The sequence below is a fragment of the Pseudomonas sp. KBS0707 genome, from assembly GCF_005937945.2.
Taxonomy (GTDB): Bacteria; Pseudomonadota; Gammaproteobacteria; order Pseudomonadales; family Pseudomonadaceae; genus Aquipseudomonas; species Aquipseudomonas amygdali.
In genome coordinates this window covers 5,694,045-5,751,715 of the sequence record NZ_CP041754.1, presented here as the reverse complement: position 1 = coordinate 5,751,715, position 57,671 = coordinate 5,694,045, and the positions used below count along the sequence as shown (strand labels likewise).

Below are 57,671 nucleotides of genomic sequence, written 5' to 3'. Positions count from 1 at the left end.
GGCTGCGTGAGTTGATTGCCGTTTATCTTCGTTCATCGCGTGGGCTGCATTGCACGGCTGAGCAAATTGTGATCACCAGCGGCGCGCAACATGCAATCAGCCTTTGTGCACAGTTGCTTTTGACGCCGGGCGATGGCGTTGCTATGGAAAATCCAGGCTATCGCGCGGCGGGTCATGCGTTTGCACTGGCAGGTGCGCGATTGCACGGCGTGCCTGTGGATAACGAGGGCATGCGTTGCGCTGATCTTGAGCAGGCCGATTGCAGATTGGCGTACGTGACCCCTTCGCATCAGTACCCGACTGGCGTAGTCATGAGCCTGGCACGGCGCCTGGAGTTACTGGCCTGGGCCGAGAGGCACCAGAGCTGGATTGTCGAGGACGATTACGATGGGGAGTATCGGTACAGCGGTTCGCCATTGGCCCCGTTGGCTGCGTTGGAGCAGAGTGGTCGAGTGCTCTATGTCGGCACATTCGGAAAAGTCGCCTTTCCGGCGCTGCGCCTGGGGTATCTGGTTCTGCCTGAGCAACTTGTCCGCCCGTTCAGCCAGCGCAAGGCGGTAGACATGCGCCATACCGAGATTGGCGTGCAGGCGGTCATGGCGCAATTCATTGCGTCGGGGCATTTCCAAAGACACATCCGTCGTATGCGTCGCGCGGCGCTGAGTCGTCGCAATGCGCTGCTGGATAACTGGCCTGCCGACATAGCAGGGTGCGCTGCAATGCCCAGGGTGGTTGCAGGGCTGCATGTGATGGTCAAGGTAGACAGTGTCGCGCGTGAGCAGGCACTGATTGCCAAGGCTGGTAGCGTTGGCGTCGAGATGAATGCCTTGAGTGATTACTGGCTGCCCGACTCCAGTGAGCCTGTGGATAACCGCGCCGGGCTGGTTTTGGGTTTCGCCGCCGTGCCCGAGGTCGAGATTGCCGATGCATTGAACAGGCTGCGCAAGGCCTGGTCCGAGTAGTCCAGCTGGCAGGCGTATAATCTGCACTTTCTGTTACTTGTCCTGAGATACCCATGAACAACTCTCTTACTGCAACACCCGGACGCAAGTTCGGCGCGCCGCTGGCTGCGCTGTTCCTGCTGCTGATGGGCGCCCAGTTTCTGCTGCTCAGTGTCGGCACCCGCCAGGTAATGCTGTGGATCGTCGGTGCAGCGCTGGGCGTGACGCTGTATCACGCGGCATTCGGCTTCACCTCGGCGTGGCGGGTGTTTATCCGTGAGCGGCGCGGTGCGGGTTTGCGGGCGCAAATGGTCATGCTGGCGGTGGCTGTGGTGCTGTTTTTCCCTGCGCTGGGTGCTGGCACGCTGTTCGGTCAGCCCGTTACCGGACTGGTTGCGCCGGTCGGAATTTCGGTCGTCGTGGGGGCGTTCATCTTCGGTATCGGCATGCAACTGGGCGGTGGCTGTGCGTCCGGTACGTTGTTCACCGCAGGTGGCGGCAATGCACGCATGCTGGTGACGCTGCTGTTTTTCATCCTCGGTTCGTTGATTGCGACCCATCACGTCGACTGGTGGTTTGCCCTGCCTTCGTTCCCGGCAGTTTCGGTGGTCAAGACCTTCGGCGTATTGCCTGCGCTGATCGTGAATCTCGCTCTGTTCGCCTTGATCGCTTTCATAACCGTGAAGCTCGAAAAGCGGCGTCATGGACAGCTTGAAACGCCGGTTACCACTGACCATCGTGGGTTGAGCCGGGTGCTGCGCGGGCCATGGGTTCTGGTCTGGGGCGCTGTCGCGCTGGCGCTGCTCAATTACGCAACACTGGCGCTGGCGGGTCGTCCGTGGGGCATCACCTCGGCGTTTGCGCTATGGGGCGCGAAGGTAGCCAGTGGTCTGGGTGTGGACGTCGGCAGCTGGGTGTTCTGGCAGAGCGCGGCGAATGCCAAGGCGTTGGCGGCTCCGGTGTGGGAAGACGTCACCAGTGTGATGGACATCGGCATCATGCTCGGTGCCTTGCTGGCGGCAGGGCTGGCCGGCCGTTTTGCGCCGAGCCTGGACATTCCCACGCGCTCGCTGGTTGCTGCGGTCATCGGCGGGTTGCTGCTGGGTTATGGCTCTCGACTGGCCTACGGCTGCAACATCGGCGCGTACTTCAGCGGTATTGCCTCGGGTAGCCTGCACGGCTGGCTATGGCTGGTTGCAGCCTACGCCGGTAACGTGATCGGCGTGCGCTTAAGGCCGATTTTCTTTGCTGGCGAACGCCCGCAAGTGGCGCTGACTGGCTGCTGAGGAAGTCTGTAACCCCAAGATAAAGCGGGTCGTTTGCGAACCATCTGCCGGTTTGGCATTCAAAGGCCATGCGGCAGATGTCAGCCTGCGATTCGCTTATTTTTCGATGGGGTAGTTCTTTTGCAGCAAACGATCATTTCGAAAATCCGTTTTCTCGGCAAGACCATCGGTTACGTGGGTTGGTCGCTTTTCTGGTTGTTGATTTGGGATGTGATCGTCACGGTCGACTTCATGCTGTATCTGGAGCGCAAGATCACGTTGCCTTCCATGCCGTTGACCCTGCTGGGCTCGGCACTTGTGGTCCTCACCAGCTTTCGTAATTCCAGCGCCTACAACCGCTGGTGGGAAGCACGAACGTTGTGGGGCGCGCTGGTCAATAGTTCGCGCAGCTTCGCTCGGCAGGTGTTGACGCTGGTCGAGGATGACGACGGGATCAACCCGGTCAAGGCCACGCTGTTGCGTCGCCATGTTGCCTACGTGAAATGCCTGTCCGCGCACCTGAAGGGCGCCAAATGTGGTGATGAGGTTCAGATGCTGATTCCTCGCGAGGAATTCGAACGTCGTCACGACACCAACAACTTTCCCAACGACCTGCTCAATACGTCGGCTGCGCTGTTGGCCAAGGAGTATCAGGCGGGGCGACTGGACAGCATTCGTCTGGCGCGTCTTGAGTCGACCATGGTGGACATCTCCAATTGCCAGGGCGGTATGGAGCGTATTGCCAACACACCATTGCCTTATCCGTACGTCGCTTTTCCGCGTCTGTTCATCACACTGTTCTGCCTGATCGTACCGATTGGCCTGGTGGAGACCCTGGGCTGGTTCACGCCGTTGGCATCAACCGTAGTGGGTTTCATGCTGTTAGCCATCGAAAAGATCGGCACCGACCTGCAGAGCCCGTTCCGTGCCAGCGAACATGAGATTCAGATGACGGCATTGTGCGAAAACATCGAGCGTAATCTGGATTCGATGCTCAGGGGCGCGCAGGAAGAAAGCAAGGCTTCGTAAAGAGGGTGAGGCGTTGCGCGTGTGCAGAACGCCTCGGATAACGCAGAGATTGCGGTGGCTTAACGCAGCTCGCCACACAGGTCCAATTCGACCAGCCGCCTGACTTCCTCGGTCGTCAAGCTTGCCCCCAGCAGTGCATGCAGTTTGCCAAGCGCTGCCTCACGGGTCATGCCGCCACCGGAGAGCACGCCTGCACCGCGCAGACGGCTCCCCGCTTCGTAGACATCCAGCTCGACACCACCTTCGTGGCACTGGGTAATCGCCACCACGCAGATACCAAGCGCTCGTGCATTTTCCAGGCTGGCCAGAAACTGCGGATCATCACTTGGCCCGGTGCCGCTGCCGAAGCACTCAAGCACCAGACCCCGAATACCGCTGTTGATCAGACCGTCCAGCTGAGCTGCGCCGACGCCGGGAAACAGCGGCAACACGGCGACCTCTGCAAGCGTCTTCGCCTGCCGGTAGTTCAGTGCATCGGGCAGCGAAACCACCGCATGACCGCCACGCGAGCGTTGCAGCGGTGCGAACGGTTGACGACCGAAGCTGCGAATTTTCGCGCAGCGCACAGGCGTCATCAGTTGCCCGTGGAAATACAGCTGAACGCCTGACACCAGACCCGAACCCAGCGCCAGCAGGGCACCGTTGACGTTTTCCCAGGCATCGCTGTCCTGCACGCCGGCAGGCAGCATAGAGCCGGTGAACAGCACCGGTGCGCTGAACCCCAGCAACTGGAAGCTCATCGCCGCTGCGCTGTACGCCAGGGTGTCGGTGCCATGCAGCACCAGAACAGCATCGCAGCCATCGACCTCCACCGCCTCGATCACCGCCTCACGCAGGCGCAACCAGTAGGAAGGGGTCATGTTGGCGCTGTCGATCAGCGGCGACATCTCGCGAAAGCGCCACTGCGGCACCCGCAGTTCCGGGTGCTCGGCCAGTTGCCCGGCCATCCGCGCCTCGAAACCCGAGGCGGGTGCCAGGCCGTTGGCGCTGGCCTGCATGCCGATGGTGCCGCCGGTGTAAAGAACCATGACGCTCTGAGCGGGTTTATGTGCATGATCAGTCATGGTTGTTCTCCGGCGTAAGGTCGCGTTGGTTATCGTGCTTCGGGTACAGGCTTGGCGGCCGCTTCGGCGTCCTGTGTCGACTGACGGGTCGGATTGGCTGGCCATGCGTTGCGATCCAGGTCCAGATCAGGGAACTGGCTGGAATCGAACACCGGCGTCTTGATGCCAGCCCGACGCTGCGAATCGTAGTCGTTCAGAATGCGCTTGACGACTTTGAACAGCATGGCGAGTGCGATCAGGTTAACGAACGCCAGCATGGTCATGGTGATGTCGGCGAACGCCAATACATCTTTCAGGTCGACGACGGCACCCCACATGATCAGTACCAGCACCGCGATACGGTAGATGATGATGGTCTGGATCTTCTCGCCAAACAGGAACCGCAGGCTGTTTTCACCCAGGTAGTAGTTGTAGAGAATCGAGGTGAAGACGAACAGTGCTAGCGCCACGCTGATGAAGATTCTGCCCCAGTCACCGACCACTGCGGCCAGCGAGTTCTGCGCCAGAACGATGCCGTTGCCGTCGTAACCGATGTCGTAGATACCGGACAGCAGGATCAGCAAGGCGGTGCAGGTGCAGATCACGAAGGTGTCGAGGAACACGCTGAACGCCTGAACCACGCCTTGTGCAACCGGGTGCTCTACATGCGCCACGGCAGCCACGTTGGGCGCACTGCCCAGACCGGCTTCGTTGGCGAACACGCCACGCTTGACGCCCATCACGATAGCGCTGCCGATCAGGCCGCCGAATACCGGGTCAAGACCGAAGGCGCTTCTGACGATGGTCATCAGCATGCCGGGAACGTGGTCGATCTGCAGAACGATGACGTAGATGGTGACCGCGATGTAGATCAGGGTCTTGACTGGAACCAGCAGGTCGGAAATTGCCGCGATACGCTTGATGCCGCCGACGAAGGCCAGACCCAGCAGCACGACCAGACAGATGCCGGTGGTTCGGGTGTCGATGTTGAACGCGCTTTTCAGCGAGTCGGTCACGGCGTGGGATTGCAGGCCGTTGAAGGCAAAACCGAAGGTCACCAGCAACAGTACGGCCATGACCATGCCTAGCCAGCGCTTGCCCAGACCGTGCTGGATGTAAAACGCCGGACCGCCGCGGAACTGTCCTTCGGAATCCTTGCGTTTATAGAGCTGGGCGAGCGAACACTCGATGAAACTGCTGGACATGCCGACCAGTGCGGTGACCCACATCCAGAATACGGCGCCCGGACCGCCCAGCGTTACGGCAATGCCGACGCCTGCGATGTTGCCTGCTCCGACGCGGCCCGCAAGGCTGAGCATCAGGGCCTGGAACGAACTCAACTGACCCGCGCTGCTGCGCAGACTGTCGCGAAAAACCGAGAACATGTGGAAAAAGTGTCGAAACTGAACGAAACGCGAGCGGATCGTGAAGTAACTACCTAGGCCAACGATAAGTACGATCAGTACCTTACCGGAGAGAAAGTCGTTAATCATTTCCAGCATTTTTGTTATTCCTCGCTACTTTTGAGGGGGCGCACTATACCGGTGCAAAGTTTTTACGTCTGTAGTCGCTTTCTTGGACGTCTGATTCTTCATTCGCGACGATGAATGAATACTTCCACGGATTACTCCGCCAAAGTGGGGTGCCGAAGGCTCTGGGTCCAGTGTCGGAGCCCTTTGCTGCAGGCAAAAAAAAGGGTCTGGAGAATCACTCCCAGACCCTCAAAAAATTGAGGGGTGTCTAGGCCCTCAATCTGGTGAGCTTGGTGCGCAGGTCATTTCCTGTCAGGCCTTCAAGGGGGCCAGACGCGGAGCGATCATGTTTTCCGGGCGCAGGATGTCGTCGAGCATGGCATCGTCGAGCAGACCTTCCTCACGCACCAGTTCCAGCACGCCGCGGCCGGTTTCCAGCGCGATGCGGGCGATACGGGTGGAGTTTTCGTAACCGATGTAGGGGTTCAGTGCGGTCACCAGGCCGATCGAATGCTCGACCAGCTCGCGGCAGCGCTGTTCGTTGGCCGTGATGCCCACAATGCAGTGTTCGCGCAGCATGTCCATGGCGCGCTGCAACAGGCGGATAGAGTCGAAGATCTTGTAAGCGATCAGTGGCTCCATCACGTTGAGCTGCAATTGTCCGCCTTCAGCGGCCATGGTCAGCGACAGGTCGTTGCCGATGATTTCGAAAGCAACCTGATTGACCGCTTCCGGGATTACCGGGTTGACCTTGCCGGGCATGATCGAGCTGCCGGGCTGGCGTGCCGGCAGGTTGATTTCGTTGATCCCGGTGCGCGGGCCGCTGGACAGCAGGCGCAGGTCGTTGCAGATCTTCGACAGCTTGACCGCAGTACGCTTGAGCATGCCCGAGAACAGTACGAACGCGCCCATGTCGGAGGTCGCTTCGATCAGATCGGCTGCCGGCACCAGCGGCTGACCGCTGATGAGCGCCAGACGATCGACCGCCAGCTTCTGATAGCCGGGGTCGGCGTTGATGCCGGTACCGATGGCGGTTCCGCCCAGGTTCACTTCGGTCAACAGCTCGGGTGCCAGGCTGCGCAGGCGGTTGAGGTCTTCGGTCAGGGTGGTGGCAAAGGCGCGGAATTCCTGACCCAGGGTCATTGGAACGGCGTCCTGCAACTGGGTGCGGCCCATCTTCAGCACATGGTTGAATTCTTCGCCCTTGGCGGCGAAGGCCTGAATCAGGCTGGACAGGCTGGCGAGCAGGGCGTCGTGACCCAGCAGCAGACCCAGACGGATCGCGGTGGGGTAGGCGTCGTTGGTCGACTGCGCCATGTTGACATCGTTGTTGGGGTGCAGGTGTTTGTATTCGCCTTTCTCGAAACCCATGGTTTCCAGAGCGATGTTGGCGATGACTTCGTTGGCATTCATGTTGGTGGACGTGCCGGCGCCGCCCTGAATCATGTCCACCACAAACTGATCGTGGAAGTCGCCACGGATCAGGCGGGCGCAGGCCTCGCTGATCGCCGCATGCTTGGCGTCATTGAGGTGTCCGAGCTGATGGTTTGCATCTGCTGCCGCCTGCTTGACCATGGCCAGCGCGACTACCAGTTTCGGGTAGTGCGAAAGCGGCACGCCGGAGAGGTGAAAGTTGTTCACCGCTCGCAGGGTCTGGATGCCGTAGTAAGCGTTGGCAGGTACTTCGAGAACACCAAGCAGGTCTTTTTCGATGCGCGATGATGCAGGCGAGGACATGATAAAAGAAGTCTCAAAAAGGCACGGACAATGCCGGAACGCCGCGAATAGTGGGCTTCCCACCCCGTCTTGACCAATGCTGTTAAACGCTGGCCTATGCAATAACGGCATAATCAGGGTGTGACCCGGATTCCGTTAAGTGCGTAAAGGGGGCAAAATGTCGCACCCGGACGCTGCTTCGGCGGCCTTGCCAGAGCCGTCTGGCCATGTATCCGCAGCGCGTTGCCGGTCGTCCCACTGCGGTCGTTTCAAGCCGGGTGCGTGCAGGGCATGCGCAATTGCCTGTCGAAGCCGTCATCCATTGTCCGGGAGGACCTGATGAATCTGGAAAGCAAATGGCTGGAGGATTTCAGCGCCCTGGCGGCCACCCGCAGCTTTTCTCAGGCCGCCGAGCGTCGTTTCGTGACTCAGCCAGCGTTCAGTCGGCGTATCCGCAGTCTTGAGTCGGCCTTGGGGCTGACGCTGGTCAATCGCTCGCGCACGCCCATCGAACTGACGGCTGCCGGGCAGCTGTTTCTGGTCACCGCGCGTACTGTGGTCGAGCAACTGGGCGAAGTCGTGCGCCATCTGCATCATCTGGAAGGTGGGCAGGGCGAGGTGATGCAGGTTGCTGCGGCACACTCGCTGGCGTTGGGGTTCTTTCCGCGCTGGATTGCCCAGCTACGTAACGAAGGGCTGAACATTGCCACCCGGCTGGTGGCCACCAACGTTGGCGATGCCGTACACGCGTTGCGTGAAGGTGGCTGCGATCTGATGCTGGCGTTCTATGATCCTGACGCCGCGCTGCAAATGGACGCTGAAATCTTCCCCTCGCTGCATCTGGGCCATACCGAGATGTTGCCGGTCTGTGCGGCAGATGCCGATGGGCAGCCGTTATTCGATATGGAAGGCGAGGGCAGTGTGCCGTTGCTTGCCTACAGCGCCGGGGCCTTTCTCGGGCGCTCGGTGAATCTTCTGCTGCGTCAGCGCAACCTGCGGTTCACAACGGTTTACGAGACGGCGATGGCCGATAGCCTGAAAAGCATGGCACTGGAAGGGCTGGGCATCGCCTGGGTTCCGCAACTGAGTGTGCGCGCCGAACTGGCGCGCGGTGAACTGGTGGTGTGTGGCGGGCCGCAGTGGCATGTGCCGCTGGAGATTCGCCTTTACCGTTGCGCTCTGGTACGCAAGGCCAATGTGCGCCTGCTGTGGCGCAAGCTCGAGAGTGCAGCGTCGCCGGGCGAAGCATAAAAACGGCCTGTTGTGATGCATGACAACAGGCCGTTTGCTCAGCGAACAGATATGTTATCGACGTATTTGCGAATCAATTCCTTGTTGGCATCGCTGAAGTAATAGCAGGGGATGATAGAGGTGGTGGAATATCCCCACATAGTCGTCTGGCATGGAAAACCGCTAGCCGCCTCATGCGTAGCGCCAAACAGGTGGCCGATCTCATGCGGCAGCGTGTTGTAATCTTTCAGGGACGCCATCGCGACGTGATGGCTTGTTGCTGCAACGCCGTGTAACGTCCCGTGGATTTTATTGGAAGTCACCAGCAGGTATTTATGGCGCTCGGACGGGCGTGGCAGGTTTTTAGCGTCTGCGTAAGCGGTGCTCGTCTGAAATAGCCTGTATAACGACTGTTCACCCTCCTCCCCACGATAGGCGAAGTCTGTAAGGCCCGGTTCGTCGTTGATGAATGTGACCGTTGTCCTGCGCCCCGTGATTTCCTGCAACTGAGCGAGAAAGGGATTCAAGTAGTTGTCACCCAGTTCAGCGCGTTCATATTTTGTCAGTTGATCGTGCATGATCACGAACAGTCCCAGATTGGGGCCGTCGGCGCTGGCAAATGGCAGGTAAAAAAGACGGCAAGTGACAGCCAGACTTTCAGTTTGTTTTTCATTGGTACGTTCTCATCCTTGAGAGTCAGGTTAGATCGCGACTTCAATGTCGCGCTTCCAGTTAAACAAATACTGTCCGGGCCTGACAGGCCCGCTATATGGCTTAGCGTCGTAGGGCAAGGCCTTTCATGTTGTAAGGCGCGCTGGTTAACGTGTTGGAACTTCAGTGTGTCCGGCTCCAGGGCACGGCTTGCGTCGATCTCTGGCGGTGCTGCTGACAGAAGGTGATCGCAGGTGCTTTAAACTCACCACTTTGCGGTATACTGCGCGGCCTTTGGCCGGCTAAATCGGTCACTATTCGTACAACAAGCCACGCCGGTTCCCCTGCGTGGCTTGTTGTTTTCAGACGCGCCTGCGGGCGCCCGATGAGAGGCACGACGATGAGCGCACTGGTTGGCGTGATCATGGGCTCCAAGTCCGATTGGTCCACCCTTAGCCACACTGCCGACATGCTGGAAAAGCTCGGCATCCCTTATGAAGTCAAGGTGGTGTCAGCTCACCGCACGCCGGACCTGCTGTTCCAGTACGCCGACGAAGCAGAGGGCCGTGGCATTGAAGTGATCATCGCCGGTGCTGGCGGTGCTGCTCACTTGCCTGGCATGTGTGCCGCCAAGACCCACCTGCCTGTGCTGGGCGTTCCGGTGCAGTCGTCGATGCTGTCGGGGGTCGACTCCCTGCTGTCGATCGTGCAGATGCCTGCGGGTATTCCGGTAGCGACCCTGGCCATCGGCAAAGCGGGGGCGATCAACGCTGCGCTGCTTTCGGCCAGTATCCTGGGCGCCAAACACCCTCAATTCCACGCAGCGCTGAAGAAATTCCGCGCTGAGCAGACAGACAGCGTCCTGGACAATCCAGACCCACGCCACGCCTGAGGTTTTTCCATGAAGATCGGTGTAATCGGTGGCGGCCAGCTCGGCCGCATGTTGGCATTGGCAGGTACGCCGCTGGGTATGAACTTCGCCTTTCTCGATCCCGCGCCGGATGCCTGTGCTGCTGCACTTGGCGAGCATCTGCGTGCCGATTACGGCGATCTGGACCATCTGCGTCAGTTGGCTGATGAAGTCGATCTGGTGACTTTCGAGTTCGAAAGCGTTCCGGCCGAGACCGTGGCGTTTCTGTCGCAGTTCGTACCGGTCTATCCGAGCGCCGAGGCGTTGCGCATTGCGCGTGACCGCTGGTTTGAAAAAAGCATGTTCAAGGATCTGGGCATTCCGACGCCCGCATTCGCCGATATTCAGTCGCAGGCCGATCTGGATGCTGCGGTGGCCAGCATTGGCCTGCCTGCGGTGCTCAAGACCCGCACGCTGGGTTATGACGGCAAGGGCCAGAAGGTCCTGCGCTCGGCAGCAGACGTGACCGATACATTCGCCGAGCTGGGCAGCGTGCCTTGCCTTCTGGAAGGCTTCGTGCCGTTCACTGGCGAAGTGTCGCTGATCGCCGTTCGCGCACGTGATGGCGAGACCCGGTTCTACCCGCTGGTTCACAACACGCACGACAGCGGCATCCTGCGCCTGTCCATCGCCAGCACCGATCACCCATTGCAGGCACTGGCCGAAGACTACGCCGGTCGTGTCCTGAAGCAGCTGGATTACGTGGGCGTGCTGGCATTCGAGTTCTTTGAGGTCGACGGCGGCCTGAAAGCCAACGAGATTGCGCCGCGCGTCCACAACTCCGGTCACTGGACGACCGAAGGCGCCGAGTGCAGCCAGTTCGAGAACCACCTGCGGGCGGTTGCCGGTCTGCCGCTGGGCTCCACAGCCAAGGTCGGCGAGAGCGCCATGCTCAACTTCATCGGTGAAGTGCCAGCAGTGGACAAGGTCATCGCCGTCGAAGATTGCCACCTGCACCACTACGGCAAGGCGTTCAAGGCTGGCCGCAAAGTAGGACACGCTACGCTCCGCAGCGTTGACCGCGCTACGCTGGATCGTCAGGTGAAGCTGGTTGAAGCGTTGATCAAGGGCTGATCAGGCCCGCGGCTATCGTGCCAATGCTCTGCGCTCGACGTAATACACAAATCCAACTGACTATCGTGCCAATGCTCCGCGTTGGCATGCATTGGGTGACGCTCCGCGTCACGAAATGCATTACCACGCGGAGCGTGGGAACGAGAATTAGCGGGGTGTCAGCCCTGTTTAGCCGTTCTGCGCTATCGCCAGGCCCTGTCATTCATGAAGAATTCTCCACCCCGAAGCAAACTGTCCATTGCGCCGGAACCATTCCCTGCCGCTGTTCTCAGATAGCAGTAGGTCGGGGCTGCTCATTAGCCCAGGCATATTCACTTAATACAGAGGGGAATGGCATGGGTATCATTGGAACCATCTTTATCGGCCTGATCGTTGGTCTGCTGGCTCGCTTCCTGAAGCCGGGCGACGACAGCATGGGCTGGATCATGACCATCGTACTGGGTATCGCCGGCTCGCTCGCAGCCACTTATGGTGGTCAGGCGCTGGGTATCTATCAAGCGGGCGAGGGTGCAGGTTTCCTCGGCGCGTTGGTAGGTGCAATCATCCTGCTGGTTATCTACGGCATGATCAAAAAGAAATAACGTTTAATGTTCAGCCCTCTGTTCTGCGCGGCACAGAGGGCTAGAATGCGCGGCAACTCTTCCTTCTTTGCCGAGCTTTATCATGCGCCGCTTTTTGTTGATGACTCTTCTGCTGCTGTCCGGGCTTGCACACGCCCAGTTGCCGGAAACCGACTGGCTTGAGTTGATGCCCAAGTCCGATCAAAAAGCCCTCGAAGCCATGCCCGAGATTGACCACAACTCTCCGGAAGCGATGGGCACGTTCGACAGCAAGGGTGGCTTGAAGCAGAGCAAGGGTTTGCCAGCGGTCATGTATTCGACCAAGACCGTCCCGGCAATGAACGGCAAGACCATTCGTCTTGGCGGTTACCCTGTACCCCTCGAAACCGATGCCAAGGGCCACAGCACGCTGTTCTTCATCGTGCCCTATCCAGGCGCCTGCATTCACGTTCCGCCACCGCCGCCCAACCAATTGGTGCTGGTGCGTTACCCCAAAGGCCTGAAACTGGATGATATCTACACACCACTGTGGGTAGAAGGAACCCTGAAAATCGAGAAGGTCAGTAACGATCTGGCTGATGCTGCGTATGCGATGGATGCGTCAAAGGTCCGCGTTGTGGTTGAGTCGGACCTTTGATGGGGTTGATCAATAACTGATCAGAGCGCCTCGCTCCAGATACTCACACCCAGAACATGCATCTGGTCGGGGGCCAGCGTCACCACATCGTCCAGCACGTTGGCCGTTTCGACGCAGACCATGCGCTGCCAGCCATCTGCTGCCATGTCGGTGAATTTACCGGTTTTCTCGATCCACGGGTTCCACAGGATGGCTGATTTCGAGCCGGTGCTGCGGATATGGATGCGGCGCTGCCATTGGGGGTCAACGATGCTGAGCACACCCGGCGTATCCTTGTAGATACGGTCGGTTTCGCCAGTGAACGTCAGGTCGCCGGCCTGTTCACGTTCTTCCCAGTTTGCCAGGGTTTCGATGTAGCGCAGGCCGTCTAGCCCTTCGACGCTGACCTGACGAACATCGCTGACGGCGAAATAGGTGTGCAGCGCCTGGCTGATAACGACAGATTCTGTGCCGCAGTTGTAGCTGACCAGGCTGACGTTCAGGGCATGGTCCAGACGGATGCTGAGTTTCAGGGCGACGTTGTGCGGCCAGCCTGGCAGGTGGCCTTCGGCTTCCGGAAGGACGAACTCCACCAGCAGTGCATCGCCATCTGCTCCGATCCCCAGCAACTGCCAATCCAGCGCTCGCACTTCACCATGCGCCTTGGCAGGTTCGCTGCTGTCGCGCATTGCCTGCACGCTTTGCGGGTTGCGTTCCAGGTTACCGAACCACGGCCAGCAGATGGGCATGCCCGCGCGAATGGGTTTGCCTTGCTTGAAAACCGCCTCTTCATTCAGCCACACCAGAGGCTGCTGTCCGGCCACTTGATAGCTGAGGATATGCGCGCCCTGCTGCGCAACCAGCAGCTCTGCTTCGCCGTGGCGAATACGCCAGCAGTTCAGTTCGTCGTACTGGACAGATTCAACGTTGGGTTCAACCGGGGATGTTGGCATGCAAAGTTCTCACTCAATGACCGTGACGAAAATAGACCGCTTCACGCAAGGTGAGTTTAACCGGGCAGCCATCCTTGGGTTGAGCAACCAGTTACCGCCGTGCGGGAACTGAGCGTGTCCGCCCGCTGGAATCTATGGCCACGAACACGAATGCGGCCTCAGTGACCTTGCGCCATTCGCTGGTGAGCGGGTCATCGCTCCACACTTCGACCATCATCTTGATCGAGGTGCGTCCGACTTCCAGGGTGCGGGTGTAAAAGGAAAGCTGCTCTCCAACTGCGACCGGGACCAGAAACGCCATGCGATCAATCGCCACGGTCGCTACACGGCCGCCGGCCACTTTACTGGCCATGGCTGTACCCGCCAGGTCCATCTGGGAGACCAGCCAGCCGCCGAAGATGTCGCCAAAGCCATTGGTTTCGCGGGGAAGGGCGGTAATTTGCAGTGCAAGGTCGCCTTGCGGAGTTGGATCTTCTTGTTCGAGCTCGATCATGCCTAGGGTGCCTCTGACCCATGACTCTCATTATTGTATGCCGCGGTTAACAGGCGCCATTCAAAACCATGCGCATGAACATTGTGTGTTCAGTGCCGGTGTGGCCCATAGAGAAACTCTGCGAAACCCGCTGATTCAGACGTTTTCGCACAACTTCCCAGTGCTGCTGACGACTTGCGAGTATATCGGGCGTTGCGTCATAGAACGACCGTCTGGTTTCCATTTTGTAATGATGCAGTTCTTGACATGTGTTTTTGAGAGCAATTTGCTATCTTGCTGGACCTCTACAGGTGACAAGACTGCCTGTACACGCAATTTTGGTGCCTATCTGCGCCTTTGCCCTCGACAATCGCTTCTGCACGGCACCCCGCAGCAGCCAGCGTTGCTGTCGCTTGCCCCTTTTTAAAGAACAAGTAAAGAGAAGCCTTGTCATGTCATCTGTTCCTTCAAGTTCCACGCAGCCTGCGCGGCCTTTGACCCGCAGCGATTACAAAACCCTTTCGCTGTCTGCTTTGGGTGGCGCGCTGGAGTTCTACGACTTCATCATTTTCGTGTTTTTCGCGGCGGTGGTCGGCAAGCTGTTTTTCCCGGTGGACATGCCCGACTGGCTGCGCATGATGCAGACGTTCGGCATTTTCGCCGCCGGTTATCTGGCGAGGCCGCTGGGCGGCATTATCATGGCGCACTTCGGCGATCTGCTGGGGCGCAAGAAAATGTTCACGCTGAGCATTTTCATGATGGCGGTGCCGACCCTGATCATGGGTCTGCTACCGACCTACGCACAGATCGGCATGTGGGCGCCGATTCTGCTGCTGTTGATGCGCGTCATTCAAGGTGCCGCCATCGGCGGTGAAGTGCCTGGCGCCTGGGTCTTCGTGTCCGAGCATGTGCCTGCACGGCGTGTCGGGTATGCCTGCGGCACCCTGACCGCAGGGCTGACAGCGGGCATCCTGCTGGGCTCGCTGGTCGCTACGGCGATCAACAGCATCTATACCCCGGTCGAGGTATCGGATTACGCCTGGCGTATCCCTTTCCTGCTGGGTGGCGTGTTCGGCCTGATGTCGGTGTATCTGCGTCGCCTGCTGCATGAAACGCCGGTGTTCGCCGAACTGCAACTGCGCAAGGCACTGGCCGAAGAGGTGCCGCTCAAGGCGGTGCTGCGTGATCATTGTGGCGCCGTTGCGCTGTCGATGCTGATGACCTGGTTGCTGTCTGCCGGCATCATCGTCGTGATCCTGATGACACCGACCATCCTGCAAACCATTTATGGCTTTCCGGCCGCTACCGCGCTGAAAGCCAACAGCCTGGCGATTGTCTTCCTGAGCGTAGGTTGCATCGCTGCGGGCGCGCTGGCGGATCGTTTCGGCGCAGGCTGGGTGTTTCTGCTGGGCAGCGCAGGTTTGCTGGTCAGTTCCTGGACGTTCTATCACATCCTCGGCAGCCATCCGGAAGTGCTGTTCCCGCTGTATGCCGTGACGGGCCTGTTCGTTGGCACTATCGGCGCGGTTCCTTATGTCATGGTCAAGGCGTTCCCGCCCATGGTGCGTTTCTCCGGGCTGTCGTTCTCCTACAACCTGGCATACGCCATTTTCGGGGGGCTGACGCCGATGGTGGTGACGTTCATGCTCAAGAGCAGCCCGATGGGCCCGGCCTGGTATGTCGCGATTCTCTGCGGCCTGGGTATGGCAATCGGCGTGTTTTTGCTCACCAGAAAGCGTTGATCAGCACCCACTGGTAAAACGCTCAAGGTATCCGCTACAGCGAAAGGCTATCTCCCTGCGAGGGGCGATGGCCTTTTCATCTTATTGTCATAATCAATTCATAGAGTAGTCACAAGACTGGCCCAAAAGGCTTGTGGACACCTACATACCCTGCCAGGAGCGCAAGGATGACACTCAAGCGTTTGATGGCTGCACTGATATGGGGTGCCGCCAGCGCGACGGCAGCCAATACGCTGGCTGCCGTCGACCCTGCCATCAAGGCCTATACCAGGACCTCCGGTGTGTCGGGCAATCTCTCCAGTGTCGGCTCCGATACTCTGGCAAATCTGATGACCCTGTGGGCCGAGGCCTACAAGAAAGAATACCCGAGCGTGAACATCCAGATTCAAGCGGCCGGCTCCTCCACGGCGCCACCCGCGCTGACCGAGGGCACGGCCAATCTGGGCCCGATGAGCCGCAGGATGAAAGACGGCGAATTATCTGCTTTTGAGCAGAAACACGGCTACAAACCGACCGCTATTCCGGTCGCTGTGGACGCATTGGCCGTTTTCGTGCACAAGGACAATCCGATCAAGGGCCTGACCCTGCAGCAGGTGGACGCAATCTTTTCCGCGACCCGGCTGTGTGGTGCCAGGGCGGATGCGAAAACCTGGGGTGATGTCGGCGTGACCGGCGATCTGGCAGGCAAACCGATCCAGTTGTTCGGTCGTAACTCGGTGTCGGGCACTTACGGTTACTTCAAGGAAGAAGCCCTGTGCAAAGGCGATTTCAAAGCCAACGTCAACGAACAGCCTGGTTCCGCCTCGGTCGTCAGCGCCATCAGCAATTCGCTTAACGGCATTGGCTACTCAGGCATCGGTTACAAGACATCCAACGTCAGAACTGTGCCGCTGGCGAAGAAGGAAGGGGGCGAGTTTGTCGAAGACAGCGAAGCCAATACCCTGAACGGCAGTTATCCACTGTCGCGCTTCCTTTATGTGTACGTGAACAAGGCGCCGAACCAGTCCTTGGCGCCGCTGGAGGCCGAGTTTGTAAAACTGGTGCTGTCGAGACAGGGCCAGGAAGTGGTGATGAAGGACGGTTATATCCCGCTGCCCGCCCGTGTCGTCGAGAAGACGCTGGCCGATCTTGGCCTGCAGGGCGCGGCCGGCGTGGCGGTAAAGTAGTCACGTACGCTTTGGAGCGGGGCTCAATGGACTGGCCTGCATACAAATTGAACAGTCCGCCGCCGGTTTCGCAGGCAGCGGGCTTTCTTGCGTCACCTTGCTGTAATGTTTCTGTCATACAAGGCGTCTACGGTGTGTGCGCATGAATGAGCTGTTCAAATCGACGATGGACCAAAGCTCGCCTCCAGCGCGTATTGATTTCAATACGCCTGCGATGGTGAGAAAGCGTCGTGTCCGTGCGTTCAAGGATCGCCTCACTCACTGGTACGTCGCTATTGGTGGCCTTGCCGTTCTGGCGGCGATCACACTGATCTTCTTCTATCTGGCCTATGTCGTCGCGCCGCTCTTCAAAGGCGCAAGCCTCACCTCCGAACCCGTGCTGAATACCGCCTGGATGCAGGATGCGGGTGCGCCGTTGATGATCGCAATCGAAGAGCAGAACCAGATCGGGATGCGCATTTCCGACAAGGGTGAAGTCATCTTTTTCAACGTCAAGGATGGCGCAGAGCTGCATAAGGTTGCCTTGCCACTGCCCGCTGGCGTGTCCGTCGCTTCCATCGGCAAGGATCAGCCCGGCGCGCCATTGATAGCCCTGGGACTGTCCAATGGCCAGGTGCTGGTGTTCAGGCACTCGTACCTGACGACCTACCCGAACAATCAGAAAACCATCACCCCGAGCGTGGCCTGGCCCTACGGCGAAGCGCCTTTGGTGCTGAATGAGGCCGGTCGTGCAGTCGAGCATGTGACCGTCAGTGCCGATGGCGACAGCCTGAAGCTGGCAGGGTCTACCGGTACTCAGTTGCACGTTATTTCGCTCGAGCAGAAAGAAAACATGATGACCGGCGAGATGACGCGTGAGCAGACGCGCATCGAGCTACCGCAGATGTCGGCCGCCGTTAAAGCGATTTACATCGACCCTCGCCAGCAATGGTTGTATGTCATCAATGGTCGCGCTCAGGCGGATGTGTTCAGCCTGCGCGACCGAACCCTCAATGGCCGCTATAAATTGCTGGAAGACGGTAACGCCGAGATCACGGCGAGTGCCCAACTGGTCGGCGGTATTTCGCTGATCATTGGCAACTCAAAGGGCAGCATGTCCCAGTGGTTCATGGCCCGGGACACTGACGGCGAGCAGCGCCTGATGCGCATCCGCGACTTTAAAATGGGCAGCGCACCTATCGAGCAGATCAAGGCCGAACAGCGGCGCAAGGGCTTCATTGCTCTGGACGCCTCGGGAAAGCTTGGCGTGTTCCATAGCACCGCGCACCGAACCTTGCTGATCGACAAGGTAACTGACGGTCCCGGCATTCTGGCGTTATCGCCGCGCGCCAACCGGGTTCTGATCGAAAGCGCTGGCAAGCTGTTGCCGCTGGCGCTGGACAACCCGCACCCGGAAGTCTCCTGGAGCTCGCTATGGGGCAAGGTCTGGTATGAGAATTACGACGAGCCCAAGTACGTTTGGCAATCCACGGCGTCCAACTCCGACTTCGAGCCGAAGCTGAGCCTGGCACCGTTGACCTACGGCACCCTGAAAGCGGCGTTCTACGCCATGCTGCTGGCCGCGCCGCTGGCCGTGGCTGCCGCGATCTACACCGCCTACTTCATGGCGCCGGGCATGCGCCGCAAGGTCAAGCCGGTGATTGAATTGATGGAAGCGATGCCGACGGTGATTCTCGGTTTCTTTGCCGGATTGTTTCTGGCGCCGTACCTGGAAGGTCATTTGCCGGGCATCTTCAGTTTGCTGCTACTCACGCCGATCGGCATTTTGCTGGCAGGCTTTTTCTGGACCCGTCTGCCTGACTCGCTTCGCCTGCGTGTGCCCGATGGCTGGGAAGGCGCGATCCTGATTCCCGTTGTGCTATTGGTGGGCTGGTTTTCACTGAGCATGAGTCCGCACCTGGAGAGCTGGTTCTTCGGCGGCGACACGAGCACATGGATCCGCGACCAACTGGGCATCACCTACGATCAGCGCAACGCGTTGGTGGTCGGCATTGCAATGGGTTTCGCGGTGATCCCCAACATCTATTCAATTGCCGAAGACGCCGTGTTCAGCGTGCCGCGCAGCCTGACACTGGGCTCTCTGGCGCTGGGCGCAACGCCGTGGCAGACCCTGACGCGTGTAGTCATTCTGACCGCCAGCCCCGCTATTTTTTCGGCCTTGATGATCGGTATGGGCCGGGCGGTGGGGGAAACCATGATTGTGCTGATGGCGACCGGCAACACGCCGATCATGGACATGAATCTGTTTGAAGGCATGCGCACGCTGGCGGCCAATGTCGCGGTGGAGATGCCGGAGTCGGAAGTGGGCGGCAGCCATTATCGGGTGCTGTTTCTGGCGGCCTTGGTGCTGTTGATGTTCACCTTCGTGATGAACACCCTCGCAGAGTTGATTCGTCAGCGACTGCGCAAGCAATACTCGGCGTTGTAAGGAAGGTAGGCGTTGGTGAAGCGGAACTCCCTCAAGAGCTGGTTCAAAAGCGGCGCCCCTGGCGTCTGGATGAGTGCGGGTGCCGTATCCATCGCTGTCATCATGACCATCGGCCTGCTGGCGGTGATCGCCGTGCGGGGTCTTGGGCACTTCTGGCCAACTGACCTGGTGGTCGCACGTTATGCGGTGCCCAATCAGGAATCGAGTGTGCTGGTCGGTGAGCGGGTCGAGCAGGAACAGGTTCCTCGTGCGCGTTTGAAAAGCGCGGGTCTGCCGGTGCCTGACCAAGGGCCGGAGTTCATGACCCGTGAGCTGTTCAAGGTTGGCAACCGTGACCTCAACCCCAGCGATTTCACCTGGGTTGTGGGCGACTGGCTGACCGACCAGAGCCGTCCTGCCGAACTGATGACACTGGAGCGCCGGGAGTGGGGCAATTTCTACGGCTATCTGGTCAACGTCAAGGAGGATGGCCGGATAGTGGCACAAGGCGAAGCTGCCTGGCCGATCCTGCAAGAGCGCATCAAACGCGTCGAAAAGCTGGCTGACGAACTCTACATTCTGGAAAAGAAAGACATCGGGGCCATCAATCACGGTATCGAGCGCCTGCGTCTGCAGGCCCGCAAGCTGGAACTCAATGGCCGGCTCGATGCCGCTGCGCAAGCTGACATGGCTGCAGAACGTGCCGAGCTGGAGGCGCGTTACAAGGTCATCGAGGGGCGTCTGGACGGCCTGCATGAGGCTTTTGATCGCGACAGCCTGACGGCCCGCGATGGCAATGGCAAAGAAATCGAACTCAGCCTGGGCAAAGTGGTGCGTGCTTACCAGCCCAACGCGATGGGCACCGTTACCAAGCTGGGTTTCTACTTCCAGAAACTGTGGGAATTTCTCAGTGACGACCCTCGCGAAGCCAACACCGAAGGGGGTATTTTCCCGGCTATCTTCGGCACGGTGATGATGACCCTGATCATGGCAGTGATCGTGACGCCGTTCGGTGTGCTGGCAGCGGTTTACCTGCGCGAGTACGCGCGTCAGGGGCCGGTTACCCGGCTGATCCGCATTGCGGTGAACAACCTGGCCGGTGTGCCGGCGATTGTGTACGGCGTGTTCGGCCTCGGGTTTTTCGTTTATGTGCTCGGCGGCTCGGTAGACCGGCTGTTCTTTCCTGAAGCGCTGCCAGCCCCGACGTTTGGTACGCCAGGCCTGTTATGGGCCTCGCTGACCCTGGCGCTGCTGGCCGTGCCGGTGGTGATCGTGGCCACCGAAGAAGGGTTGGCGCGTATTCCGCTGACCCTGCGCGAAGGCTCGCTGGCGCTGGGCGCGACCAAGGCCGAGACGCTGTGGAAGATTGTATTGCCAATGGCCAGCCCGGCAATGATGACCGGCCTGATTCTGGCGGTTGCGCGTGCTGCCGGGGAAGTTGCGCCATTGATGCTGGTGGGCGTGGTCAAACTGGCCCCGTCGCTGCCGCTGGATGGCAACTATCCTTATCTGCATCTCGATCAGAAGATCATGCACCTGGGTTTCCACATTTACGACGTCGGCTTCCAGAGCCCGAACGTCGAGGCGGCACGCCCGCTGGTCTACGCCACCGCGCTGTTGCTGGTGCTGGTCATCGCCTTGCTCAATCTCTCGGCTGTGAGTATCCGTAACCATTTGCGGGAAAAATATAAGGCGCTCGACAATTGATCCCGAATTCGCCCTTTGGCAAACGCAGCCGTTCGATGAAGCGAATCGTTCGCACAGGAGCAATCCATGCAGCATGAAAGCCCGACTCACGGCATGAACATGTCGGCCCTGAGGCGTCACAAGCAACGCCTGGATCTGGCCGATGAGACCGTGGCCATCGAAGTGCCGGGTCTGAATCTGTTCTATGGCGACAAGCAGGCGCTGTTCGATATTGCCCTGAATATCCCCAAGCAGAAGGTGACCTCGTTCATCGGTCCGTCCGGTTGTGGCAAGTCGACCCTGTTGCGCAGTTTCAATCGCATGAACGATCTGGTCGATGGCTGCCGCATTGAAGGCGCAATCAACCTGTACGGTCACAACATCTACACCAAAGGCGAGGAAGTTGCTGAATTGCGTCGGCGCGTCGGCATGGTGTTCCAGAAGCCGAACCCGTTCCCCAAGACGATTTATGAAAACGTGGTCTACGGGCTGCGTATTCAGGGGATCAACAAGAAGCGCGTGCTCGATGAAGCTGTCGAGTGGGCGCTGAAAGCCGCTGCGCTCTGGGATGAAGTCAAGGATCGACTGCATGAGTCGGCGTTGGGGTTGTCCGGAGGGCAGCAACAGCGTCTGGTCATTGCCCGAACGATCGCCGTGGAGCCGGAAGTCCTGCTGCTCGACGAACCCTGTTCGGCACTTGACCCGATTTCGACCCTTAAAGTCGAAGAACTGATCTACGAACTGAAATCGAAATACACCATTGTGATCGTTACGCACAACATGCAGCAGGCGGCTCGGGTGTCGGATTACACCGCGTTTATGTACATGGGCAAACTCGTCGAGTTCGGTGATACAGATACCTTGTTCACCAACCCGGCAAAAAAACAGACAGAAGACTACATCACCGGTCGTTACGGCTAGGACGTGCTTCGTCAGACCTGAACCACCGCTGCGTTTTCGCTATTAACCGGACGTTCCAAGGACACCCAGCATGATCCACAAAGACAGCCATACGCATCACATTTCCCAACAGTTCAACGCTGAACTCGAAGACGTTCGCAGCCATTTGCTCGAAATGGGTGGCCTGGTCGAGAAGCAGGTGAACGATTCTGTCACGGCACTGATCGAGGCCGACTCCGGTCTTGCCCAGCGCGTTCGCGAGGTCGACGACCGGATCAATCAGATGGAGCGCAGCATTGATGAAGAATGCCTGCGCATTCTGGCTCGTCGCCAGCCAGCGGCGTCCGATCTGCGCCTGATCATCAGCATTTCCAAGTCGGTGATCGACCTGGAGCGCATCGGTGATGAAGCCACCAAGATCGCCCGCCGTGCCATCAAACTCTGCGAAGAGGGCGAGGCGCCACGCGGTTACGTCGAGGTCCGTCATATCGGTGATCAGGTGCGCAACATGGTTCGCGATGCCTTGGACTCGTTCGCGCGTTTCGACGCCGAGCTGGCCCTGTCGGTCGCGCAGTACGACAAGACCATCGACCGTGAGTACAAAACCGCCCTGCGCGAGCTGGCGACCTACATGATGGAAGATCCACGCTCGATCTCCCGCGTGCTGGACGTCATCTGGGTGCTGCGCTCTCTGGAGCGCATCGGCGACCATGCTCGCAACATTTCCGAGCTGGTGATTTATCTGGTGCGTGGCACCGACGTGCGGCACATGGGGCTCAAGCGCATGAAGGAAGAAGTGCAGGGTATCTCGAGCGAAACCGCTAATGTTCCGGGCGACGCTGACGATAAGTAAGATTGCCTGCGAGAAAAACGCCCAGCATGCGCTGGGCGTTTTTCGTTGTGCAGACGAGTATTCCCGTCGCCTGCGGATTAAATGTCGCGGCGCAGTCAATCAATATGGCAGTTGGCCACCGGTCAACGCTATGCTTGCCGAAACAAAGGGCGTGTTGGCATACCGCAGTTCGCCTCCAGGTGAACACGCCCGCAGGAGCGTCGATGAGTAAGGTCAGTGTATTGGTGGTGGATGACGCGACTTTCATTCGCGACTTGGTCAAGAAAGGGCTGCGCAATTATTTTCCCGGGATTCATACCGAGGACGCAGTCAATGGTCGCAAGGCTCAGGCTTTGCTGGGCAAAGAGTCGTTCGATCTGATTCTGTGCGACTGGGAAATGCCCGAGATGTCCGGCCTGGAGCTGTTGACATGGTGTCGTGAGCAAGACAATTACCTGAGAACCGTGCCGTTCATCATGGTGACCAGCCGTGGCGACAAGGAAAACGTCGTGCAGGCTATTCAGGCCGGCGTGACCGATTTTGTCGGCAAACCGTTCACCAACGAGCAGTTGCTGACCAAGGTCAAGAAGGCGCTGGCAAAGGTCGGCAAGCTTGATGCGGTCATGTCCACAGCCCCGGCACGCATGAACTCGCCGCTCAATGACTCGCTCAGTGCATTGACCGGCGGCAAGGCCGAAGTGGTTCGCGCCACGCCAGCTGCCGCGCCTGCCGGCATCGCCAAAGCGCCGCCTGTAGCAGCCAAATCGCCGGAGCCTGCCGGTCGTGGACAGGGTCAGTTGCGCCTGCCCAACGGCATTCAGTCGTGCGTGATCAAGGCTTTGACGCTGAAAGACGCCACACTGGTGATACGCGTCAGCGAAAACCTGCCGCAGGTGCTCGACAGCGCGGTACTGGACCTTGAGCAAGGCGAGAGCAACGAGGTCGCACGCCTGAATGGCTATCTGCACTCCGTTGCCGCGTTCGAGCAGAAGCCTGACAGTGAATGGCTGCAAGTGACTTTCCGCTTTGTCGATCAGGATGCGCAGAAGCTCGACTACCTGTCGCGCCTGATCGCACGTGGCACGGCTCAGAAGCACTTTATCCCCGGAGCCTGATACACGCCTCCTGCTGACTGGCATGCCGACGTTCGCGTTGGCATGCCCCAAATACCTACTGCACAGCTACCCAATAACTTCACCCCGCTGCAATCACCCCCTCGCTGATCATGCTGTGTCCGTGGCTTGTCTGGCGCGTTATTCATGTCCGATTGATACCGACGAGTCCTCTTCTGTCTGCAAGGCTGCTAGGCTTGGCACCCAGTGCCCTTGAACCCGAACGCCTCTGATGCTTGCACGCTTGCTTATCCTGTTTGCCCTGATGTTGACTGTGCAGTCGGCCGGGGCAGTCACGATCTATAAATTCACCGATGCCGATGGCGTGGTGTCGTTCTCGGATCGGCCAACACCTGGCGCATCGGTCATGGTGTTTCGGGACCGGATGGTCGAGCGTATCGACGGCCAGGTGCATTTGAGTGTCAGACGTGAAAAGGGCGTGCACAGCCTGTACGTGCGCAACGATCTGTACGCCCCGGTCGAGGTCGAACTCAAGCTTTCCAGCGTAACCAACGTGCTGGGCGTCTCTGGCTCGTCAGCAACGCTGCGCCGCACGATCCCTGCGCGCAGTAATGAACGTGTGGTGGTGCTGAGCCCCAAAGTGGGGAGCAAGCCGATGAACTACGCCTCGGTGCTGACTTCAACCCTGGGCGATCCCAAAGGTTCGGTGCAGGCCTATAAATACCCATTGCCGTGGATTGGCGGACCGTTTCGCCTGACTCAGGGGCCGAATGGCAAATACAGTCATTACGGTGCCAAGGGCCGCTATGCGATGGACATTGCCATGCCCGAAGGCACGCCGATCATCGCCGCACGCGGCGGGACGGTGATAAAGATCGAAAACAGCCAGTCAGGGAGGGGTTCGAATGCGTCAGGCAACTTCGTACGGATTCTGCACGAAGACGGCACGATGGGCGTCTATCTGCATCTGATGCGCGGTTCGGTGAGTGTCAGGGAAGGTCAGCGGGTCAGCGTCGGAACCGCGCTGGCGCGGTCGGGTAATACCGGAAACAGCACCGGCCCGCATCTGCACTTTGTCGTGCAACGCAATTCGGGCCATGAACTGGTATCGATCCCTTACGAATTCGCCAGACCAGTGCAGAGCCTGCCCAACTTCGCCGTCGGCGGGAATTGACTGCTGGAGCGACCGTGCATTTCTTGACTATCGTGCCGACGCTCCGCGTCGGTATGCCGTTCAGGGCGCTCCGCGTCCGCTTTGAGTATGCGGCGCGGCGCAGATCTGTGACGCGGAGCGTCACCCAAGGCATTCCCACGCTGGAGCGTGAGGAACGATAGGCGTTCGGGAGAGCACCTATCGTGCCCATGCTCCGCGTGGGTATGCAGTTCTGGGCGCTCTGCGTCCGCTTTGAGTATGCGGCGCGGCGCAGATCTGTGACGCGGAGCGTCACCCAAGGCATTCCCACGCTGGAGCGTGAGGAACGATAGGTATTCGGGAGAGCACCTATCGTGCCCATGCTCCGCGTGGGTATGCAGTTCTGGACGCTCTGCGTCCGCTTTGAGTATGCGGCGCGGCGCAGACCTGTGACGCGGAGCGTCACCCAAGGCATTCCCACGCTGGAGCGTGAGGAACGATAGGCGTTCGGGAGAGCACCTATCTTGCCCATGCTCTGCGTGGGTATGCAGTTCTGGACGCTCTGCGTCCGCTTTTGAGTATGCGGCGTGGCGCAGATTTGTGACGCGGAGCGTTACCCAAGGCATTCCCACGCTGGAGCGTGAGGAACGATAGGCGTCCGGGAGAGCACCTATCGTGCCCATGCTCCGCGTGGGTATGCAGTTCTGGACGCTCTGCGTCCGCTTTTGAGTATGCGGCGTGGCGCAGATCTGTGACGCGGAGCGTCACCCACGGCATTCCCACGCTGGAGCGTGAGGAACGATAGGCGTCCGGTAGAACACCTTGCGTCCGCTCTTGAGCGGGTAGACCTGATCGGGTCAGTCCAGCTTCAGCACCTTGGCGAGTACGATTTTCGGGCCTTTCATCTTCTTGATGATGATGCGCAGGCCTTCGACTTCCATTTGCTCTTCTTCTTCCGGCACGCGCTTGAGTGTGTCGTAGATCAGACCGGCCAGTGTCTCGGCTTCGATGTGGTCCAGATCGATGCCCAGCAGACGCTCGATCTTGAACAACGGTGTATCGCCCCGTACCAGCAGTTTGCCCGGCTGATACGCGAGAATGCCGCGCTCCACCTTGCGATGTTCGTCCTGGATGTCGCCCACCAGCACTTCAAGCACGTCCTCCATGGTCAGGTAGCCGACGATCTTGCCGTCGGCTTCCTCGACTACGGCAAAGTGCGCGCCGCCCTTGCGGAACTGCTCCAGCAGCTGCGAAAGCGGCATATGTCGCGAAACACGCTCCAGCGGGCGGGTCAGTTCAGCCAGGTTGAACGACTCCGGGATGTGGTCCAGCGCTGCCAGTTCCAGCAGCAGGTCCTTGATGTGCAGCAGGCCGACAAACTCGCCACGTTCAGCGTCATACAGCGGATAACGGCTGAATTTGTGGCGGCGGAACAAGGCGAGGATTTCCTTGAGCGGCGCGTTGAAGTCCAGCGACACCATGTCTTCGCGGGAGTTGGCCCAGTCGACCACTTCCAGCTCGCCCATTTCGACAGCAGACGCCAGCACGCGCATGCCCTGATCGCTGGGGTCCTGGCCACGGCTGGAGTGCAGAATCAGCTTCAGCTCATCGCGGCTGTAGCTGTGTTCGTGATGCGGACCGGGTTCACCCTGGCCTGCAATGCGCAAAATGGCGTTGGCGCTGGCGTTGAGCAGGTAGATCGCCGGGTACATCAACCAATAGAAGAAGTACAACGGAGCCGCTGTCCACAGCGACAGCAGTTCCGGTTTGCGGATCGCCCAGGATTTGGGGGCCAGCTCGCCGATGACAATGTGCAGGTAGGAAATGATGAAGAACGCAGTGAAAAACGAAACGCCCTTGATCAGCTCCGGAGTATCGACGCCCAGCGCTGCGAGCAACGGCTCCAGCAGATGCGCGAACGCCGGTTCACCGACCCAGCCCAGGCCCAGGGAGGCGAGGGTGATACCCAGCTGGCAGGCTGAAAGGTAGGCATCCAGCTGGCCGTGTACCTTGCGCAGAATGTGCCCGCGCCAGCCGTTCTTGTCGGCAATGGCTTCAACCTTGGTCGAGCGCAGTTTGACCATGGCGAATTCAGCCGCAACGAAAAAGCCGTTGAGCAGGACCAGGAACAAAGCAAAAAGAATCATGCCGAAATCGGCGAAGAGTGAAGACAGGTTGAAACTAGGGGAAGGGTCCATGATGGGGTTTTGCAGGGTCCGTATTAACAGAAGAGGGTAATGTCACGCCAGAGAAGACGCTATGAGCCCGGCAATGTAGCGGCTCAAGGCGCGATTGCCTAGTAGTCTGAATCGTCGTGTACGGGTTTGGACAGTTGGCCGCTGGCAAAGTGACAGGTAAAAACACTGCCCTTGCCGGGAACACTGTTGATTTCAAGGTTGCCGCGATGGCGCAGCAGCACATGTTTGACGATGGCCAGACCGAGCCCTGTACCGCCGGTATTCGACGCGCGGCTGGTATCGACCCGGTAGAAACGTTCAGTCAGGCGCGGCAGGTGTTTGGTCTCGATGCCGATCCCCGAATCCTGCACGCTCAGGTGCGCGCCCCGCTCGTCGGCCCACCAGCGGATACGGATGACGCCTTCTGCCGGGGTGTACTTGACGGCATTGAAGATCAGGTTGGAAAACGCGCTGCGCAGCTCGCTTTCGCTGCCCTTGAGGCGCATATCGCTTTCCAGGCTCAGGTGGATCTGCTGGTTCTTGCTGCCCGACAACGCATTGGCATCGGCGGTGATGGTTTTGAGCAAGGTACTGACCATTACCGGATGATTGTCCGATGGGTAATCGGTAGCCTCAAGCTTGGCCAGCAGCAGCAAGTCGTTGAGCAGCGTCTGCATGCGCCCGCCTTGCTGATGCATCTGTTGCAGCGCCCGCACCCAGCGCGGATTGACCTCGTCCACGTTATCGAGCAGGGTTTCCAGATAACCGAATATCACCGTCAGTGGCGTGCGCAACTCATGAGACACGTTGGCGACGAAGTCTTTGCGCATCTGCTCCAGCTGATGGATGCGCGTCACATCGCGCACCAGCATCAGGTGCTCATTGTTGCCGTAACGGGTAATCAACAACTGAATGCGCAAGCGATCATTGGTCGGTGAGGGAATCTCCAGCGGCTCGCTGTAGTCGCCCAGCGCAAAGTACTCTTTGAAGCGCGGATGCCGGACCAGGTTGGTCACGGGCTGACCACTGTCCTGCGGCGTCTTTAAACCCAGCAGGGTTTCAGCGGCACGGTTCCACCACTCCAGGTTGCCGTCGCTGTCGAGCATGATCACTGCATCACGCAGCGCGGCGGTGGACTCCTGCACGCGGTCAATAACGGCCTGAAGGCGGCCGCGGACACGCTGATCACGGCGTTGCAGGTGGTAGATGCTGTCGAAGACTTCGCCCCACAGACCATAACCGTCCGGAGGAGGCTCATCAGCCTTGTGACTGCTCAGCCAGTCATGCAGGCGCAGCAGTTGTTTGAGGGTCCAGGCCAGATACAGGCCCAGTCCGGTGGCCAGGCTCCAGCCATACTGTCCACTGATCAGGCCGACCAACAGGCAGGCGGTGACCAGCAACAACATGTGGCGTATCAAGGTGCCGTGCCAATTTTGATTCAATTAAGGGTAAATCCTTGTCTGGTCACTGCCCTGCGTCGACGCAACGCCTGTCAGCTCTTTGTCGAGAAGCGATAGCCAGTGCCGCGCACGGTTTGTACCAGATTTTCATACGCATCGCCCAAGGCCTTGCGCAGGCGGCGGATGTGCACATCAACCGTACGCTCTTCGACGTAGACGTTGCCGCCCCAGACCTGATCCAGCAACTGGCCACGGGTGTAGGCGCGCTCCTGGTGGGTCATGAAAAATTGCAGCAGACGGTATTCGGTGGGGCCCATTTCAGCCGGTTTGCCGTCGATGGTGACGCGGTGGCTGATCGGGTCGAGCAGCAGACCGCCGACTTCGATAGGTGCTTCGCCATCAGTCGGGCCGGCACGACGCAGCACGGCCTTGAGACGTGCCACCAGCTCGCGGGGCGAGAAGGGCTTGGTGATGTAATCGTCGGCGCCCACTTCCAGGCCCTGGATCTTGTTGTCCTCTTCACCCTTTGCAGTGAGCATGATGATCGGGATGTCCCCGGTCAGTTCATCACGTTTAAGGCGACGGGCCAGTTCGATGCCGGATGTGCCAGGCAGCATCCAGTCGAGCAGAATCAGGTCAGGTTTGCGGTCGACGATAATCGCATGGGCCTGCTGAGAGTTTTCGGCTTCAATACAGTCGTATCCAGCCATTTCCAACGCAACGGCGATCATTTCACGAATAGGCGCTTCGTCGTCAACGATCAGGATGCTCCTGCCAGCCATGCTCGAACCTCTTGTCATTTAACTGTCTTGGGGCGCATTAGATAACGGAATTATTGCAGTCGTGTGACAGGTGTGGTTGAGGCTAGCACGCCGACAGGTTTCGGGAGGTCGGCGGGCCTCGCGATCCTGCGTTTATTTCAGTCGGAAAGAGGCTGGCGGTGGCTGTTTTCAGCGCACCGCATAGTCGGCGACGATACCCAAAAATATCGCCAGCCCGGCCCAGTGGTTGTGCAAAAAAGCCTTGAAGCAGGCGTCCCGCTCGCGCTGACGGGTGCTCCAGAATTCCCAGGCAAAGCATCCTGCTGCTGCCAGCAGGCCTATGTAGAAGCACGCACCCAATTCAAAACGCGCGCCGGCCAGCATCAGGCAACCCAGCGCCAGACCTTGCAGGGTAAGGATGATCACCCGGTCGGCATCGCCGAACAGTACGGCAGTGGATTTCACGCCGATTTTCAGGTCATCGTCACGATCGACCATTGCGTAATAGGTGTCGTAGCCCACGGTCCATAGCAGGTTGGCGATGTACAGCAGCCAGGCCGCAGCTGGCAGGTCGCCGGTTTCTGCGGTAAATGCCATCGGCATGCCCCACGAAAACGCAGCACCCAGCACCACTTGCGGGTAATAGGTGTAACGCTTCATGAATGGATAGCAGGCAGCCAGCGCCAGACCGCCGAACGACAGCCAGATGGTTGTCGCATTGGTAAACAGCACCAGCACAAAGCTCAGGCCGACCAGCACCGCAAACAGCGCCAGCGCTTCCCGTGAGCTGACTTTGCCACTGATCAGAGGACGCTGCTCGGTGCGTTTGACGTGGCCATCCACCTTGCGGTCGGCGAAGTCATTGATCACGCAGCCTGCCGCGCGCATCAGAAATACGCCCACCACGAAGATGAACACTGTCTTCAGCGACGGCGAGCCCTTGCCCGCAATCCAGACCGCCCACAGGGTTGGCCACAGCAGCAGGTAAATGCCTATGGGCTTGTCGATACGTGTCAGCTGAATAAAGTCCCAGGCGCGGGGGCTAAGACGATTGAGGGATTTGAGAAGGGACAGGTACATCAGACAGGGTCCTTGTCATGGATCGTATTGCACAGAGCGGGCAGGAACACTTCGGCGACCAGCACGCTCAACGCACCACGACTGAATCGCGAGCGGCGTGCCCATAGTCCGCGAGCTGCAACAGCGTCAGGCAGCCAGGCTTCAGGGTAATGACACACTTCAAGGGTGCCGCGCGCGAACGCAGGGTCGCTGAACAGCAACTCACCCAGCGAGCGAGTGCCCAGCTCATCCATATTCAGGCCACCGTCCTGCAAAGCGCTGCGGGCGGCTACACTGCGAGCGAATACCCAGTTGCTGTCATTACCGCACAAGTACACCTCGCGCACCCAGCCTTCGCTGGCAAGTGGCAGGCCCAGCGCCAGACACTCATCACGGCGCAAAGCCTGCCAGCCTTCGAATTGCGGAAATACGCTGAAGCCACCGTCAGACAAACGGTCCAGCCGGCGTGTGAGGGAGTCCTGATTGAACAACCAGTCGAGCATTATTGGTTCGGGCACATCGATCAATTGCTCGCGCTTGAGCCAGATCGGGCTAATGAATGCGGGGGATTGCTGGGTCACGGTAAGCCAGTTCCGGCAGCCAACGAGGCCGCGAGCTTAGCATGATTGCAGGCCTCGACCGACCGCCGGTAGTACGTCAGGTTATAGAATCAGACTTGCATCCGGGCCTGCCGATCAGTACAACGCCCGTTCAGACGGCAATCGACCGTCACACGCTATTCAGCCTGATAAACGAGAGAACCGAACATGAAGAAGTGGCAATGCATCGTCTGTGGCCTGATCTATAACGAAGCCGACGGCTGGCCGGATGACGGGATTGCGCCTGGTACGCTCTGGCAGGATGTGCCGGAAGACTGGCTGTGCCCGGATTGCGGTGTGGGCAAAATGGACTTTGAGATGATCGAAATCGGCTGATAGCAGACAGCAGAAAAATAATGAATAGGGAAGAACAATGAGCGCACCTGTGGTCATCATCGGCACCGGCCTTGCGGGTTACAACCTCGCCCGAGAGTTTCGCAAACTGGACGCAGACACGCCGCTGCTATTGATCACGGCCGATGATGGCCGGTCCTATTCCAAACCGATGCTTTCCACCGGCTTTGGCAAAAACAAGGAAGCCGACGGGTTGAGCATGGCCGAGCCTGGCGCGATGGCTGATCAGCTCAAGGCTGAAGTCCGCACGCATACGCGGATCAGCGGGATCGACCCGGGCCACAAGCGTCTGTGGATCGGTGAAGAAGCGGTTCACTACCGCGATCTGGTGCTGGCCTGGGGGGCTGAAACCATCCGCGTACCGGTGGAAGGTGATGCAGGCGATGCGATTTTCCCGATCAACGACCTTCAGGACTACGCCCGTTTTCGAGCGGCTGCGGCGGGAAAGCGTCGGGTTCTGATTCTGGGGGCCGGGCTTATTGGCTGCGAGTTTGCCAACGATCTGATTCTGGGCGGTTATGAAGTGGATCTGGTCGCGCCGTGCGAGCAGGTCATGCCAACCCTGTTACCACCTGCCGCTGCGGCTGCGGTAAAGACCGGCCTTGAAAGCTTGGGTGCACGTTTCCACCTGGGCCCGGTGCTGACCCGCCTGAATCGCAGTGGTGACGGCCTGCAAGCACATTTGTCGGACGGGCAGGTGATGGACTGCGACTTGGTGGTTTCGGCCATTGGTCTGCGCCCACGCATCGATCTGGCCGCTGCCGCGGGCTTGCAGACGGGGCGCGGTATTCTGGTGGATCGCCAGTTGCAGACCTCCCACGCCAACATCCATGCGTTGGGTGACTGCGCTGAAGTCGATGGCCTCAACCTGCTCTATGTCATGCCGTTGATGAGCTGCGCTCGGGCGTTGGCCCAGACGCTGGCCGGAACGCCAACGGCCGTAAAATATGGCCCCATGCCGATCACCGTAAAGACGCCAGCCTGCCCGCTGGTGGTTTCGCCGTCACCGCGTGGCACCGACGGCCGCTGGAGTGTCGAAGGGCAGGGGGCTGATATCAAGGCGCTGTGTCATGACGCAGATGGCAACCTGCTGGGCTATGCGCTGACCGGCGCGGCAGTTGTGGAAAAACTCGCACTGAACAAGGTTTTGCCTGCGTTATTGGCATAATTTCGCGTCATTTTGTCGGATAGACCACGTATTTTTGCCAATAAACCCCGCCTGCGCACTGGCGCGGGCTGGTTCGGCATGCCATCCTCGGTCTTGTCTGCCGCTACGTAGAGCCGTCGCGGCGCCTTGTTGCCGTTTTTTACAAAGCGGCGCGGGACATAAAAACAAAAAACCGTAAAAGAGGCTTCATATGCGTAAACCAGAAGTTGCAGCCGCCATTGCTGAAAAGGCGGATCTCACCAAAGAACAATCCAATCGTGTTCTCAATGCCATCCTTGAAGAGATTACTGGCGCACTGCACCGCAAGGACAGTGTCACGCTGGTAGGCTTCGGTACTTTTCTGCAACGCCATCGCGGTGCCCGGACTGGCAAGAACCCACAGACCGGGGAGCCGGTTAAAATCAAGGCAAGCAACACAGTGGCCTTCAAACCGGGGAAAGCCCTGAAAGACAGCGTCAACCCTTGACACCCTGTTGTGCGCCTCGGCGGGAGGCGGGCAACTCACAGGCGGGCACACCACTCAGACTGGTTGCCCGCTTTTTGTTTGTATCGTTTGTGCCGCCGATCACTCGTCGAAGCTCTTCGTGAGAATTGTCCTACTCAATTTCGTATGAATGCCTTCTCAAACCCCGGCTTTGCCTGACTTTTTCTTATTGCTGATTCCCTTAGAGTCCCGCCCTTGCTGCACCCCTTCAATTACTCTTGGGAAATCTCGAATGAAAAAGCTATGGAAGTTTGCTGCGGTTGCAACTCTGATCGCCGCTACCAGCGGCTGCGTGAGCTACAACGTCAGCCAGCCAAGCGCAACGCTGGAAGGCACGGTCAAAACCGACCTCAAGGCGGACGTCAAGGCGGACGTCAAGGTAGGCGGTACCATCAGCGGCGAGTCGTCCACCAATGTGTTGTTCAATTTCCTGAGTTTCGGCGGCGATAACGAGTTCGTCGATGGGGTGACCTACGGTGGTGCAAGTGGCGGTGGCGGCCTGGGTCTGGCGCTGCCTGATCCTGTCTCGACGACCAAAGCGGCAGCCGCCTTCAAGGCGGTTAAATCCTCCGGTGCCGATCTGATCGTCGCGCCGCGTTATGAAGTCAGCATCAAGGACTACTTCATCTTCAAGAAGGTTGATGTAAAGGTCACCGGCAGCAAAGGCAACATCAACAGCATTCGTTAATGCTGTCGTGATGCTGCTTCCCGCGCGAAGCAGCATCCTTGCGTTCAACAAGTGTTTTGTACCGATCTCCCTCGAAATTCATCTTGTCCTACAGGTTTTGGGCCAATAAACCGCTACACTGCCACGCCGATCCTGATCACCGGATCCAGTGCGTACAGAGGCCGAGCATGAAGTTTCGTTTTCTATTGTGGATGCTGGGCCTGCTAATGGCCCGCGCCAGTCGTAACAACCCCGCGTTCCAGCAGCAGTTGGCTGGCAAGGACCTGACATTTCAGTTACAGACCGCAGATGGCAAAATCGCGCGTCACTTCGTGGTGCACGATCAGCGCATTCGCAGTGCCAGCGGTGTGGTTGCAGAGCCAGCCTTTGCCATCTCGTTTCGCGATGCAGCCTTTGGCTTTGACACCCTCCAGGCGAAGAACAAGCAGCTGGCGTTCATGAAGGGCATTCAGGACAAGGATATTCAGATCAAGGGCAACCCGGCCCTGGTGATCTGGTTCCAGGGCCTGGTCAAATACCTCAAGCCGAAAAAGAAAGCTGCCTGATCACGGCAGTTGCAGCCCGCCTGCCGCCTTGTGCAGCGCCCGAAGGTGCTCGGATACCTGTTTGAGGTTGGCTTCGTTGGCTGCAATTTCCTTGGCGCGTTCGGGCTCCAGCAGGGCGCGCACTTCCTTGTCGAGATCGCCGGTCAGGCGCTTGAGTTGTTTCTGGCGTTGACTGCTTTCTGCTTCAAGCCGCTGCCATTCCCCCGCCTGTGGCAAACCGTACCCGCCGCTGCCGAGCAGCTCGGCTGGCCGGCTGAGAAAGCCACTGCTGGCGAGGATCTCCTGTAGCGTTTTGGTGGCATTGGAGACCTTGCCATCTTTCACTTCGCGTGCACCGAGATAGCTCTGCTTCACTTCGTCCTGGGCCAATAGCAGTTGCCTGCGCAGGCTGGCCTGCTCCAGCAGCAGAATCGCAGCACTGGTACGCAGATCGGCCTTAGCGAACCACTGGCTGCGCTCACTGGCTGGCAGGGCCATCCATTCTTCCACGGTGTTCTGCTTGATCGGCAGGTGCTTCTTCAAAACCTCGAACATGGCTTGATAGCGGTCACGGTAGGAATCGAACCGGTAGCCCAGACGCAATGCTTCTCTGGGGTCGTCCAGCACACTGGTATCGGCCAGCCCTCGGCCTTTGAGGACTTCAAGCAGGCCGTTGGGCAAAATGCTGTCCAGGCCGACGAGCTTGGGATTGTGCGTACCGGCGCGCAGCAACTTGAGGTTTTCAACGGCGCAGTTGTTCGAGAGGAAGTAGTAATTGCCGTCGTAGCTCCAGTGCATCTCGGCAGCGTGCTGAACCAGCCCTTCGATTTCCGGGCGCGACAGCTTGATTGGCAAGGAGGCCAGGCTGCGCAGTTCGGTCTTGGTGTATTCATCGATGACCTGCGCCAGCGGCAAGACGAACAGCCGTGATGGGTAGGCACCCATCAGGCCGTCCCAGCTCGATAGCTGTACATCGCCGACGAATGCCCGATAAGACAGGACCAGATGCTGGTCGAGGTCCAGGCGGCAGTCCGGCCCGCGAGGACGACCGGGTTTGCAGATCACCAGGCGCAACATGCTGTGGCCCCAGCGGCTTGCCCAGTTCTGATTCGCCTCGGCGAGCAGATAATCCACCGCGTAGACCCGCTCGGGGTCCAGCTTGCCCAGCGGCTCACGGCCGAAGTCGCTGCCGGCATTCAGATAAGGGTAGTGCGTGGGGCATTCATCCCGTGCTGCGGGTGCCCAGCCAAAGCGCTCTTTGTAATACGCATACAGTGCCGGGCGACGACAGGCGTAGGCCGGGTCGAGGAGGAAATACTCCATGTTCACGGCCACGAATTCCAGCGGGCTGGTGGTTTCGTAGATATCCGGGCTGCGGGCGACCTGGCCGTTATGTTCCTCGCGTTCACCGCGGCGTCCGACGTATTGCTGCCAGCCCGCCAGGTCCAGCAGGCGAGGGTCGTCACTCATGGTAAAGCGACGCTCGGTCTGGCCGCGGCAGTCGTCAGGCAGACCTACCTTGCCCAGTGAACTGCTACGTGATGTGCAGCGAAAAATCGCCGCTCGCTCGCTGGGCGACCACAGGCGGGCGCGGTCGTAGACGTGGGTCAGCTCATGCAGGACGGTGGCGAGCAACTCCTGGCGCACCGTTCCGTGTGGACGGCCTGTCTGGGCGGTGGCTGCCGAACCGTCGGTCAACGAGGCCAGCAGGTGGCTGTTGAGGTATAGCTGATAAGGGCCCGCTGCCTGACCATAGGCGTTTTGCGGCATGTCGCTGGACCAGCTTACCTCGACGGTTCGGTCCAGTGCGTCGACGAAGCTGGGCGGCAGCGCGTGCATGGCTTCGTCGAGCAGCGTCTGGCTGGCTTGCTGTTGCGGCGCATCGAGGCCGTCCGTGTGCAGTTCCAGCTTCAGGCTGGCAAAGGCATGCGTCCCGACCAGCGACAGCGCGCCAGCAAGCAGCCAGGCGCGAAATCGCCTCACAATGCGAGGATTGCTTCAGCCAGGGTCTGATCGCTTGCGCCGCGTGCTTCTGGTACGCGAGTGCGCAGTGTATCGAAGGCAGCATCCAGCTGGGCACCGTGGATGTCACCGCCGCTGGCAACGTAACTGGCGGCGTCGTCCTTGGCCTGGAGCACGACTTTGGAGTCGCGAATCGATGTGGTGGTGTCCGAGGTGAAATCAATGGTACGGCCAAACGCGCGAACGATGATGTTGCTCGTGGCTACAACGGTCTGAGCCTGGGCAAAATCGGCCAGCAATAGCAGGCCAAGGGAAGCAGCAATCAGCGGGGTACGCATGTGGTGACGTCTCCAGTTACGCAAAGAGGGGGAAGTGGCTATTGGACGAGGATTGCCTGCGCCAGTTCAAGGTCGCTGGCACGAAGTTTTGCATCTGCCTGACGCAGGGCGTGCAGCGCGGCCTCAAGCCGGGCACAGCGTATATCTCCGTCGCTGGCGATGAACGCAGCAGCGTCGTCTCTGGCAGCCATCATGAGTTTGTTATCGAAAGGTGCTGTTGTGACCTGACTGGTTGCATAGCCGGTCTTGACCAGACCCTGCGTGGTCGTATCGAACGCTTGAACCTGACTGATACACATCAGGCTGGCAACGGGTGCGATAAACAGAAGGTGCAGTAAGCGCATGACTTTCACGAACCGGCAAAACAGGTAGCAAGGCTAGCGCAATGCTCTGGCCAGAGCTACCCCGGCACATGGCCGGGGCACAACGGTCAGATGGCCAGAATGGCCTGAGCCAGTTGGCTGTCGGTCGCTTGCAGTTCAGGCAGAACCTGGCGGATGTGTTGCAGCGCACCTTCGAGACGAGCGCTACGGATGTCGCCGGAGCTGGCCACGAAGCTGGCGGCATCGTCTCGGGCGGCCAGAACGATCTTGTCGTCTTTCAGAGAGGAGGAAATGTTGGACGTGGCACGTGTCGATGCATTGACTGCATCGACCACTGCGTCAGTGGTCACAATAAAGCTAGAGGCGTTGGCACCTGCAGCAGCAGTCAACAGGAAGGCAGCGCCGAGGGTACGTAGCAGAGACATGATCGAGTTCCATTGTGGTCAAAAGGGCACAGGCTGCCTGCGAGGCCGAAGGGCCGAGGTAGAGCGCTAGACTATCCCACTGATAGCGCGCTTGTCATGGCAGTCGATGGCTGCAGCTTGCACAGTTTGCATTATTTGGTAACTGTACCTGACGTTTTTGATTTATCTGAAACTGTGCTGTTATTGGCAATCTGTTAAGTACCTGTCCGAAAACGACAAAACCCGTCTCGGTTGCCTGAGACGGGTTTTGTATGAAGCAATTCGGGTTGCTGGCGAGAGACTTTAAGGTCTGGGACCAGCGAGCGCTGATTTAGCGCCAGAACGGCTTGCTCAGCTCTTCGTAACGCTGGGATTCGCTGATACCGGCGTCAGCCAGCAGGCGTGCATCCAGACGAGCCAGTTGATGGCGGCTGGACAGGCGACGCTGCCAGAGCATCAGGTTGGCGAATACGCGCAGAGGCAAAGAAGCTTTTGCAGTGGTAACGGTGCTTTCGCTGAACAGATCGGAACTGATTGTACGTTCCATGGTGTGACTTCCTTCCGCTTGTGGCGGGATAAGTGAGTTGCTTGACTGGTGCCCATTTTCCTCGCACGCGTCCAGCTTCCATAGACACAGTTCACTTGTATTGTGAGGGTTCAGTTAACTGTGATTGGGCACTGTTCTGTTCATAAATGGGGCAACTGTACCGGTCAGCGCCATATGAGTGCATTTTGTGGTCGATTATGGTGATTTTGGCGATTTGAGGCAGTTTTATGACCGGTACAGCAGTACAGTTTTTCAAGAAGCTGTTGAGTACGAGCAGGAAGTGGGTCGGGAAAGGTCTCGTTCACTTCCAACTGTCCTGTTCAGCCCGGCAGCATGCGCCCGGTTTCTTCCAGGTTGATGTGCCAACTCAGTGCTTCGCGCAGTATGTGCGGGGTATGGCCGCCCAGCACGCAAGCGGCTTTGAAATAGGCGTTCAGCGCGTCGCGGTAATCCGGGTGTACGCAGTTGTCGATGATGACCCGCGCACGTTCGCGAGGGGCCAGGCCGCGCAGATCTGCCAGGCCCTGCTCGGTGACCAGAATGTCAACGTCATGTTCGGTGTGGTCGACATGGCTGACCATCGGCACAACGCTGGAAATCGCGCCGGCCTTGGCAATCGACTTGGTGACGAATATCGCCAGGTGCGCATTGCGCGAGAAATCCCCCGAGCCGCCAATGCCATTCATCATGCGCGTCCCGCACACGTGGGTAGAATTCACGTTGCCGTACAGGTCGAATTCCAGCGCAGTGTTGATGCCGATGATGCCCAGGCGGCGGATAACCTCGGGGTGATTGGAGATCTCCTGGGGACGCAGTACCAGCCTGGACTTGTAGCGATTGAAATCGGCAAAGACTTCCGCGTGTTTGGTCGCCGACAACGTCATGGAACTGCCTGAAGCAAAGGTCAGTTTGCCCGCGTCGAACAGATCGAATGTCGAGTCCTGCAGCACTTCGGAGTACATCGTCAGGTCCGTGAAGGGAGACGCCAGCAGGCCGTGCATCACGGCGTTGGCGATATTGCCGATACCCGCCTGTAGTGGCATCAGCTTGTCGGTAAGCCGGTCTTGGCGCACTTCCTTCTTGAAAAACTCCACCAGATGATTGGCGATGGCCTGCGTGTCGGCGTCAGGTGGCGTGACGGTGGACGGTGAATCTGGCTGGTTGCTGATGACAATACCGACGATCTTCGCCGGATCTATCTTCACTGCATGACTACCGATGCGCGAGTCTGCTTCCAGCACCGGAATCGGCAGGCGCGTCGGCCGGTAGCTGGGTATATAGATGTCGTGCAGACCTTCCAGCTCCAGCGGCTGCGACAGGTTGATTTCCACGATCACCTGCTTGGCCAGAATCGCGAAGCTGGCCGAGTTGCCGACAGAGGTACTGAGCACCAGATGGCCTTCCTCGGTGATCGCAACGCATTCGATCACCGCCAGGTCCACCGCCTTGATCTGCCGATTGCGCAGCATCTCGACGGTATCGGACAAGTGCTGATCGATGAACATCACCGTGCCGTTGTTGATTGCCTTGCGCAGTGTGCTGTCGACCTGAAAGGGCATGCGCCGGGACAGCACGCCGGACTCGGTCAGTTGCTTGTCCAGATCATTGCCCAGGCTGGCACCGGTCATCAGGCTTATTTTCAGCGGTGTCACTTTGGCGCGCTCGGCCAGCGCATGGGGAACGGCCTTGGCTTCGCCTGCACGGGTGAAGCCACTCATGCCGACGGTCATGCCGTCTTCAATCAAGGCGGCAGCGTCGGCTGCGCTCATAACCTTGCTCATCAGGGAGGGCAGGCGGATACGGTCACGGTACATGGATTCTGTCTCGTAGATAGAAGCGAGCGACAAGTCTAGAGCGTTGAACGAGGTTCGTCCTGCTACCAAGGTCGCATTTGAGGGCTCTAATTGGCGGCTTTCAGCGCAAAACACTGTTACGCAGAATGTAAAAAGCCCCGGTCGCCAAGCGAGCCGGGGCTTTAATGTGGCAGGGTCAGGCTAGGCGTTTTCGACGGCCTTCACCATGTCCTCGATCACCTTTTTGGCATCTCCGAATACCATCATGGTTTTATCCAGATAGAACAGTTCGTTATCCAGACCAGCGTAACCACTGGCCATCGAGCGTTTGTTGACGATGATGGTTTTGGCCTTGAATGCCTCCAGAATCGGCATCCCGGCAATGGGCGATTTCGGATCGTTCTTGGTGGCCGGGTTGACCACGTCGTTGGCGCCGAGCACCAGTACCACGTCGGCCTGACCGAACTCGGAGTTGATGTCGTCCATCTCGAACACCTGATCGTAAGGCACCTCGGCTTCGGCCAGCAGTACGTTCATGTGCCCCGGCATGCGCCCGGCCACCGGGTGAATGGCGTACTTCACCGTGACACCACGGTGCACCAGCTTCTCCGTCAGTTCCTTGAGTGCATGCTGCGCGCGCGCGACTGCCAGCCCGTAACCCGGCACGATGATCACGGTGTCGGCGTTGGTCAGCAGGAAGGTGGCATCGTCTGCCGAGCCGGATTTCACGGGGCGGGCTTCCTTGCTACCTGCCGGCCCTGCCGAATCCGTTGCGCCGCCGAAGCCACCGCCGATCACATTGAAGAACGAGCGGTTCATCGCCTTGCACATGATGTAAGACAGGATTGCGCCCGAAGAACCGACCAGCGAGCCCGCGATAATCAGCATCGAGTTGTTCAGCGAAAAGCCGATCCCGGCCGCTGCCCAGCCTGAATAGCTGTTGAGCATCGAGACCACCACCGGCATGTCTGCACCGCCAATCGGGATGATCAACAGCACACCGATCACGAACGCCAGCGCGAGCATGATCGCAAAGGCAGTAAGGCTACCGGTGAACATGAAGGTCAGACCAAAGAACAGTGTGGCCAGACCAAGCACCAGGTTGAGCTTGTGCTGTCCGGCAAACTGTACTGGTGCACCTTGAAACAGCCGGAATTTGTACTTGCCCGACAGCTTGCCAAAGGCGATTACCGAGCCGGAAAAGGTGATCGCGCCGATGGCCGCTCCGAGGAACAGCTCAAGACGATTGCCCGCGGGGATGGCATCGCCCAGATGACCAACGATGCCCAGTGACTGAGGCTCTACTACGGCCGCGATGGCGATGAATACCGCTGCCAGGCCGATCATGCTGTGCATGAACGCGACCAGCTCAGGCATTTTGGTCATTTCAACCCGCTTGGCCATGATCGAGCCAGCGGTCCCGCCTACCAGCAGGCCGACCACAATGTAGCCAATGCCCGCACTGGTACCTTCAGCGGTAGACAGCGCAGCCAGTTTGAACACCAGCCCGATTGTCGTGATGACCGCCAGACCCATACCGAGCATGCCGAACAGATTGCCGCAGCGTGAGGTGGTGGGGTGTGACAAGCCTTTGAGTGCCTGGATAAAGCAGATCGACGCGATCAGATACAGCAGGGTGACCAGATTCATGCTCATGACTTCGGCGCCTCATCCTTTGCCTTGGGGGCCTTTTTCCTGAACATCTCCAGCATCCGCCGAGTGACCAGAAAGCCGCCAAACACATTCACCGCTGCCAGTGCGACAGCCAGCGTGCCCATGGTTTTGCCCAGCGGCGTCACCGTGAGTGCGGCGGCGAGCATGGCGCCAACGATGACGATGGCCGAGATAGCATTGGTGACCGCCATGAGTGGCGTGTGCAGCGCAGGCGTGACGTTCCAGACCACGTGGTAGCCGACATAGATTGCCAGTACGAAAATGATCAGGTTATAGACGCCGGGGGAAATCAGCTCTTCCATTGGTGTGTCCTCAGCCGTTCTTGCGCACGACTTGCCCGTCGCGGCACATCAGGCATGCGGCGACGATGTCGTCTTCGAGGTTGATCGAGAATGTGCCGTCCTTGTCGAACAGCAGCTTCATGAAGTCCAGCAGGTTGCGGGCATAGAGTGCAGAAGCATCGGCTGCGACCAGCGCTGGCAGGTTGGTGTGGCCGACGATGGTCACTCCGTGCTCGACGACGACTTGATCTGCCACAGTCAGCGGGCAATTGCCGCCTTGTGCAGCGGCCAGGTCGATTACTACCGAACCGGGTTTCATCTGCGCCACGGTTTCGGCGCTGAGCAGCACCGGTGCCTTGCGGCCGGGGATCAGGGCGGTAGTAATGATGATGTCCGCCAGCCTGGCCCGCTCGTGAACGGCTGCGGCTTGGCGTTGCATCCAGCTGGCAGGCATCGGGCGGGCGTAACCGCCAACGCCTTCGGCGCATTCGCGCTCTTCGTCGGTCTCGTAGGGCACATCAATGAACTTGGCACCCAGCGACTCGATCTGCTCCTTCACTGCCGGACGCACATCCGACGCCTCAACCACTGCACCCAGCCGTTTGGCGGTGGCAATGGCCTGCAGACCGGCAACGCCTGCGCCCAGGATCAGCACCCGTGCGGCTTTGACAGTGCCGGCAGCGGTCATCAGCATGGGCATGAAGCGCGGGTAGTGGTGGGCGGCAAGCAGCACGGCCTTATAGCCTGCGATATTGGCCTGCGAAGACAGCACATCAAGGCTCTGCGCGCGGGAAGTGCGCGGCGCGGCTTCCAGGGCGAACGCGGTGATGCCCTGTGCGGCCATCTTGCCGATGAGTTCATTGTTGAAGGGGTTGAGCATGTCGATGACCACCGAGCCGCTCTTGATCAGGCTCAGCTCATTGTCGTCGGGCGCTACAACCTTGAGGATCAACTCGCCCGCAAACGCTTCGTTCGCGCTCCCAATCACGGCGCCTGCAGCTTCGTAAGCGCTGTCCGGAACGCTGGCGTGAATGCCCGCGCCGCTCTGCACAGTAATCCTGTGCCCTTGGCTGATCAGCTTTTTGATGGTTTCCGGGGTAGCAGCTACCCGGGTTTCGCCCGCTTGCGTTTCGAGAGGAACACCAATGTGCACGACAAATCTCCTGCGCGATTTTTTATCGTTCGTGTGTAGGCCAGTGCACTACGGCTGGTGCATCTGGCATGGCCAGGCAGCACGACCCTTTGCAGCAGGGGCGGGGCATTTTGCAGGCGAAGTTTGGGGGCTTCAATACATTCTGTAACGAAACTATATATTAACTACAAGTCACACTGTGACCTATTGTCGCAGTAATTGGACGCAGGCCATTACCTGTATGGGTTTTGGCGCTATTCCGTACAAAAAAGGTGATTAATATTTTTTTGCTCGAAAATATCGCACTCAAGCCAAAATAGGACAAAAGACCCTGTAAATATTAGGGGGTAAGTCCTTTTTTTGCGGCGAGCGAGAAGTTGTTTTAACGCGACATAAGGTTATATCTGTAGGTGTTATCTTCCGTTGACTACCTGAAATGCTGGTCAGATCTGCTCTTGGGGCAGCTGGTAATTCCGGGCCTGAGCGACCAGCCAGTCGCGAAATGCGCTGAGTGACGCCGACTCCACTTTCCGTTCTCGCCGCCCTTGCTCATCGCGATCAAAGCGATACAGGGCAATACATTGATATGGCGCTGCTCGATGTGCAGGTGGCGTGCCTGGCTAATCAGGCCATGAACTACCTGACCACCGGCGTTGCGCCCAGGCGCTTGGGAAATGCTCATCCCAATATAGTGCCGTATCAGGCTTTTCCTACTGCCGATGGCGACCTGATCCTGACAGTGGGCAATGACAGCCAGTTCAGAAGGTTTGCCGAAGTGGCGGGGCAGCCACAGTGGGCTGATGATTCGCGCTTTCTGACCAACAAGCTGCGCGTGGCTCATCGTACCGAACTGATTCCATTGATTCGTCAGGCTACGGTGTTCAAGACCACTGCTCAGTGGGTTGACGAGCTTGAGGCGGCTGGCGTGCCGTGCGGCCCGGTCAATGATCTTGCTCAAGTGTTTGCGGATCCACAGGTTATGGCGCGCGGGCTCGCTATAGAGATGCCGCACGCGTTGGGCGGGCGCGTTCCGCAGGTCGCCAGCCCGATCAGGCTATCGGAAACGCCAGTCGAATATAGAAGGGCGCCTCCTTTGTTGGGCGAGCACACGGCGCAAGTGCTTCAAGAGCTATTAGGGCTTGAGGGTGAAGAGGTTGCAGCGCTGCGCAAGTCTGGGGTCTTGTAGCTATATAGAAGAAAGCGTTTGCGAAGGGCTTTTCTATATAGCTACAGGGCCTTAATGGTTAATTTCGATGTTTTTGAAATTAACGGTTGACGCCCTCTGTGATCTGTCTATAATTCGCCCCACTTCCGGCGCAGACGGAAACGAAAAAACCTTGTAGATCAATAGGTTGCAAGGGTTTGGAGTGAAGAGTCAGCGAGGAAGGAGGTCGAGTCTGCAGTGATCGACAGCGGTGAGAAAAAAGAGTTTGACACGCGGTTGTAACGCTGTATAATTCGCCTCCCGCTGATGAGCAACTGAAGAGTTGATCGAAGCGCAAGTGGTTGAAGTTGCAAAGGAAACTTTGAAAACTTCTTAAAATAACCGCTTGACAGATACAAGAGACGCTGTAGAATGCGCGCCTCGGTTGAGACGAAAGCTCTTAACCACCCGCTCTTTAACAACTGAATCAAGCAATTCGTGTGGGTGCTTGTGGTGTCAGACTGAAGTCAACAGATTATCAGCAACCCAAGTTACTCCGCGAGAAATCAAAGATGTAGCCAACGATTGCTGAGCCAAGTTTAGGGTTTTCTCAAAACCCAGTTAGATGTTTGAACTGAAGAGTTTGATCATGGCTCAGATTGAACGCTGGCGGCAGGCCTAACACATGCAAGTCGAGCGGCAGCACGGGTACTTGTACCTGGTGGCGAGCGGCGGACGGGTGAGTAATGCCTAGGAATCTGCCTGGTAGTGGGGGATAACGCTCGGAAACGGACGCTAATACCGCATACGTCCTACGGGAGAAAGCAGGGGACCTTCGGGCCTTGCGCTATCAGATGAGCCTAGGTCGGATTAGCTAGTTGGTGAGGTAATGGCTCACCAAGGCGACGATCCGTAACTGGTCTGAGAGGATGATCAGTCACACTGGAACTGAGACACGGTCCAGACTCCTACGGGAGGCAGCAGTGGGGAATATTGGACAATGGGCGAAAGCCTGATCCAGCCATGCCGCGTGTGTGAAGAAGGTCTTCGGATTGTAAAGCACTTTAAGTTGGGAGGAAGGGCAGTTACCTAATACGTGATTGTTTTGACGTTACCGACAGAATAAGCACCGGCTAACTCTGTGCCAGCAGCCGCGGTAATACAGAGGGTGCAAGCGTTAATCGGAATTACTGGGCGTAAAGCGCGCGTAGGTGGTTTGTTAAGTTGGATGTGAAATCCCCGGGCTCAACCTGGGAACTGCATCCAAAACTGGCAAGCTAGAGTATGGTAGAGGGTGGTGGAATTTCCTGTGTAGCGGTGAAATGCGTAGATATAGGAAGGAACACCAGTGGCGAAGGCGACCACCTGGACTGATACTGACACTGAGGTGCGAAAGCGTGGGGAGCAAACAGGATTAGATACCCTGGTAGTCCACGCCGTAAACGATGTCAACTAGCCGTTGGGAGCCTTGAGCTCTTAGTGGCGCAGCTAACGCATTAAGTTGACCGCCTGGGGAGTACGGCCGCAAGGTTAAAACTCAAATGAATTGACGGGGGCCCGCACAAGCGGTGGAGCATGTGGTTTAATTCGAAGCAACGCGAAGAACCTTACCAGGCCTTGACATCCAATGAACTTTCCAGAGATGGATTGGTGCCTTCGGGAACATTGAGACAGGTGCTGCATGGCTGTCGTCAGCTCGTGTCGTGAGATGTTGGGTTAAGTCCCGTAACGAGCGCAACCCTTGTCCTTAGTTACCAGCACGTTATGGTGGGCACTCTAAGGAGACTGCCGGTGACAAACCGGAGGAAGGTGGGGATGACGTCAAGTCATCATGGCCCTTACGGCCTGGGCTACACACGTGCTACAATGGTCGGTACAGAGGGTTGCCAAGCCGCGAGGTGGAGCTAATCTCACAAAACCGATCGTAGTCCGGATCGCAGTCTGCAACTCGACTGCGTGAAGTCGGAATCGCTAGTAATCGCGAATCAGAATGTCGCGGTGAATACGTTCCCGGGCCTTGTACACACCGCCCGTCACACCATGGGAGTGGGTTGCACCAGAAGTAGCTAGTCTAACCTTCGGGGGGACGGTTACCACGGTGTGATTCATGACTGGGGTGAAGTCGTAACAAGGTAGCCGTAGGGGAACCTGCGGCTGGATCACCTCCTTAATCGACGACTCAGCTGCACCATAAGCACCCACACGAATTGCTTGATTCATTGAAGAAGACGATTAGAAGCAGCTTTAAGCTCCAAGCTGATAGCTCAACGCTAGCGGCTACAAGCTCGAAATTGGGTCTGTAGCTCAGTTGGTTAGAGCGCACCCCTGATAAGGGTGAGGTCGGCAGTTCGAATCTGCCCAGACCCACCAATTTTGTGTGGGAAACGCCTGTAGAAATACGGGGCCATAGCTCAGCTGGGAGAGCGCCTGCCTTGCACGCAGGAGGTCAGCGGTTCGATCCCGCTTGGCTCCACCACTTACTGCTTCTGTTTGAAAGCTTAGAAATGAGCATTCCATTGATCCTGATGATCAGTGCATGAATGTTGATTTCTAGTCTTTGATTAGATCGTTCTTTAAAAATTTGGGTATGTGATAGAAAGAAATAGACCGGGCACCTCTTTCACTGGTGCGTGTCCGGGCTAAGGTAAAGTTTGTGAATGCAAACTTTCGGCGAATGTCGTCTTCACAGTATAACCAGATTGCTTGGGGTTATATGGTCAAGTGAAGAAGCGCATACGGTGGATGCCTTGGCAGTCAGAGGCGATGAAAGACGTGGTAGCCTGCGAAAAGCTTCGGGGAGTCGGCAAACAGACTGTGATCCGGAGATGTCTGAATGGGGGAACCCAGCCATCATAAGATGGTTATCTTGTACTGAATACATAGGTGCAAGAGGCGAACCAGGGGAACTGAAACATCTAAGTACCCTGAGGAAAAGAAATCAACCGAGATTCCCTTAGTAGTGGCGAGCGAACGGGGACCAGCCCTTAAGTTGTATTGAGATTAGCGGAACGTTCTGGAAAGGACGGCCATAGTGGGTGATAGCCCTGTACGCGAAAATCCCTTTGCAATGAAATCGAGTAGGACGGGGCACGAGAAACCTTGTCTGAATATGGGGGGACCATCCTCCAAGGCTAAATACTACTGACTGACCGATAGTGAACCAGTACCGTGAGGGAAAGGCGAAAAGAACCGCGGAGAGCGGAGTGAAATAGATCCTGAAACCGTATGCGTACAAGCAGTGGGAGCCCACTTTGTTGGGTGACTGCGTACCTTTTGTATAATGGGTCAGCGACTTATTTTCAGTGGCGAGCTTAACCGAATAGGGGAGGCGTAGCGAAAGCGAGTCTTAATAGGGCGTCTAGTCGCTGGGAATAGACCCGAAACCGGGCGATCTATCCATGGGCAGGTTGAAGGTTGGGTAACACTAACTGGAGGACCGAACCGACTACCGTTGAAAAGTTAGCGGATGACCTGTGGATCGGAGTGAAAGGCTAATCAAGCTCGGAGATAGCTGGTTCTCCTCGAAAGCTATTTAGGTAGCGCCTCATGTATCACTGTAGGGGGTAGAGCACTGTTTCGGCTAGGGGGTCATCCCGACTTACCAAACCGATGCAAACTCCGAATACCTACAAGTGCCGAGCATGGGAGACACACGGCGGGTGCTAACGTCCGTCGTGAAAAGGGAAACAACCCAGACCGTCAGCTAAGGTCCCAAAGTCATGGTTAAGTGGGAAACGATGTGGGAAGGCTTAGACAGCTAGGAGGTTGGCTTAGAAGCAGCCACCCTTTAAAGAAAGCGTAATAGCTCACTAGTCGAGTCGGCCTGCGCGGAAGATGTAACGGGGCTCAAACCATGCACCGAAGCTACGGGTATCATCTTTTGATGATGCGGTAGAGGAGCGTTCTGTAAGCCTGTGAAGGTGAGTTGAGAAGCTTGCTGGAGGTATCAGAAGTGCGAATGCTGACATGAGTAACGACAATGGGTGTGAAAAACACCCACGCCGAAAGACCAAGGTTTCCTGCGCAACGTTAATCGACGCAGGGTTAGTCGGCCCCTAAGGCGAGGCTGAAAAGCGTAGTCGATGGAAAACAGGTTAATATTCCTGTACTTCTGGTTATTGCGATGGAGGGACGGAGAAGGCTAGGCCAGCCTGGCGTTGGTTGTCCAGGTTTAAGGTGGTAGGCTGAGATCTTAGGTAAATCCGGGATTTCAAGGCCGAGAGCTGATGACGAGTGTTCTTTAGAACACGAAGTGGTTGATGCCATGCTTCCAAGAAAAGCTTCTAAGCTTCAGGTAACCAGGAACCGTACCCCAAACCGACACAGGTGGTTGGGTAGAGAATACCAAGGCGCTTGAGAGAACTCGGGTGAAGGAACTAGGCAAAATGGCACCGTAACTTCGGGAGAAGGTGCGCCGGTGAGGGTGAAGCATTTACTGCGTAAGCCCACGCCGGTCGAAGATACCAGGCCGCTGCGACTGTTTATTAAAAACACAGCACTCTGCAAACACGAAAGTGGACGTATAGGGTGTGACGCCTGCCCGGTGCCGGAAGGTTAATTGATGGGGTTAGCGCAAGCGAAGCTCTTGATCGAAGCCCCGGTAAACGGCGGCCGTAACTATAACGGTCCTAAGGTAGCGAAATTCCTTGTCGGGTAAGTTCCGACCTGCACGAATGGCGTAACGATGGCGGCGCTGTCTCCACCCGAGACTCAGTGAAATTGAAATCGCTGTGAAGATGCAGTGTATCCGCGGCTAGACGGAAAGACCCCGTGAACCTTTACTATAGCTTTGCACTGGACTTTGAATTTGCTTGTGTAGGATAGGTGGGAGGCTTTGAAGCGTGGACGCCAGTCTGCGTGGAGCCAACCTTGAAATACCACCCTGGCAACTTTGAGGTTCTAACTCAGGTCCGTTATCCGGATCGAGGACAGTGTATGGTGGGTAGTTTGACTGGGGCGGTCTCCTCCTAAAGAGTAACGGAGGAGTACGAAGGTGCGCTCAGACCGGTCGGAAATCGGTCGTAGAGTATAAAGGCAAAAGCGCGCTTGACTGCGAGACAGACACGTCGAGCAGGTACGAAAGTAGGTCTTAGTGATCCGGTGGTTCTGTATGGAAGGGCCATCGCTCAACGGATAAAAGGTACTCCGGGGATAACAGGCTGATACCGCCCAAGAGTTCATATCGACGGCGGTGTTTGGCACCTCGATGTCGGCTCATCACATCCTGGGGCTGAAGCCGGTCCCAAGGGTATGGCTGTTCGCCATTTAAAGTGGTACGCGAGCTGGGTTTAGAACGTCGTGAGACAGTTCGGTCCCTATCTGCCGTGGACGTTTGAGATTTGAGAGGGGCTGCTCCTAGTACGAGAGGACCGGAGTGGACGAACCTCTGGTGTTCCGGTTGTCACGCCAGTGGCATTGCCGGGTAGCTATGTTCGGAAAAGATAACCGCTGAAAGCATCTAAGCGGGAAACTTGCCTCAAGATGAGATCTCACTGGAACCTTGAGTTCCCTAAAGGGCCGTCGAAGACTACGACGTTGATAGGTTGGGTGTGTAAGCGCTGTGAGGCGTTGAGCTAACCAATACTAATTGCCCGTGAGGCTTGACCATATAACACCCAAGCAATTTGAGTGGACTTCCTGACAGGAGCATCAGATTGCGGTGACTGTGAAGACGACACGAACCGAAAGTTTGCGTCACAAACGCACCGAGCTATCACATACCCGATTTGCTGAAGCGCGCCGCATGGCACGATTCGGTACCCGAATTTCTTGACGACCATAGAACATTGGAACCACCTGATCCCATCCCGAACTCAGCAGTGAAACGATGTATCGCCGATGGTAGTGTGGGGTTTCCCCATGTGAGAGTAGGTCATCGTCAAGATTAAATTCCAGAAACCCTCATCGCTTACGCGTTGAGGGTTTTTGTTTAAGTAGAAGCATCAAAATTCGCTGAGACGTTACCTGTTAACGGATCGGCAACAGAATTTCTTGACGACCATAGAGCATTGGAACCACCTGATCCCATCCCGAACTCAGCAGTGAAACGATGCATCGCCGATGGTAGTGTGGGGTTTCCCCATGTGAGAGTAGGTCATCGTCAAGATTGAATTCCGAAACCCCTCATTGCGTTTGCGATGAGGGGTTTTGTCGTTATGGAGCCCCAAAAAAGCCCGCGCAGGTTTTCGCGCTGAGCGGACTGGATAGTGCATGAGTCAGCCAAAAAGGCTGCGTACGTTACTCATCGCACCGTCAGCAAACCCCTGAAGAAACGCTTCAAATGCATCCCCTTCAGGGCCTCCCTGAACAGGGTCGGCAACGATCGTCCAACGAGCGACACACGCATCGTCCCCGGTAGCTTCAACAGTCATTGCCGCCCATAGGTTACTCACCGGTAAACTGGTGTGGATCAGTGACCAGGTCATGTACAGCGCCTGATCATCCCGGGAGTTCAGTTGTTCGATGGCCACGTTGCCGTCCTTGAACAGTTTCCTTCGAACCGAGCCCTTACCTTCCCCTGTGACCTCAATGCTGTCCAGCGCGGGTATGAAGGCTTGGAAACCACCAAAATTCCCGACCACAGCCCATACGCTGGCTGCATTACCGGGGACTTCCACGGCTGAAGCCACTCGGCACGACACCGGGTTCTGGATAAGGGTGTCAGGCTTCAGATTACTGTGAAGTGTGCTCATGTGTTTCTCCATTTACGTCAGTGGGGTATCAATTCAGATGAAGCCGATTTCTTTCAGGTAATCGCAGCCCTTGCGCAGCAGCTCAGGGGTTTTCTGCGGGTAATGCCCGCCCATACGGTGAATACCGCTGAGGGTGTTGCGGTACTCGATCATCGAGATGTCGCCGATGTCTTCTTCAAACCCGTCGAGATAGAAACCCAGCACGCCAAATAAAGCGTTCTGGCTGTCGACACGGCTGAGTTGGGCCTGCCATTGCTCGACGCTGACCAACTCGAACTGACGGCCTGCCCCGCGGAAGGCTTCCACATAGTTATTCCAGCTCAAGGGCTCGGGGTTATGCAGGTTGAACACAGCGTGTTCCGGTTGATAGCGACTGGCATGGAAGCCGATGAAGCGTGCCAGGAAGTCCACCGGCATCAGGTCGAAGTTGATGGCGAACGCCGGAACCTGACCCAGTTGCAGCGAGCCTTTGAGCATCAGCATCAGGCGGTTTTTTTGCGGCTGGCATACGCCGGTGACGCTGTTGAACGCTATGTTGCCGGGCCGATAGATGTTCACCCAGGCACCTTGCTCGCGCGCGCGCTGCAGAACACGCTCAGCTACCCATTTGGACAGGTTGTAACCGTTCTTGATGTAGATCGGCGGGGTAGCGGCAGCGGGCTGTTCAAGCACATTGCCGGCAGCATCAACTGCACTACAGGCGGAAAGGGTCGAGACGAAGTTGAAGATCTTTTTGCTGCGCCCCTCACATAGCTTCAGGCATTCAAAGACCGGCGCAACATTGTCTTTGACGAGGGTTTCATAGTCCTGCACATGGTTCACATTGGCAGCGTTATGCACCAGCGCACCGAACTCGCTATCCAGTCGTTCATATACCGCTTCACTGAGACCCAGCCTGGGCCTTGTCACGTCAGCGGCGTAGACCTTCACGCGACTCAGGTCCAGATGATCCAGACGGTTTTCCCGCAGTGAATGCTCGAAACGCTGTTGTGCGCTTTGCCCCGCAGCTTCACGAACCAGGCAGGCGATCTCTGTCGCCCCCCAGTTCAACAGCGCTTCAACGATATGCACACCGAGAAAACCGTTGGCACCGGTGACAATTACCTTGTGAACATCACCCAACTGGCTGATGGGCAAAGTCGCCAGCGGGTTATTCGCATCGGCATCCAACAGTGCCTGCGCACTGATGGTGTAAGCCGAAGCACCATCGCTGTCGATCAGGCTGGCCAGTGTCAGGACGGTAGGTGCTTCGATAAAACGGTTGATTGGAATGCTGCGCCCAAACCGCTCACGAACCCCCAGCAACAGACGTGACAGCAGAATCGAATGACCGCCCAGATTGAAAAAGCTTTCGTCCGTAGAGATATCTTCTGACGGCAGTTCCAGCAGTTCGGCCCATAACGACAGCAGCGCTTGCTCCTGCTCGGTCTGCGGCAGACGACCAGTGCGTTGCCCGCTGAAGCTCAGCGGTATTTCCAGAAGTGCTTTGCGATCGACTTTGCCGTTGCTGGCAAACGGCAGACTGGGCAGCGTCGTGTACACAGCAGGATGCATGTAGTCAGGCAGCAGACGTTGCACATGCGCTCTCAACGCTTGTTCGTCATGCTCCAGATACGGTTGAGCGAGAAACGCCAGAATGCGTCGCTGCTCGTCGATCACCACAGCCACTTGTCGATACAGCCCGCTGTCGCGCAGACAATGCTCGATCTCTTCCGGCTCGACCCGAAAGCCGCGAATCTTCACCTGATTATCGCGGCGTCCGCTCAGCACGATGCCTTCAGCCGTCCACTTGGCGATATCGCCAGTGCGATAGGCCCGCAGTTGCTGCCCGTCCGGCCTGGTCAGCCACACATAGCGCTCGGCGGTAAGCTGGGGATTGTTTACGTAGCCCAGGCAAACACCAGGACCGACGATATACAGCTCACCCTGCGTTTGCTCCGCTACGGGCTGCAATTGCTCGTCGAGAATCCATGCCTGGCTGTTGGCAATCGGTCGTCCCAGATGCCGATTGCTGCTGGACGGCGCGAACTCACAGGCCGTGATCAACACGGTGGCTTCGGTGGGGCCATACAGGTTGTGGAAATGACACTGCCTGGTGAGCTGTGCAATCACATGCGGCTCACAGACATCACCCCCGGTCATGACATGCTCCAGTCCCAGAGGCTGATCCAGCGGCAGAATGCTCAACAATGCCGGTGGCAGAAACGCGTGAGTGATGCCTTGTTGCAGCACGCTGACCAGTTGCAATGGATCGCGCCGCTGATCTTCATCAGGCACCACCAGTTCGGCACCATTGAGCCAGGTGGGAAAAATGTCGATGATCGACGAATCAAAGCTCAACGTAGAAAACTGCAGCACCCGGCTCTGCTCGCGCAGGCTCACATACTCGGCGTACCAGGCAGTGAAATGGCTGAGGTTGTGCTGGCTGAGCAGTACGCCTTTCGGCTGCCCGGTGGTGCCTGACGTGTACAGCGCCATGCAGGGCGCGTTCTGCGCGGCATGAACGCGCATGCGGGCTGAAACGGGATTCCCCATAGGCACCGCAGCAATATCCAGTGCCGGAAACTCCGCAGCGGCCAGAGGGTGCGAGCCGTCGTGAAGCAACAGCATCGCTCCCGAGTTTTCCAGAATGTACTGCTGACGCTGCAAAGGCTGGCCAGGATCAAGCGGCAGATAAACCGCACCGCAGCCCAGAATCGCCAGAATGCCCGCATACAACTCGGGTGACTTGGGCAGGCAGATGCCGATCACCGGAGGCGTGTCGGCTTTCGCAGACGCCAGCAAAGGCAGCAACAGGCGCTGAATGGCGATGCTGTGCGCGTGCAGTTCACGATAGCTGAGCGTCTGATTGCGAACGGACAGTGCTGGACGTTCGGCAAACATCAGCAGCGCCTGTTCCAGCCGCTCGGTGATCGAGGTTTCAGCCCGCTTCAGCAGGTGGGATTGCTCTGTCTGATTCAGACGATGCTCGAAGAGCAAATGATCAATCGCCTGCAAACCATCCTGCCGGTCACTCTGAGCGGGTGTTGCAGTAGGCAGACTGTTGAAATAATCATCGTCCCTGGACAGTCGGCTGACCTGCAATGCCACCATCCCCACCATGCCTGCTACAGCCGCATCACGCAGTACGCGGCCGTTGCCTGACTCCTCGGCCGGCAGCCACTCATGAGCTATCAGGCGTCGAACATAGGCCGGCCCATGCCAGCAGAGCAGCTCCAGGCGAGGCAGACCGTGCGCCAGCGCCGCGCTGAAGCCGACCCGCAGGCCCAGATGAGTGCCGTGGCCTCGTACCCCGCGAAGGTCCAGACTGCCGTCCTCGATCAGGACGCAACCGTCAGGCATCGTCAACGCATACAGTGCCTGCTGGTCAGACAGGTGCCGCACGCCATGCCCGTGGTCCTGAAGCTCGGTATTTAGCTCGCTCAGGGTCAGGCTGTGACCGATGAGCACAATCTCCAGGCGCTTCATTGCAGCGTCCCCTGAACCGGCAGATAGTCCGCCAGCGCACGCTGCACACAGGGATCGTCCAGCATCGAGCTGCTCTTGAAGAAGCGCATGATATTGGCGACCAGTGGGTGGTGGCGGTTGACTGGGAAACTCACGGCCCTGGTTTCATCCTTGAGCGCCTGCTTGATGGTGTCCGGCACCTGCAAGTGTTCGATCAGGGTGAAATCGAAGCCGTTCTGTATGTCATTGGTCAAATACTGAGCGATAAACACCGGCAGGATGCGCGCGATGGATTCCCGATCCTGCTCATCTGCGGTGTGCCAGTAGATTCGTACCAGCCGTGCCCAGAAACCCGAATGACGTCCCTCGTCCAGCAGATGGTCAGCCATCACTCCCTTGACCGATTGCTTGACCGAGTCGTCCTTGGCGAACGCCGCTACGTCATTTGTCACGGTGTTTTCCGCGATAGCCACGCAGATCAGCTCAACTGCACTGCGCAGATGCTCCGGGGCCAGAGCCAGCGCGGCGGGTATGGCCCGGCTGAGTTCGATTTCGGCAGGCAGCTGGATAGGCTCGATGCCCGTCAGCGCGATGGTCTGTTGCATGAAATCCATCGCCACCAGCGCGTGATAGTCCTCGTCGACCACCACCGTCATCGCGTCATAGCGGCAGGCAAACGGGAAGCGAATCGTGAAGTTGTCCTTGGCAATACTGCGTGCGGTCTTGTCGACGATCTCGGTTTCAAAGATCACCACATCGTTGATGAATTTATAGAGGCTCTGCACCAGTGCGTAATCGCGTAAATGCGCGCACTCGCGGGTGAACGTGTCACTGAGCACCAGCGGCTGACGGCTGAGGGGGTAGATCAGTTTTTCATCGTTCTCGACCATTCTGCGTGGACGGGTACGGATGGTGGCGCGGCCTTCCCACGCATCGATGAACGACGTGTAGTCTTCTGCTTTCATGATGTCTTCCTTGTAAAGGCTTCAGGGGTTGCGAGCGGCTCTTACGCACTGGCCTGCATCAATGGCGCTCGCATGCTCATGCGCAGCGTGTCCCATAGCCGGACCCTGCTTTCCACCGCTGCGATAGCCGCCTGATACACCTCTCGTTCACGCTGCGCGTCGCCAGCAATCAGGCGGGCCAGCAACTGCTCCGCTGCCGGGCCGTGGTCCTCGGAGTCCACTTCGATGTGGCGCTCCAGGTAGTAACGAAAGGTGGGTGCCTGTTCGACGGTGATGCCCCAGTCGTCGAGGATGCTCTGAAACATCTGCGGGATGACGCTTTCGCGCCCGTGCAGAAATGCCGCAGCAACGCTGTGTGCCGGCGCATGAAGGGCAGTGTCGAGGGTGTGCGTCACGAATGCCGATGCGGCCTGACCTGCGTTGACCCGTTGCAGGGCCGTTGTGTAATGCAGGCCCTGCTGCTGCAGTTCAATGAAACGCTCGATCTGTAACGTGCTCGCGCCAATCTCGCGCATGGCGTCCAGATACAGCTCGAAATGGCTGTAATGACCTGCATCCAATCGGTCATCGGACTCTTCTCCCAGCACGATCTCGTTGATCAGGCGGGCGGCGCGGGCATCGGTCGGTGGCAGCCACGGCAGTTGCGTGCAGGTCAGTTCCTGTTGCAGACGTTTGGTCAGAGACATGAAATCCCAGACGGCGAATACATGGGTTTCCATAAAGCGTCGCAATACGCCCAACGTCGTGATTTCGGCAAAGATCGGGTGACGGCTAAGTTCAACTTTCTTTTGGTCGAGCAGCGTTTTCTCACAATGCATGGTGATGTCCCTGTGGTCATGGTAGCGGTAGTTGGCAGTGCAGTTATTCGAAGTTTTAACGTGTTGCCCGTGCCGGATGAATAGGATGAAAGACCTGAATGCAAGGCGAACAAAGGCCTGAAGGCAGAGGCAATAATTTGCCGCAACTGCACGTCGGTTATGTCCATTAAAACGCTTGCACAAGTTCAATCAGCCGGGCTGCAGCCCTTATGATTTGAGGCTTTTAGTCCGGGTGCCGTCAATTACGCTGACGGCGAAGAAAACTTAAAACAAATTTAATGCAGTGCGCAATTCTTTTTTAATAATATTTAAGTTGTTGCTTTTACGGTGCGTAAGTTGCCATATAAAACACGTGGAATATGTTTTATAGGGACGCAGGCAACCCTTCCGACTGATTGAGTCAGAATTATCAATAATGAGTGAATGCCTCACTCAGCGTTGCCGTTATGCTGAATAATCAGGTGGTTGGGTTTTTAATGGGCGATGTTGGAAATGACTTCCAATGTCGTTTGCCCCGTTTAACAACTCCTTGTTCATTGGGTTCAAATGAACACAGAACTGCTCCGGTCCCGCGTGGACAGTTCAGCCGTAGCCAAGGAACCTCCTCAGGCTGGTTTCCTCTGCGCTACGGTCGAGTTTGCCTGATTCCTGTGTCGGGCCACCCGGCAGATCAGGAAAATAGCTATAAAAACGCCAGGCCAGGCGTCAGGCCTGACCGGTGTTGAAGATAGGTTGGGAAAGCACGGGGGAAGTGCGAGCGGCTAATCCGCAGGCGTCATGTCATCGCCTTGTGGATAAGCCGTCTCAATGATTCAGGCGGGGGTTTTCTTTGCTGTACGGGCTGGCTTGGCGTTGATGGCCTTATTGCTGTTCAGGTACTGGGTGACGGCCTGCACGCCGCGGTTGAGGTGGTGCTGCAGCGCTTCGACACATGGCTCGACCGCTTTCTGTTCGGCGAGCCGCAGCAGCTGCCAATGGTCATCCTGAGAAAGCTTGCCCAGCCCCATGGCGGAAAGATTGAAACGCAAGAAGCGCTCTTCTTCGTTCAGGCCTTCTTCAACCAGACGCATCAGGCGCTTGTTGTGAGTCTTGGCATACAACGACAAGTGGAACATCCGGTTGAGCCTGCCGATCTGGCCGAAGTCCGTCTCGACTTCAAGCTGCTCGATATAGCCTGCAGCCGCCGCCAGATCGTTCGCGTCCAGCAACGGGATGGACAAGCGCAACGCCTCGGACTCCAGAAGGATACGCAAGGCATAAGCGTCCACTGCGTCTTCGGTAATCAACGGTGCGACTACTGCGCCCTTGTGCGTTTCGACCCGCAGCAGCGACTGTGCCTCGAGCTGGCGCAGTGCTTCGCGCACAGGCATGCGGCTGACGCCAAACAGTGTGGCCAGCTCCTGTTGGCGCAGAGCCGTGCCACTGGGAAGACTGCCATCGATAATGGCATTTCGCAGCTTTTCTTCAATCACGGTTCTGGCAAGGTGCGCCGGAGGCTGCTCGTTGCCGAGTACGGAGCTTAGAAAGGCTTCTCTATCTGATTTGCGCATCGGTCTACTTCTTCATCAACCTTGGCTGGATAAAGTCCAATTAATCGCTGGATTGCCGACAGACTAGCCAAGACTTGCCAGTAAGTCGCGAAAATAGAAGCATCATCATGTTTTGCTGCAAGTGCCGGGTTGCGGTTCAGCCCTGCGAGCCTCAATGAGTACGCGCCTATCTTAGCGCTCATTCGCTCCGTGTACCGAGTGGGCATTCGTAGGTAACAGGAATTTCACGTTATGTTTTTATGAAATAACGCTCTGAAACGGGCGTTTCAGAGCGCACTAGAATGGCGTTCGCGGCATAAGGCCGCAGGCGGTACTGCCTCAGCGAGTCAGGCGGCCAGACACAAAGTGCTGAACGTCATTGAAACCAGGCGTCGACGCATGCCCAGGTGTTACCAGCGAATCGATAAATGCCTCGTCCTCGGCGGTAATATCAACCGTTAGTGCCTTGGTGTAACCGTCCCACTGCTGTTCGGTCCTTGGGCCAACGATTGCCGATGTCACGGCCCGGTTGTTGAGC

At 57.8% G+C, this 57,671-nt stretch carries 46 protein-coding genes, 2 tRNA genes, 4 rRNA genes and 2 pseudogenes (2 of these 54 cut by a window edge); 28 read left to right on the top strand and 26 right to left on the bottom strand.

Annotated elements, in window-relative coordinates; genetic code table 11:
* The 3 genes from FFH21_RS27755 to FFH21_RS27745 form a co-directional block, all read left to right on the top strand.
* Positions 1-962: the 3' portion of a PLP-dependent aminotransferase family protein gene (locus FFH21_RS27755; RefSeq protein ID WP_011169907.1), read on the top strand. Its footprint begins 601 nt before the window's first position; only the last 962 of its 1,563 coding nucleotides appear in the window; its start codon lies beyond the left edge, outside the window; its stop codon occupies positions 960-962.
* Between the two features lie 53 nt (positions 963-1,015).
* Positions 1,016-2,227 carry a YeeE/YedE family protein gene (locus tag FFH21_RS27750; protein ID WP_004659099.1) on the top strand — a complete coding sequence of 404 codons (1,212 nt, stop codon included), beginning with the start codon at positions 1,016-1,018 and terminating at the stop codon, positions 2,225-2,227.
* Positions 2,228-2,347: 120 nt separating this feature from the next.
* Entirely contained in the window at positions 2,348-3,235 is an 888-nt protein-coding gene (locus FFH21_RS27745; RefSeq protein WP_004659096.1) for a bestrophin family protein, read from the top strand.
* Between the two features lie 59 nt (positions 3,236-3,294).
* On the opposite strand, the gene FFH21_RS27740 is transcribed toward FFH21_RS27745, so the two are convergent.
* The 3 genes from FFH21_RS27740 to aspA all read right to left on the bottom strand — a co-directional run bounded on the left by FFH21_RS27740 (position 3,295) and on the right by aspA (position 7,487).
* Positions 3,295-4,299, bottom strand: a complete 1,005-nt coding sequence (locus FFH21_RS27740; RefSeq protein ID WP_004659093.1) for an asparaginase — start codon at positions 4,297-4,299, stop codon at positions 3,295-3,297.
* Between the two features lie 29 nt (positions 4,300-4,328).
* Positions 4,329-5,780, bottom strand: a complete 1,452-nt coding sequence (locus FFH21_RS27735; protein WP_005744886.1) for a sodium:alanine symporter family protein — start codon at positions 5,778-5,780, stop codon at positions 4,329-4,331.
* 282 nt (positions 5,781-6,062) lie between these two features.
* Positions 6,063-7,487, bottom strand: coding sequence for an aspartate ammonia-lyase (aspA, locus tag FFH21_RS27730; protein ID WP_003432831.1), 1,425 nt, complete (start codon positions 7,485-7,487; stop codon positions 6,063-6,065).
* Positions 7,488-7,805: 318 nt separating this feature from the next.
* Here aspA and FFH21_RS27725 point away from each other — a divergent pair, with 318 nt between their 5' ends.
* Positions 7,806-8,717 (top strand): LysR substrate-binding domain-containing protein, encoded by a 912-nt coding sequence (locus FFH21_RS27725; protein WP_002555901.1) that lies wholly within the window; start codon positions 7,806-7,808, stop codon positions 8,715-8,717.
* Between the two features lie 38 nt (positions 8,718-8,755).
* Here FFH21_RS27725 and FFH21_RS27720 read toward each other — a convergent pair.
* A pseudogene (locus tag FFH21_RS27720) lies at positions 8,756-9,369 on the bottom strand (reprolysin-like metallopeptidase).
* Positions 9,370-9,747: 378 nt separating this feature from the next.
* Between FFH21_RS27720 and purE the strand changes: the two are divergent.
* The 4 genes from purE to FFH21_RS27695 all read left to right on the top strand — a co-directional run bounded on the left by purE (position 9,748) and on the right by FFH21_RS27695 (position 12,528).
* Positions 9,748-10,239 (top strand): 5-(carboxyamino)imidazole ribonucleotide mutase, encoded by a 492-nt coding sequence (purE, locus tag FFH21_RS27715; protein WP_002555898.1) that lies wholly within the window; start codon positions 9,748-9,750, stop codon positions 10,237-10,239.
* A gap of 9 nt (positions 10,240-10,248) precedes the next feature.
* Positions 10,249-11,331 carry a 5-(carboxyamino)imidazole ribonucleotide synthase gene (locus FFH21_RS27710; protein ID WP_011169903.1) on the top strand — a complete coding sequence of 361 codons (1,083 nt, stop codon included), beginning with the start codon at positions 10,249-10,251 and terminating at the stop codon, positions 11,329-11,331.
* A gap of 335 nt (positions 11,332-11,666) precedes the next feature.
* Positions 11,667-11,912: a GlsB/YeaQ/YmgE family stress response membrane protein gene (locus tag FFH21_RS27700; protein ID WP_002555896.1), complete on the top strand. Its 246-nt coding sequence runs from the start codon at positions 11,667-11,669 to the stop codon at positions 11,910-11,912.
* A gap of 82 nt (positions 11,913-11,994) precedes the next feature.
* Positions 11,995-12,528: a DUF3299 domain-containing protein gene (locus tag FFH21_RS27695; protein ID WP_002555895.1), complete on the top strand. Its 534-nt coding sequence runs from the start codon at positions 11,995-11,997 to the stop codon at positions 12,526-12,528.
* A gap of 20 nt (positions 12,529-12,548) precedes the next feature.
* Here the strand turns inward: FFH21_RS27695 and FFH21_RS27690 are convergent, their stop codons facing one another.
* Both FFH21_RS27690 and FFH21_RS27685 read right to left on the bottom strand, forming a co-directional pair.
* On the bottom strand, positions 12,549-13,460 hold the full coding sequence (locus FFH21_RS27690) for a D-hexose-6-phosphate mutarotase (RefSeq protein ID WP_004666602.1): 912 nt from the start codon (positions 13,458-13,460) through the stop codon (positions 12,549-12,551).
* Between the two features lie 91 nt (positions 13,461-13,551).
* Positions 13,552-13,953 (bottom strand): acyl-CoA thioesterase, encoded by a 402-nt coding sequence (locus FFH21_RS27685; RefSeq protein WP_002555893.1) that lies wholly within the window; start codon positions 13,951-13,953, stop codon positions 13,552-13,554.
* Between the two features lie 431 nt (positions 13,954-14,384).
* Here FFH21_RS27685 and FFH21_RS27680 point away from each other — a divergent pair, with 431 nt between their 5' ends.
* The 8 genes from FFH21_RS27680 (at position 14,385) to FFH21_RS27645 (ending at position 24,912) form a co-directional block, all read left to right on the top strand.
* Complete coding sequence (locus FFH21_RS27680) at positions 14,385-15,674, top strand: MFS transporter (protein WP_011169902.1); 1,290 nt, start codon at positions 14,385-14,387, stop codon at positions 15,672-15,674.
* Between the two features lie 167 nt (positions 15,675-15,841).
* Positions 15,842-16,840 (top strand): phosphate ABC transporter substrate-binding protein PstS family protein, encoded by a 999-nt coding sequence (locus tag FFH21_RS27675; RefSeq protein WP_054073056.1) that lies wholly within the window; start codon positions 15,842-15,844, stop codon positions 16,838-16,840.
* A gap of 142 nt (positions 16,841-16,982) precedes the next feature.
* Positions 16,983-19,268, top strand: a complete 2,286-nt coding sequence (locus tag FFH21_RS27670; protein WP_041924682.1) for an ABC transporter permease subunit — start codon at positions 16,983-16,985, stop codon at positions 19,266-19,268.
* A 69-nt stretch (positions 19,269-19,337) separates the two neighbouring features.
* Positions 19,338-20,954: a phosphate ABC transporter permease PstA gene (gene pstA, locus FFH21_RS27665; protein WP_011169899.1), complete on the top strand. Its 1,617-nt coding sequence runs from the start codon at positions 19,338-19,340 to the stop codon at positions 20,952-20,954.
* Positions 20,955-21,020: 66 nt separating this feature from the next.
* Positions 21,021-21,854: a phosphate ABC transporter ATP-binding protein PstB gene (pstB, locus tag FFH21_RS27660; protein ID WP_011169898.1), complete on the top strand. Its 834-nt coding sequence runs from the start codon at positions 21,021-21,023 to the stop codon at positions 21,852-21,854.
* Between the two features lie 70 nt (positions 21,855-21,924).
* A complete protein-coding gene (gene phoU, locus FFH21_RS27655) occupies positions 21,925-22,686 on the top strand; it encodes a phosphate signaling complex protein PhoU (protein WP_002555887.1) in 762 nt (253 codons plus the stop codon).
* A 203-nt stretch (positions 22,687-22,889) separates the two neighbouring features.
* Positions 22,890-23,780 carry a response regulator gene (locus tag FFH21_RS27650; RefSeq protein WP_002555886.1) on the top strand — a complete coding sequence of 297 codons (891 nt, stop codon included), beginning with the start codon at positions 22,890-22,892 and terminating at the stop codon, positions 23,778-23,780.
* A gap of 229 nt (positions 23,781-24,009) precedes the next feature.
* Complete coding sequence (locus tag FFH21_RS27645) at positions 24,010-24,912, top strand: M23 family metallopeptidase (RefSeq protein ID WP_004659063.1); 903 nt, start codon at positions 24,010-24,012, stop codon at positions 24,910-24,912.
* A gap of 815 nt (positions 24,913-25,727) precedes the next feature.
* Here FFH21_RS27645 and FFH21_RS27625 read toward each other — a convergent pair.
* From FFH21_RS27625 to FFH21_RS27605, 5 genes are all read right to left on the bottom strand, one after another.
* Positions 25,728-27,068: a hemolysin family protein gene (locus FFH21_RS27625; RefSeq protein WP_002555884.1), complete on the bottom strand. Its 1,341-nt coding sequence runs from the start codon at positions 27,066-27,068 to the stop codon at positions 25,728-25,730.
* A gap of 98 nt (positions 27,069-27,166) precedes the next feature.
* A complete protein-coding gene (gene phoR, locus FFH21_RS27620; RefSeq protein ID WP_005744878.1) occupies positions 27,167-28,489 on the bottom strand; it encodes a phosphate regulon sensor histidine kinase PhoR in 1,323 nt (440 codons plus the stop codon).
* A 50-nt stretch (positions 28,490-28,539) separates the two neighbouring features.
* Entirely contained in the window at positions 28,540-29,229 is a 690-nt protein-coding gene (phoB, locus tag FFH21_RS27615) for a phosphate regulon transcriptional regulator PhoB (protein WP_002555882.1), read from the bottom strand.
* Between the two features lie 168 nt (positions 29,230-29,397).
* On the bottom strand, positions 29,398-30,288 hold the full coding sequence (ubiA, locus tag FFH21_RS27610; protein WP_004659057.1) for a 4-hydroxybenzoate octaprenyltransferase: 891 nt from the start codon (positions 30,286-30,288) through the stop codon (positions 29,398-29,400).
* Entirely contained in the window at positions 30,288-30,848 is a 561-nt protein-coding gene (locus tag FFH21_RS27605; RefSeq protein ID WP_004666596.1) for a chorismate lyase, read from the bottom strand. The genes ubiA and FFH21_RS27605 overlap by 1 nt, the downstream gene beginning before the upstream one ends.
* A gap of 186 nt (positions 30,849-31,034) precedes the next feature.
* On the opposite strand from FFH21_RS27605, the gene FFH21_RS27600 reads away from it, so the two are divergent.
* From FFH21_RS27600 to FFH21_RS27580, 5 genes are all read left to right on the top strand, one after another.
* Entirely contained in the window at positions 31,035-31,202 is a 168-nt protein-coding gene (locus tag FFH21_RS27600) for a rubredoxin (RefSeq protein ID WP_002555879.1), read from the top strand.
* 37 nt (positions 31,203-31,239) lie between these two features.
* Positions 31,240-32,388: an NAD(P)/FAD-dependent oxidoreductase gene (locus tag FFH21_RS27595; protein WP_011169897.1), complete on the top strand. Its 1,149-nt coding sequence runs from the start codon at positions 31,240-31,242 to the stop codon at positions 32,386-32,388.
* 190 nt (positions 32,389-32,578) lie between these two features.
* Positions 32,579-32,854, top strand: coding sequence for an HU family DNA-binding protein (locus FFH21_RS27590; RefSeq protein ID WP_002555877.1), 276 nt, complete (start codon positions 32,579-32,581; stop codon positions 32,852-32,854).
* A 250-nt stretch (positions 32,855-33,104) separates the two neighbouring features.
* Entirely contained in the window at positions 33,105-33,560 is a 456-nt protein-coding gene (locus FFH21_RS27585; RefSeq protein ID WP_011169896.1) for a hypothetical protein, read from the top strand.
* 167 nt (positions 33,561-33,727) lie between these two features.
* A complete protein-coding gene (locus FFH21_RS27580; protein WP_002555875.1) occupies positions 33,728-34,105 on the top strand; it encodes an SCP2 sterol-binding domain-containing protein in 378 nt (125 codons plus the stop codon).
* Here FFH21_RS27580 and FFH21_RS27575 read toward each other — a convergent pair whose 3' ends face one another.
* From FFH21_RS27575 to FFH21_RS27535, 9 genes are all read right to left on the bottom strand, one after another.
* Complete coding sequence (locus FFH21_RS27575; RefSeq protein ID WP_011169895.1) at positions 34,106-36,067, bottom strand: DUF4105 domain-containing protein; 1,962 nt, start codon at positions 36,065-36,067, stop codon at positions 34,106-34,108.
* On the bottom strand, positions 36,064-36,384 hold the full coding sequence (locus FFH21_RS27570; RefSeq protein WP_002555873.1) for a DUF2388 domain-containing protein: 321 nt from the start codon (positions 36,382-36,384) through the stop codon (positions 36,064-36,066). Before FFH21_RS27570 ends, FFH21_RS27575 begins: the two co-directional genes overlap by 4 nt.
* A 38-nt stretch (positions 36,385-36,422) precedes the next feature.
* Positions 36,423-36,728: a DUF2388 domain-containing protein gene (locus FFH21_RS27565; protein WP_002555872.1), complete on the bottom strand. Its 306-nt coding sequence runs from the start codon at positions 36,726-36,728 to the stop codon at positions 36,423-36,425.
* A gap of 86 nt (positions 36,729-36,814) precedes the next feature.
* Positions 36,815-37,132, bottom strand: coding sequence for a DUF2388 domain-containing protein (locus FFH21_RS27560; protein ID WP_002555871.1), 318 nt, complete (start codon positions 37,130-37,132; stop codon positions 36,815-36,817).
* A 310-nt stretch (positions 37,133-37,442) separates the two neighbouring features.
* Positions 37,443-37,658 carry a DUF1127 domain-containing protein gene (locus tag FFH21_RS27555; RefSeq protein WP_002555870.1) on the bottom strand — a complete coding sequence of 72 codons (216 nt, stop codon included), beginning with the start codon at positions 37,656-37,658 and terminating at the stop codon, positions 37,443-37,445.
* A gap of 320 nt (positions 37,659-37,978) precedes the next feature.
* Positions 37,979-39,472 carry an acetyl-CoA hydrolase/transferase family protein gene (locus tag FFH21_RS27550; protein ID WP_004666590.1) on the bottom strand — a complete coding sequence of 498 codons (1,494 nt, stop codon included), beginning with the start codon at positions 39,470-39,472 and terminating at the stop codon, positions 37,979-37,981.
* A 180-nt stretch (positions 39,473-39,652) separates the two neighbouring features.
* Entirely contained in the window at positions 39,653-41,107 is a 1,455-nt protein-coding gene (locus tag FFH21_RS27545) for an NAD(P)(+) transhydrogenase (Re/Si-specific) subunit beta (RefSeq protein ID WP_011169894.1), read from the bottom strand.
* A complete protein-coding gene (locus FFH21_RS27540) occupies positions 41,104-41,427 on the bottom strand; it encodes an NAD(P) transhydrogenase subunit alpha (protein ID WP_002555867.1) in 324 nt (107 codons plus the stop codon). The genes FFH21_RS27545 and FFH21_RS27540 overlap by 4 nt, the downstream gene beginning before the upstream one ends.
* Positions 41,428-41,437: 10 nt before the next feature.
* Positions 41,438-42,559, bottom strand: coding sequence for a Re/Si-specific NAD(P)(+) transhydrogenase subunit alpha (locus FFH21_RS27535; protein ID WP_011169893.1), 1,122 nt, complete (start codon positions 42,557-42,559; stop codon positions 41,438-41,440).
* Positions 42,560-43,064: 505 nt separating this feature from the next.
* On the opposite strand from FFH21_RS27535, the pseudogene FFH21_RS27530 reads away from it, so the two are divergent.
* The 7 genes and pseudogenes from FFH21_RS27530 to rrf (FFH21_RS27495) form a co-directional block, all read left to right on the top strand.
* Positions 43,065-43,724: pseudogene (locus FFH21_RS27530) on the top strand (CaiB/BaiF CoA transferase family protein); the annotation flags it as partial.
* A gap of 589 nt (positions 43,725-44,313) precedes the next feature.
* Positions 44,314-45,852 (top strand): 16S ribosomal RNA (locus FFH21_RS27520).
* A gap of 123 nt (positions 45,853-45,975) precedes the next feature.
* Positions 45,976-46,052: transfer RNA gene (locus FFH21_RS27515), tRNA-Ile, on the top strand.
* A 30-nt stretch (positions 46,053-46,082) separates the two neighbouring features.
* A tRNA-Ala gene (locus FFH21_RS27510) sits at positions 46,083-46,158 on the top strand.
* A 239-nt stretch (positions 46,159-46,397) separates the two neighbouring features.
* Positions 46,398-49,290, top strand: a 23S ribosomal RNA gene (locus FFH21_RS27505).
* Between the two features lie 160 nt (positions 49,291-49,450).
* Positions 49,451-49,566: ribosomal RNA gene (rrf, locus tag FFH21_RS27500) — 5S ribosomal RNA — on the top strand.
* 106 nt (positions 49,567-49,672) lie between these two features.
* Positions 49,673-49,788: ribosomal RNA gene (gene rrf / locus FFH21_RS27495) — 5S ribosomal RNA — on the top strand.
* Together the 16S, 23S and 5S rRNA genes with 2 tRNA genes alongside form the textbook arrangement of a ribosomal RNA operon.
* Before the next feature lie 109 nt (positions 49,789-49,897).
* On the opposite strand, the gene FFH21_RS27490 is transcribed toward rrf (FFH21_RS27495), so the two are convergent.
* The 6 genes from FFH21_RS27490 to FFH21_RS27465 all read right to left on the bottom strand — a co-directional run.
* A complete protein-coding gene (locus FFH21_RS27490; protein WP_004660968.1) occupies positions 49,898-50,374 on the bottom strand; it encodes an SRPBCC family protein in 477 nt (158 codons plus the stop codon).
* A 33-nt stretch (positions 50,375-50,407) separates the two neighbouring features.
* Positions 50,408-53,842, bottom strand: a complete 3,435-nt coding sequence (locus tag FFH21_RS27485; RefSeq protein ID WP_011169891.1) for a non-ribosomal peptide synthetase — start codon at positions 53,840-53,842, stop codon at positions 50,408-50,410.
* Positions 53,839-54,786 carry a diiron oxygenase gene (locus tag FFH21_RS27480; RefSeq protein ID WP_011169890.1) on the bottom strand — a complete coding sequence of 316 codons (948 nt, stop codon included), beginning with the start codon at positions 54,784-54,786 and terminating at the stop codon, positions 53,839-53,841. Before FFH21_RS27480 ends, FFH21_RS27485 begins: the two co-directional genes overlap by 4 nt.
* A gap of 41 nt (positions 54,787-54,827) precedes the next feature.
* The gene (locus FFH21_RS27475) at positions 54,828-55,604 is read right to left on the bottom strand and encodes a DUF3050 domain-containing protein (RefSeq protein WP_019741130.1); all 777 of its coding nucleotides are present in this window, start codon (positions 55,602-55,604) and stop codon (positions 54,828-54,830) included.
* Positions 55,605-56,416: 812 nt separating this feature from the next.
* The gene (locus FFH21_RS27470; RefSeq protein WP_004660960.1) at positions 56,417-57,154 is read right to left on the bottom strand and encodes a GntR family transcriptional regulator; all 738 of its coding nucleotides are present in this window, start codon (positions 57,152-57,154) and stop codon (positions 56,417-56,419) included.
* 318 nt (positions 57,155-57,472) lie between these two features.
* Positions 57,473-57,671: the final stretch of an aldo/keto reductase gene (locus tag FFH21_RS27465; RefSeq protein ID WP_011169888.1), read on the bottom strand. The gene runs 809 nt beyond the window's last position; the window shows 199 of its 1,008 coding nt (coding positions 810-1,008); its start codon lies beyond the right edge, outside the window; its stop codon occupies positions 57,473-57,475.

What these genes read in the sequence shown, in the direction of transcription:
- FFH21_RS27750 (WP_004659099.1), top strand. Translation starts at nt 1,016, where the DNA reads ATGAACAACTCTCTTACTGCAACACCCGGACGCAAGTTCGGCGCGCCG.
- FFH21_RS27740 (WP_004659093.1), bottom strand. Translation starts at nt 4,299, where the DNA reads ATGACTGATCATGCACATAAACCCGCTCAGAGCGTCATGGTTCTTTAC.
- FFH21_RS27735 (WP_005744886.1), bottom strand. Translation starts at nt 5,780, where the DNA reads ATGCTGGAAATGATTAACGACTTTCTCTCCGGTAAGGTACTGATCGTA.
- aspA (WP_003432831.1), bottom strand. Translation starts at nt 7,487, where the DNA reads ATGTCCTCGCCTGCATCATCGCGCATCGAAAAAGACCTGCTTGGTGTT.
- FFH21_RS27725 (WP_002555901.1), top strand. Translation starts at nt 7,806, where the DNA reads ATGAATCTGGAAAGCAAATGGCTGGAGGATTTCAGCGCCCTGGCGGCC.
- purE (WP_002555898.1), top strand. Translation starts at nt 9,748, where the DNA reads ATGAGCGCACTGGTTGGCGTGATCATGGGCTCCAAGTCCGATTGGTCC.
- FFH21_RS27710 (WP_011169903.1), top strand. Translation starts at nt 10,249, where the DNA reads ATGAAGATCGGTGTAATCGGTGGCGGCCAGCTCGGCCGCATGTTGGCA.
- FFH21_RS27700 (WP_002555896.1), top strand. Translation starts at nt 11,667, where the DNA reads ATGGGTATCATTGGAACCATCTTTATCGGCCTGATCGTTGGTCTGCTG.
- FFH21_RS27695 (WP_002555895.1), top strand. Translation starts at nt 11,995, where the DNA reads ATGCGCCGCTTTTTGTTGATGACTCTTCTGCTGCTGTCCGGGCTTGCA.
- FFH21_RS27690 (WP_004666602.1), bottom strand. Translation starts at nt 13,460, where the DNA reads ATGCCAACATCCCCGGTTGAACCCAACGTTGAATCTGTCCAGTACGAC.
- FFH21_RS27685 (WP_002555893.1), bottom strand. Translation starts at nt 13,953, where the DNA reads ATGATCGAGCTCGAACAAGAAGATCCAACTCCGCAAGGCGACCTTGCA.
- FFH21_RS27680 (WP_011169902.1), top strand. Translation starts at nt 14,385, where the DNA reads ATGTCATCTGTTCCTTCAAGTTCCACGCAGCCTGCGCGGCCTTTGACC.
- FFH21_RS27675 (WP_054073056.1), top strand. Translation starts at nt 15,842, where the DNA reads ATGACACTCAAGCGTTTGATGGCTGCACTGATATGGGGTGCCGCCAGC.
- FFH21_RS27670 (WP_041924682.1), top strand. Translation starts at nt 16,983, where the DNA reads ATGAATGAGCTGTTCAAATCGACGATGGACCAAAGCTCGCCTCCAGCG.
- pstA (WP_011169899.1), top strand. Translation starts at nt 19,338, where the DNA reads ATGAGTGCGGGTGCCGTATCCATCGCTGTCATCATGACCATCGGCCTG.
- pstB (WP_011169898.1), top strand. Translation starts at nt 21,021, where the DNA reads ATGCAGCATGAAAGCCCGACTCACGGCATGAACATGTCGGCCCTGAGG.
- phoU (WP_002555887.1), top strand. Translation starts at nt 21,925, where the DNA reads ATGATCCACAAAGACAGCCATACGCATCACATTTCCCAACAGTTCAAC.
- FFH21_RS27650 (WP_002555886.1), top strand. Translation starts at nt 22,890, where the DNA reads ATGAGTAAGGTCAGTGTATTGGTGGTGGATGACGCGACTTTCATTCGC.
- FFH21_RS27645 (WP_004659063.1), top strand. Translation starts at nt 24,010, where the DNA reads ATGCTTGCACGCTTGCTTATCCTGTTTGCCCTGATGTTGACTGTGCAG.
- FFH21_RS27625 (WP_002555884.1), bottom strand. Translation starts at nt 27,068, where the DNA reads ATGGACCCTTCCCCTAGTTTCAACCTGTCTTCACTCTTCGCCGATTTC.
- phoB (WP_002555882.1), bottom strand. Translation starts at nt 29,229, where the DNA reads ATGGCTGGCAGGAGCATCCTGATCGTTGACGACGAAGCGCCTATTCGT.
- ubiA (WP_004659057.1), bottom strand. Translation starts at nt 30,288, where the DNA reads ATGTACCTGTCCCTTCTCAAATCCCTCAATCGTCTTAGCCCCCGCGCC.
- FFH21_RS27600 (WP_002555879.1), top strand. Translation starts at nt 31,035, where the DNA reads ATGAAGAAGTGGCAATGCATCGTCTGTGGCCTGATCTATAACGAAGCC.
- FFH21_RS27595 (WP_011169897.1), top strand. Translation starts at nt 31,240, where the DNA reads ATGAGCGCACCTGTGGTCATCATCGGCACCGGCCTTGCGGGTTACAAC.
- FFH21_RS27590 (WP_002555877.1), top strand. Translation starts at nt 32,579, where the DNA reads ATGCGTAAACCAGAAGTTGCAGCCGCCATTGCTGAAAAGGCGGATCTC.
- FFH21_RS27585 (WP_011169896.1), top strand. Translation starts at nt 33,105, where the DNA reads ATGAAAAAGCTATGGAAGTTTGCTGCGGTTGCAACTCTGATCGCCGCT.
- FFH21_RS27580 (WP_002555875.1), top strand. Translation starts at nt 33,728, where the DNA reads ATGAAGTTTCGTTTTCTATTGTGGATGCTGGGCCTGCTAATGGCCCGC.
- FFH21_RS27570 (WP_002555873.1), bottom strand. Translation starts at nt 36,384, where the DNA reads ATGCGTACCCCGCTGATTGCTGCTTCCCTTGGCCTGCTATTGCTGGCC.
- FFH21_RS27565 (WP_002555872.1), bottom strand. Translation starts at nt 36,728, where the DNA reads ATGCGCTTACTGCACCTTCTGTTTATCGCACCCGTTGCCAGCCTGATG.
- FFH21_RS27560 (WP_002555871.1), bottom strand. Translation starts at nt 37,132, where the DNA reads ATGTCTCTGCTACGTACCCTCGGCGCTGCCTTCCTGTTGACTGCTGCT.
- FFH21_RS27555 (WP_002555870.1), bottom strand. Translation starts at nt 37,658, where the DNA reads ATGGAACGTACAATCAGTTCCGATCTGTTCAGCGAAAGCACCGTTACC.
- FFH21_RS27550 (WP_004666590.1), bottom strand. Translation starts at nt 39,472, where the DNA reads ATGTACCGTGACCGTATCCGCCTGCCCTCCCTGATGAGCAAGGTTATG.
- FFH21_RS27545 (WP_011169894.1), bottom strand. Translation starts at nt 41,107, where the DNA reads ATGAGCATGAATCTGGTCACCCTGCTGTATCTGATCGCGTCGATCTGC.
- FFH21_RS27540 (WP_002555867.1), bottom strand. Translation starts at nt 41,427, where the DNA reads ATGGAAGAGCTGATTTCCCCCGGCGTCTATAACCTGATCATTTTCGTA.
- FFH21_RS27490 (WP_004660968.1), bottom strand. Translation starts at nt 50,374, where the DNA reads ATGAGCACACTTCACAGTAATCTGAAGCCTGACACCCTTATCCAGAAC.
- FFH21_RS27485 (WP_011169891.1), bottom strand. Translation starts at nt 53,842, where the DNA reads ATGAAGCGCCTGGAGATTGTGCTCATCGGTCACAGCCTGACCCTGAGC.
- FFH21_RS27480 (WP_011169890.1), bottom strand. Translation starts at nt 54,786, where the DNA reads ATGAAAGCAGAAGACTACACGTCGTTCATCGATGCGTGGGAAGGCCGC.
- FFH21_RS27475 (WP_019741130.1), bottom strand. Translation starts at nt 55,604, where the DNA reads ATGCATTGTGAGAAAACGCTGCTCGACCAAAAGAAAGTTGAACTTAGC.
- FFH21_RS27470 (WP_004660960.1), bottom strand. Translation starts at nt 57,154, where the DNA reads ATGCGCAAATCAGATAGAGAAGCCTTTCTAAGCTCCGTACTCGGCAAC.